The organism is Deltaproteobacteria bacterium, from assembly GCA_019308995.1.
Lineage (GTDB): Bacteria > Desulfobacterota > Desulfarculia > Adiutricales > JAFDHD01 > JAFDHD01.
The window spans coordinates 1-45,579 of the sequence record JAFDHD010000013.1 but is presented as its reverse complement, the minus strand read 5'-3'; the positions used below and the strand labels follow the sequence as shown (position 1 = coordinate 45,579).

The 45,579-nt window shown below is 53.6% G+C and carries 37 protein-coding genes; 11 read left to right on the top strand and 26 right to left on the bottom strand.

Translation table 11 applies throughout. The annotated features are described in order from the left end of the window. Positions 1 to 17: 17 nt before the first annotated feature. On the bottom strand, positions 18 to 785 hold the full coding sequence (locus JRI95_04440; protein ID MBW2060794.1) for a class I SAM-dependent methyltransferase: 768 nt from the start codon (positions 783 to 785) through the stop codon (positions 18 to 20). Between the two features lie 380 nt (positions 786 to 1,165). Between JRI95_04440 and JRI95_04435 the strand changes: the two genes are divergently transcribed. Beyond that, a complete protein-coding gene (locus tag JRI95_04435; GenBank protein MBW2060793.1) occupies positions 1,166 to 1,960 on the top strand; it encodes an enoyl-CoA hydratase/isomerase family protein in 795 nt (264 codons plus the stop codon). A gap of 244 nt (positions 1,961 to 2,204) precedes the next feature. Next, positions 2,205 to 3,050: an enoyl-CoA hydratase/isomerase family protein gene (locus tag JRI95_04430; protein MBW2060792.1), complete on the top strand. Its 846-nt coding sequence runs from the start codon at positions 2,205 to 2,207 to the stop codon at positions 3,048 to 3,050. A gap of 49 nt (positions 3,051 to 3,099) precedes the next feature. On the opposite strand, the gene JRI95_04425 is transcribed toward JRI95_04430, so the two are convergent. Together JRI95_04425 and JRI95_04420 are read right to left on the bottom strand one after the other, a co-directional pair. Next, positions 3,100 to 4,347, bottom strand: coding sequence for an anaerobic sulfatase maturase (locus tag JRI95_04425; GenBank protein MBW2060791.1), 1,248 nt, complete (start codon positions 4,345 to 4,347; stop codon positions 3,100 to 3,102). 297 nt (positions 4,348 to 4,644) lie between these two features. Further along, the gene (locus tag JRI95_04420; GenBank protein MBW2060790.1) at positions 4,645 to 4,932 is read right to left on the bottom strand and encodes an integration host factor subunit beta; all 288 of its coding nucleotides are present in this window, start codon (positions 4,930 to 4,932) and stop codon (positions 4,645 to 4,647) included. A gap of 302 nt (positions 4,933 to 5,234) precedes the next feature. On the opposite strand from JRI95_04420, the gene JRI95_04415 reads away from it, so the two are divergent. The 3 genes from JRI95_04415 to JRI95_04405 all read left to right on the top strand — a co-directional run bounded on the left by JRI95_04415 (position 5,235) and on the right by JRI95_04405 (position 9,309). Continuing rightward, positions 5,235 to 5,696, top strand: a complete 462-nt coding sequence (locus tag JRI95_04415; protein MBW2060789.1) for an NAD(P)H-dependent oxidoreductase — start codon at positions 5,235 to 5,237, stop codon at positions 5,694 to 5,696. A 364-nt stretch (positions 5,697 to 6,060) separates the two neighbouring features. Then, on the top strand, positions 6,061 to 8,844 hold the full coding sequence (gene malT, locus JRI95_04410; protein ID MBW2060788.1) for an HTH-type transcriptional regulator MalT: 2,784 nt from the start codon (positions 6,061 to 6,063) through the stop codon (positions 8,842 to 8,844). Between the two features lie 162 nt (positions 8,845 to 9,006). After that, positions 9,007 to 9,309: a hypothetical protein gene (locus tag JRI95_04405; protein ID MBW2060787.1), complete on the top strand. Its 303-nt coding sequence runs from the start codon at positions 9,007 to 9,009 to the stop codon at positions 9,307 to 9,309. Between the two features lie 311 nt (positions 9,310 to 9,620). Here the strand turns inward: JRI95_04405 and dksA are convergent, their stop codons facing one another. From dksA to JRI95_04335, 14 genes are all read right to left on the bottom strand, one after another. Further along, on the bottom strand, positions 9,621 to 9,983 hold the full coding sequence (gene dksA / locus JRI95_04400) for an RNA polymerase-binding protein DksA (protein ID MBW2060786.1): 363 nt from the start codon (positions 9,981 to 9,983) through the stop codon (positions 9,621 to 9,623). Between the two features lie 194 nt (positions 9,984 to 10,177). Continuing rightward, positions 10,178 to 10,597: a F0F1 ATP synthase subunit epsilon gene (locus tag JRI95_04395; protein MBW2060785.1), complete on the bottom strand. Its 420-nt coding sequence runs from the start codon at positions 10,595 to 10,597 to the stop codon at positions 10,178 to 10,180. Between the two features lie 21 nt (positions 10,598 to 10,618). Next, complete coding sequence (gene atpD, locus JRI95_04390) at positions 10,619 to 12,028, bottom strand: F0F1 ATP synthase subunit beta (GenBank protein ID MBW2060784.1); 1,410 nt, start codon at positions 12,026 to 12,028, stop codon at positions 10,619 to 10,621. A gap of 39 nt (positions 12,029 to 12,067) precedes the next feature. Then, complete coding sequence (gene atpG, locus JRI95_04385) at positions 12,068 to 12,946, bottom strand: ATP synthase F1 subunit gamma (GenBank protein ID MBW2060783.1); 879 nt, start codon at positions 12,944 to 12,946, stop codon at positions 12,068 to 12,070. 3 nt (positions 12,947 to 12,949) lie between these two features. Beyond that, positions 12,950 to 14,461: a F0F1 ATP synthase subunit alpha gene (locus tag JRI95_04380; GenBank protein MBW2060782.1), complete on the bottom strand. Its 1,512-nt coding sequence runs from the start codon at positions 14,459 to 14,461 to the stop codon at positions 12,950 to 12,952. A gap of 6 nt (positions 14,462 to 14,467) precedes the next feature. Further along, positions 14,468 to 15,007, bottom strand: a complete 540-nt coding sequence (gene atpH, locus JRI95_04375; protein ID MBW2060781.1) for an ATP synthase F1 subunit delta — start codon at positions 15,005 to 15,007, stop codon at positions 14,468 to 14,470. After that, positions 15,004 to 15,654 carry an ATP synthase F0 subunit B gene (locus JRI95_04370; GenBank protein MBW2060780.1) on the bottom strand — a complete coding sequence of 217 codons (651 nt, stop codon included), beginning with the start codon at positions 15,652 to 15,654 and terminating at the stop codon, positions 15,004 to 15,006. The genes atpH and JRI95_04370 overlap by 4 nt, the downstream gene beginning before the upstream one ends. After that, entirely contained in the window at positions 15,651 to 16,079 is a 429-nt protein-coding gene (locus JRI95_04365; protein ID MBW2060779.1) for an ATPase, read from the bottom strand. The genes JRI95_04370 and JRI95_04365 overlap by 4 nt, the downstream gene beginning before the upstream one ends. Positions 16,080 to 16,301: 222 nt before the next feature. Further along, positions 16,302 to 16,712: a polymer-forming cytoskeletal protein gene (locus JRI95_04360; protein MBW2060778.1), complete on the bottom strand. Its 411-nt coding sequence runs from the start codon at positions 16,710 to 16,712 to the stop codon at positions 16,302 to 16,304. 144 nt (positions 16,713 to 16,856) lie between these two features. Further along, positions 16,857 to 17,960, bottom strand: coding sequence for a rod shape-determining protein RodA (gene rodA / locus JRI95_04355; protein ID MBW2060777.1), 1,104 nt, complete (start codon positions 17,958 to 17,960; stop codon positions 16,857 to 16,859). Between the two features lie 55 nt (positions 17,961 to 18,015). After that, complete coding sequence (mrdA, locus tag JRI95_04350; protein ID MBW2060776.1) at positions 18,016 to 19,881, bottom strand: penicillin-binding protein 2; 1,866 nt, start codon at positions 19,879 to 19,881, stop codon at positions 18,016 to 18,018. Beyond that, positions 19,878 to 20,432, bottom strand: a complete 555-nt coding sequence (mreD, locus tag JRI95_04345; GenBank protein MBW2060775.1) for a rod shape-determining protein MreD — start codon at positions 20,430 to 20,432, stop codon at positions 19,878 to 19,880. Before mreD ends, mrdA begins: the two co-directional genes overlap by 4 nt. After that, on the bottom strand, positions 20,432 to 21,247 hold the full coding sequence (gene mreC, locus JRI95_04340) for a rod shape-determining protein MreC (protein MBW2060774.1): 816 nt from the start codon (positions 21,245 to 21,247) through the stop codon (positions 20,432 to 20,434). Before mreC ends, mreD begins: the two co-directional genes overlap by 1 nt. 59 nt (positions 21,248 to 21,306) lie before the next feature. Next, entirely contained in the window at positions 21,307 to 22,341 is a 1,035-nt protein-coding gene (locus JRI95_04335; protein ID MBW2060773.1) for a rod shape-determining protein, read from the bottom strand. A 171-nt stretch (positions 22,342 to 22,512) separates the two neighbouring features. Here JRI95_04335 and JRI95_04330 point away from each other — a divergent pair, with 171 nt between their 5' ends. Next, positions 22,513 to 23,799 carry a DUF401 family protein gene (locus JRI95_04330; GenBank protein MBW2060772.1) on the top strand — a complete coding sequence of 429 codons (1,287 nt, stop codon included), beginning with the start codon at positions 22,513 to 22,515 and terminating at the stop codon, positions 23,797 to 23,799. An 89-nt stretch (positions 23,800 to 23,888) separates the two neighbouring features. Here the strand turns inward: JRI95_04330 and JRI95_04325 are convergent, their stop codons facing one another. Both JRI95_04325 and JRI95_04320 read right to left on the bottom strand, forming a co-directional pair. Beyond that, positions 23,889 to 27,593, bottom strand: a complete 3,705-nt coding sequence (locus JRI95_04325) for an efflux RND transporter permease subunit (protein MBW2060771.1) — start codon at positions 27,591 to 27,593, stop codon at positions 23,889 to 23,891. A 5-nt stretch (positions 27,594 to 27,598) separates the two neighbouring features. After that, positions 27,599 to 28,717, bottom strand: coding sequence for an efflux RND transporter periplasmic adaptor subunit (locus tag JRI95_04320; GenBank protein MBW2060770.1), 1,119 nt, complete (start codon positions 28,715 to 28,717; stop codon positions 27,599 to 27,601). A 270-nt stretch (positions 28,718 to 28,987) separates the two neighbouring features. On the opposite strand from JRI95_04320, the gene JRI95_04315 reads away from it, so the two are divergent. Beyond that, positions 28,988 to 29,752, top strand: coding sequence for a class I SAM-dependent methyltransferase (locus JRI95_04315; protein MBW2060769.1), 765 nt, complete (start codon positions 28,988 to 28,990; stop codon positions 29,750 to 29,752). A gap of 69 nt (positions 29,753 to 29,821) precedes the next feature. On the opposite strand, the gene JRI95_04310 is transcribed toward JRI95_04315, so the two are convergent. The 6 genes from JRI95_04310 to trmFO all read right to left on the bottom strand — a co-directional run bounded on the left by JRI95_04310 (position 29,822) and on the right by trmFO (position 37,736). Next, positions 29,822 to 31,201: a trypsin-like peptidase domain-containing protein gene (locus JRI95_04310; GenBank protein MBW2060768.1), complete on the bottom strand. Its 1,380-nt coding sequence runs from the start codon at positions 31,199 to 31,201 to the stop codon at positions 29,822 to 29,824. A gap of 210 nt (positions 31,202 to 31,411) precedes the next feature. Then, on the bottom strand, positions 31,412 to 32,254 hold the full coding sequence (gene htpX, locus JRI95_04305) for a zinc metalloprotease HtpX (GenBank protein ID MBW2060767.1): 843 nt from the start codon (positions 32,252 to 32,254) through the stop codon (positions 31,412 to 31,414). Positions 32,255 to 32,337: 83 nt separating this feature from the next. After that, on the bottom strand, positions 32,338 to 34,929 hold the full coding sequence (gene clpB / locus JRI95_04300) for an ATP-dependent chaperone ClpB (GenBank protein ID MBW2060766.1): 2,592 nt from the start codon (positions 34,927 to 34,929) through the stop codon (positions 32,338 to 32,340). Positions 34,930 to 35,230: 301 nt separating this feature from the next. After that, on the bottom strand, positions 35,231 to 35,542 hold the full coding sequence (locus JRI95_04295) for a BON domain-containing protein (protein ID MBW2060765.1): 312 nt from the start codon (positions 35,540 to 35,542) through the stop codon (positions 35,231 to 35,233). A 152-nt stretch (positions 35,543 to 35,694) separates the two neighbouring features. Further along, the gene (locus tag JRI95_04290; protein MBW2060764.1) at positions 35,695 to 36,276 is read right to left on the bottom strand and encodes a transposase; all 582 of its coding nucleotides are present in this window, start codon (positions 36,274 to 36,276) and stop codon (positions 35,695 to 35,697) included. Between the two features lie 143 nt (positions 36,277 to 36,419). Further along, on the bottom strand, positions 36,420 to 37,736 hold the full coding sequence (gene trmFO, locus JRI95_04285) for a methylenetetrahydrofolate--tRNA-(uracil(54)-C(5))-methyltransferase (FADH(2)-oxidizing) TrmFO (GenBank protein MBW2060763.1): 1,317 nt from the start codon (positions 37,734 to 37,736) through the stop codon (positions 36,420 to 36,422). Positions 37,737 to 37,936: 200 nt separating this feature from the next. Between trmFO and JRI95_04280 the strand changes: the two genes are divergently transcribed. From JRI95_04280 to JRI95_04265, 4 genes are all read left to right on the top strand, one after another. Next, a complete protein-coding gene (locus JRI95_04280) occupies positions 37,937 to 39,208 on the top strand; it encodes a histidine--tRNA ligase (protein MBW2060762.1) in 1,272 nt (423 codons plus the stop codon). Further along, positions 39,205 to 41,001, top strand: coding sequence for an aspartate--tRNA ligase (gene aspS, locus JRI95_04275; protein MBW2060761.1), 1,797 nt, complete (start codon positions 39,205 to 39,207; stop codon positions 40,999 to 41,001). Before JRI95_04280 ends, aspS begins: the two co-directional genes overlap by 4 nt. A gap of 80 nt (positions 41,002 to 41,081) precedes the next feature. Further along, positions 41,082 to 42,917 (top strand): histone-lysine N-methyltransferase, encoded by a 1,836-nt coding sequence (locus JRI95_04270; GenBank protein ID MBW2060760.1) that lies wholly within the window; start codon positions 41,082 to 41,084, stop codon positions 42,915 to 42,917. Between the two features lie 91 nt (positions 42,918 to 43,008). After that, on the top strand, positions 43,009 to 44,349 hold the full coding sequence (locus JRI95_04265; protein MBW2060759.1) for a B12-binding domain-containing radical SAM protein: 1,341 nt from the start codon (positions 43,009 to 43,011) through the stop codon (positions 44,347 to 44,349). Between the two features lie 238 nt (positions 44,350 to 44,587). Here the strand turns inward: JRI95_04265 and JRI95_04260 are convergent, their stop codons facing one another. After that, the gene (locus JRI95_04260; protein MBW2060758.1) at positions 44,588 to 45,439 is read right to left on the bottom strand and encodes a sugar phosphate isomerase/epimerase; all 852 of its coding nucleotides are present in this window, start codon (positions 45,437 to 45,439) and stop codon (positions 44,588 to 44,590) included. Positions 45,440 to 45,579 lie beyond the last annotated feature (140 nt).

Here is a 45,579-nt window from a genome sequence, read left to right as displayed (position 1 = left end):
ACCTATTATATTTTGAGCTAGGTCTTCTGCACGATGGCAATGGGGCGAGTAATTTCAGTCGCCTGTTCCAATGGTTGAGAAAGGTCCCAGTTGTTCCACCAGCCTATAAATTGAAAATGCTCGCTGTTTGAGACGAAATACAAAAACTCCTGTGGATATATCGCTCTTTTTACATCTCTTCCAATAATGGTCTGTTGCTTTCCATGATCATCAATTTCAAAGACAATCGTTTCCTCGAACGTTTGGCTGATAAGGTTCACAGCCTTCCATGAAACCGTGGTCTTGACCCGGATACCATCACGTTCGATCTCCCAAGTATCTTTACCGGGTGATGTCCAGGGCTGATCAAATTGAATACACCAATCCAGCAGGTAAAGGCCTCCCCTTTTTAACACCCGAGCCACTGAATTAAAATGACTCAACAGGTCAGAAGTATTCCGGGCAAACAAAGAACCCAGCAATACATACACAAAATCAACCATTGGTTCAGTTGTGAAATTGATCATATTCCCTTGAATGAGGTTTATTTCCGCGCCAATGCGGCGAGCCTTTTGCCTGACATACGTTAACATGGCCTCGCTTAGATCAAGACCGTTATATTGATACCCTCTTTTGACGAGCTCTTCCATATGCGGGCCATTTCCACAGCTCAGTTCTAATACTGATTTAACTGGAATTTTAGAAAAACGCTTAAAGCACTCTTCAAATACATCAACTTCAGCAGAGATATCGCGGAAAGAAAAAGCTATTTCATAGTATTTTGGGTTATCATACAACTCTGACAAGTATCCCCTTCACCTCCGGTATTTATTCTGTCAATTTAATTATAAATATTTCGCCGCCTATCAGATTATGGGACTTCAGGAATATCGGTTCATACCCAATAAATTACTGGCAAGCTTTGCCTGCCTTTACGCAGGCGGTCAGGACATTGGTATCTTTTTCCCCTCTGAGAATCAACTCAAAAGCCATAAACCTGAAACATTACTGTCTTGACAAACAGCCAGCTTCCGGTCTTACTATAGCATGAAAAAAACACATTCCAATCTTCGGGGCGTGAAGCAAAGGATCGGGTAACAAATCACATGCGTGAGTGCCGGTCTGATGCTAATGGCATCGAGTTCCAAACGCCACTCACGCTGAAGAGGAAAATAGGGGGTATTCGATGAAGCTGGAAGAGCTGACAGACATACTGTATGAAAAGGATCGCGGCCTGGCTTGGATCACGATCAACCGGGCTGAACGATACAACGCCTTCCGCGGCCGGACAGTGGACGAGCTGATTTTCTGCTTCAAGGCGGCGTGGGCTGACCGGAGTGTAGGAGTCATCGCTCTGACCGGTGCAGGCGATAAGGCCTTCTGCGCGGGTGGTGACCAGAAGCAGCGGCAGGAGACCGGAGACTATGGCCCGACTGAAAGCGGTCTCTTTGAAGTCGAGATGCTCCACCGCCTGATCCGCGACGTGCCGAAGCCCGTGATCGCAGCGGTGAACGGGGTGGCTATCGGAGGGGGCCACGTGCTCCATGTGCTCTGTGACCTCACCATCGCGGCGGAACATGCGCGTTTCGGGCAGGCCGGCCCGCGAGTAGGGTCCTTTGACGCCGGCTTTGGCAGCGCCTATCTGGCGCGTATCCTGGGCGACAAGCGCGCTCGAGAGATCTGGTATCTCTGCCGCCAGTATGATGCCGCCACCATGGAGCGCTGGGGCCTGGTCAATAAGGTCGTGCCATTCCCCGAACTGCGGAACGAGGTGCGGCGCTGGGCCGACGAGATGCTCAACATGAGCCCCACGGCCCTCAAGGTGCTCAAACACTCCTTCAACGCGGACACCGATGCCATCGCAGGCATCGGCACCATGTCCTTTGACAGTCTGCATCTTTTCGTTACCACGGCTGAGGCCGAAGAGGGAGTCAAGGCATTCAACGAAAAACGAACACCTGATTTCTCGCGCTTCCGTTGATGTTGAGAGAAGCTGCCTTGGTAATTGAAGTTTAACTCCACGCGTATAATGAAATTCAGGTTTTTCTTGACCCGTCTATATTTCATGTTATCCTGCCTTTTAACTGAAAAGAATAAAAAAATTGATTTGTTAATCGGCCGGCGGAAAAATCTCGGCTGTCCGGAGGGATATGGTTATATCTGTTTCAAACCAGATAAGGTTTACTTTATTTTAATGCAACCCGTTCGAGAAAAGGAGGCGGACCATGGAATACCAGCATATTATTTACCAACATGGAAAGGTGGCCCGGGTGACACTCAATCGGCCGCAGTGTTTCAACGCTCAAAGCTGGCTGCTGCGGGAAGAGATGGAAGATGCTTTCAATCGCGCTGTGGCCGATGAAGAGATAGGGGCTATTGTTCTTTCGGGAACAGGTCAGCATTTCTCAAGCGGACACGACATAAGCACACCAGAAGATGTGGAATACCGTGAAGCTCATGGTCACGCCAGAACTGACCGGTTGGGGCGTTTTAACGATATGCGCGCCATTACTCTTGAAAACACCCTGCGCTGGCGCAGTCTGCCCAAGCCCACCATCGCCATGGTAAGGGGCTACTGCATCTATGGCGGCTGGATCATCGCTTCGGCCATGGACATTATATTCGCCGCCGAAGACGCCTTATTCCTGCCGACACACGTTCAATACTTTTCCGTTCCCTGGGAAATAGGACCGCGTAAGGCCAAGGAAGTCCTGTTTGAACACCGTTTTATGACCGCCTGGGAAGCCTATGATTATGGTTTCGTAAACCGGGTTTATACCGAGGAAAAGCTTGAGGAGGAGACACTTGCTTTTGCAGAGCGTGTGGCGGAGAATTACCTTCTTGACCCTTTTCGTATTCAGATGGCCAAATTTTCAACTAACCACATGATGGATGCAATGGGATATACGGCCGAACTGGAGGTCTCTTATAATAGCTATTGCACCATGATGGGTCTTCAAGTAAGAGAGTTGCCGCCTCCTCAGCAAGGAGGCCTAGCCCGAACGAACATCGCCAAGGAAAACCTCGAATTGACAAAACCCTGGCTTGAATCAATCCACAAGAAAGCTTGAGAGGCTTTGACAGAAGAAGAGGAATTCACTCCTTAAAATAAAATTAAAATCAGGCCAAAGGAGCCTGTTTGTTCATACAGCACTTCTTGTACTTCTTCCCACTCCCGCATGGGCAGGGATCGTTTGGACCAACGTTTTTAAAAGCTGAAGGCGGGAGAGGCTGCGGCGGGTGTAACCGGGCCTGCCTCCTTTCCAACTTGATCCTTGCGGCTAGCTCTTTAAAGGTAGGCAGTGCATGGGTATAAAACTTTTTCCAGCCAAGGCACAACCAGCTTAAGGTTCGAGGATCACCTCCAGGATGAAGACGGTGCTTGAGGCAATCGCCTGAGCAGAATTTTAGATATTTACAATCCGAGCAAACTGAATTCCAATTCGATTTTTGTGCCCCGAAATCCAGATAAGTCTGGGCGCGGTGAAGTTCATCCCAGGGGCTGGTCAAGACATTGCCCAGCTTTAAATCTTTCTCGACAAAAAAATCGCAGGGATAGATATCGCCATTATACTCCACCACATAATACTGGCAGCAGTTCCGGCCCATATGGCAGATGGTACGCCTGTTTTCCACGAGATAGGTCAGGATTGAATCAAAGAGGCGGATTGAGACCCGCATGATATCCGATCTGACCCATTCATCGAAGATGGCGCATAAAAAATCACCCCATTCCTCGCCCGTGATGGTAAAGGGAAGCGGCTGCCCTGTCTCGTCAAATTCAACGCACGGGATGTACTGATGATAGAGCCATCCGTTCTGGCAGAGGTAATCATAGACTTCCGCAGGTTTTTTCACATTGAGGTTGTTTACCAGGACCAGGATATTGAACTCTACCTCGTTGGCTTCGAGGCATCTGATCCCGCGTAGAACCTGGGCGTGGGATGCTTGACCGTTTCGTTTCTTCCGGTAATGGTCATGGATGTAGGCCGGGCCGTCAAGGCTGACGCCGACTAAAAAATTGTATTCCGAAAGGTGCCTGGCGAACCTGTCATGGAGCAGGGTGGCGTTGGTCTGGAGCCCGTTTGACACCAGGGCCCCTTTTCGTCCGAATTTCTGCTGAAAATCTGTGACGCGTTCAAAGAATTCAAGGCCCATGAGGGTGGGCTCGCCTCCTTGCCAGCCAAAAGCGTATTGCTCCTGATCCGTGGCCATATAGCTGGCAATCATCTTTTCCAGAACCTCATCCGACATCCGGTGCACCTTGGTTTGAGGGTAAAGTGCGGCGCGATCGAGATAAAAACAATACTCGCACCTGAGGTTACAGTCAGCCGAGGCGGGTTTGATCAGAAGAGAGAATTCTTTCAAGATTTACTCCCCAACTAGTAAAGCTGCATTAAAAAGGCGTAAGTAAAGGAAGGCTGTCAATGCCTGACACCTCCCTTATTTCGGGTCTGGTAAGCAAAAATCTTGGAGAAGAAGGAATAAACCGCAATAAAGGGACCGGACCGCTGGTGGAGTTGATGGGTTTCTGTTCAGGACTCTCGGAGTATGCTCGTGAATGCTATTTCAAGTCTATTACCTCAGGTCACGGAACTAAAGCTGAAAATATTCTTTACGTGAAATCCTGGCGCCTTAAAGAAAGTCTGGTTCAACTCCCCCTGATCATTCATCAGGCACGTAATCCACCAGTTCTCTCAATTCCTTGCCAACCTTGAAGAAAGGCAGCTTCTTAGGCGTGACTTGAATCGGTTGGCCACTTTTAGGATTCCGGCCCTGATAACCTTCATAAGTCTTGGTCTTAAAAGATCCAAAACCCCTGATTTCAGCCCTTTCCTCTCTGATAAGACCGTCGGCGATGGTTCCGAAAAAGATATTCAATACTGCCTCTGCCACCTTGAGGCTGAGTCCCTGCCGCATGGCTAGTTCCTCAATTAATTGAGACTTGTTCATACTCTCCTCCGGACGATTCAGTGATTACCTCATTATAGGTTGTATCGTTAAACACGAGACATCCAGGAAGCGTTCTTTAAAAGTTGTTTAATAATTAGTCAGTTATAAAACCAGTGTCAAGGAAAAAATAAGAAAAGCTTTATACATGAAGCTCGGCCGGAAGCTCGGCCGCTCCTTGACTTAAGAACAATGTCTACATATACTCAAGGCACTCATATTGAAATGCCCCTGCAATCTGGTGCTCCTAGATGAATAATCTAAAGGAATCTAGCACGATGCCTTCGGAATCCCGAGAGACCGCCATTATAGAGATACTCGTTATCTTCCACTCGCAGGCAGGTCATACCCGGAAGATGGCCGAAGCGGTCGCGCGGGGCGCTGCTTCGATCAAGCGGGTAAAGGTTACCCTGAAAAGGGCTCAAGAGGCTACATTGGATGATCTTCTAAAATGTGACGGCCTGGCCCTGGGCTCACCGGAATACTTCGGCTACATGGCTGGCATGATTAAAGATTTTTTTGACCGTACATATAATCAAGCTCGAGGGAAAAAGGAAATCTTTAAAAAACCTTATGTGGTTTTCATCAGTGCGGGCAATGATGGGACAGGAGCCCTTCATCAGATTGAACGAATATGCTTGGGGTATCAGCTCAAGAAGGTATATGAACCCGTGCTAGCCAAGGGTGAAATCAAAGATGAGGTTCTGGCCAAATGTGAGGAACTGGGCCAGGTCCTTGCTGCCGGGTGTGAGGCTGGAATTTACTGAAACTTGCTGAAGGTTAAGCAGGTTACAATAAATACCACTGGCGAAACGACTTCATCTCACGAGAAAACCGGAACTTGCTTTGTAAAGAGGTTATTTATGCGCGCACAGTGCCAGCAGAGTAATAAATCATGCCACCAAGAAGGAATCTCCCTCTCATTTACAGCCTAATCTTGGGCATCAATCAACACAATTAAGAATTATAAAAAAGTTTGGGAGTCAAATCCCTTGCCATGTATTTAAGGATAAGAATATCACCGGGAAAACGCCCTGAATCTTTTTATTGAAAAGCCTTGCAAGCCACACAATTTAATGATATTTTCTTCTGTATTCATACTAAGGTAATTCATTAATATTCAGGCGGCGTATGTCTTTTACAGCCTCAAAAACAAGAATGGCCGAGGGCCTGGCCAAATGGGAACCATTAATAGCCACGAAGTTTTTCATTCCACGTGCACGGCCTGATCTGGTTCAACGCCCACGCCTGATCGAACATCTGAACGAGGGGTTGAAGCGTAAGCTGACCATCGTTGCCGCCACAGCTGGTTCTGGTAAAACTACTCTCCTGAGCGCCTGGTGTGACTCCGCATTAGGCGCCAGGATACCTGCGGCCTGGCTTTCCCTGGATGAAGATGATAATGATCCGACCCGCTTTTGGGCCTACCTCATCCGATCACTTGGCACAATCAAAGAAGGAGTGGATGAACACCCACTTTCCTTGCTCGTTTCACCCAATCCGCCGCCGATCGAATCAGTGGTTACAGCCCTCATTAATGAACTCGCTGGCATAACACTGGATTTTATGCTCATCCTCGACGATTACCATGTCATTAAGGCCCAGCCTATCCATGAGGCTATCACCTTCATGATTGACCATCAGCCGCCGCAGATGCATCTGGTCATTTCCAGCCGTTCCGAACCGCCTCTGCCTTTAGCGCGTCTGCGAGGCAGTGCTCAATTGAGCGAACTAGGGGCGGCTGATTTGCGGTTCACCCGGGATGAAGCTGCCTCCTTCCTTAAACAGATCATGGGCCTCAATCTTTCACCAGGCCAGGTGGCCGCCCTGGAAAACCGAACCGAAGGCTGGATTGCCGGGCTTCAAATGGCCGCGCTTTCCATGCAGGGACTCAAAGATATCTCAGGCTACATCAAGACTTTTGCCGGTGATGACCGCGGTATAATGGATTACATCATCGAAGAAATTCTCCTGAAACAGCCTGAGGAAGTTCAGGGCTTTCTGATAAAAACCTCCATCCTCCACCGCTTGACCGCCCTGCTTTGCAATGCGATAACCGGCCGAACCGACGGTCAGGAAATGCTGGAGGAGCTGGAGCGAACCAATCTATTCATTACCAGCCTGGATAATAAAAGGCATTGGTACCGCTATCACCGGCTCTTTGTGGACACCTTGCACCATCGCCTTGAACGATTGAAGCCAGAGCTGATTCCAGAGTTGCACCATCGCGCCTCTGTTTGGTATGAAAGCAACAATCTACCAGACGAGGCCTTGGGGCACGCATTAGCAGGAGGGGATTACGAGCGGCTGATTCATCTCTTGGAACAGACCGGGTGGCCGATGTTAATGCAGGGGGAGGTGAGTCTGCTACTGGAATGTCTGGACGCCCTGCCCAATGAAATGATCCGCTCCCGGCCCAGACTTAGTATCTTTTATGCCTGGGCTCTCTTGCGCGGCATCCGTTTTGAGGATGTCGAATCACGGCTCGATGATGCTGAACAAAGGCTGAGTCTAAATGACACTGAGGATAAAGCCCCTGAGAGCGCCAAGCCGCAGGTGCGCGATATGCTGGGTACAGTGGCAGCACTCAGAGCCAGTCTCGCAGCCAATACAGGCGATGTGCCTCGATCCATTGAACTCTCCCGTCAGGCCCTCGAATACCTGTCTGAAGACAACCTGGTTTTACGCGGGGTTGTGGCTCGCAATCTGGGAGATGCTTACCAAGGGGAAGACGACCTAGCCGCGGCGATCGAAGCTCAAACCGAGGCCATTGCCATCAGTCAAGCCGCGGGGGATACTTTTGAAGCAGTGTTTGCCACGAGCAGACTTGGCCGGCTGCATGAGATTCAAGGCCATCTCCATCAGGCGGCGAAAGCCTACCGGCAGGCCTTGCAAATCGCAGGGAAGCATGACGGGCCGCCAACGCCCATAGCTGCTCTGGCTCACATGGGTCTGGGCGAGGTGCTGCGCGAATGGAACGATCTGGATGACGCCTTGCACCACCAGACAAGGGCCATCGAGCTGTATGAAAAATGGGGAAGACCGATACTCCTTCCAGATAGCTATGCCTATCTTGCACGGGTAAAGTATGCTCAAGGGGACATACGCGGTTCACTGATCGCCCTTGAAGAGGCGAAACGAATTGCACAAGAAAACCACTTCACCCAAACCATCTCCCGAATCTCAGGGATACAGGCTCGGCTTTGGGTCCGGATGGGAAACCTGGATGCGGCCACAACCTGGATGCACGAGTCCGGGATGAGCCTGGATGATGATTTCAACCATGTTCCCTTCAGGACCCTGCAGCTAACTTACCTTTCGCTGGCCAGGCTGCTTTTGGCGCGAAATGAAACTGACAAGGCCCTGGATTTACTTGAAAGGCTGCTTCAAGCCGCGGAAACATCCGGCCGGACGGGGGGGCTGATCGAAGTCCTGGTTTGCAAAAGCCTGGCTTCCCAAAAACTAAACGAAAAGGCTCAGGCCGTGAGCACTCTTCAGCGAGCGCTATCATTGGGTGAACCCGAAGGATTTATACGCAGCTTTGTGACGGAAGGTCCACCAATGGCTATCTTGTTAACCGCTACTCTTAATGAGCAATGTGAACTGCCAGGAGAATCTTTATATAAGGTTTCAGCCGATTATATCAACAAGCTTATCCTAGCCCTCGAAATTGTCGGCCAGCGCCTGCCACCTAAAATAGACTTTGATTACCCCCTTGTTGAACCCCTCAGTGAGCGGGAGTTTGAAGTGCTTAAACTGCTTGCAGCCGGATTATCGAATCGCGAGATAGCGCAAAGGCTGTACGTAGCTGTAAATACAATTAAAACACATATCCGCAATATCTACGGCAAACTTGACGTCCGCAGCCGGACCCAGGCCATTGCCCAGGCCAAGAAGTTGAACCTCCTCCGCTAGCCCTTGCTTTACAAACTAAAGACTTAACCTTACAAATCACCCCTTCAAATCACCTTTTCGGATGATGGAAACTCACCCGGTTCGTGATTATATTTTCCTTGAATGGTGAGCGCTTCCGCGACTGAGGGCTTTGCGAAAAAGATAAAAAAAGGAGGAATTACGATGCTATGGCTGAGAGAGCTCAGACACCCGCTCCTTCCCGAACATATTAAAATGAATTTCGTCAGTGCGAGTCACGCTGTTACCTTGCCCGGATCAATCTTTGTTTCAAAGCCGGTTCGCCCGGGACTTCGCGAATGGTGGAAAAAAGTGAAGCAGGTTCTGGGGGTGCTGAATCGTCGCCCTGTAACTGAATCTGCTTACCTGTATCATACGTCGCCCCCTGCTTCTCCAGGTCGGGATTATGAAAAGAAGCAGCATGAGATTGAGTTTAATGCAATGATAGCCGGGCTTCGTATCATCTAAAGGATGTTAAAATTACGTTCCAATTGAAAAGCCAAGGACTGCTTCGTTGCAAAAACTCCTCACTGGTGGCATTTTATAACAATATCAATACATGTCATTGCGAAGCAATCTTTCTTTTGGGTTCCCTTTAAAAGGTTTTCCAGAAAGTTATTTTATTAATCGCTCTAGTTGGAGTATGCTTAAGTTGATCGAGCCTAACTGGAATCCACGGGCTGGATATACAAGATGGGTAAAGGCTTCAGGGCTTCAGGGAAAAAAGACTGTTCATAATCTCTGTCGAGATACAAACCGCAATCATAGGCGTCTAATTGTTAAAGCCCGCTGGATTTTTCAGTCTGCTCCTGACTGGTCTTGCAGTTGATGCATAAGGTGGTTACCGGACGGGCCTCCAACCGTTTGGCGTCTATTTCTTCACCGCAGCTTTCACAGATCCCGAATGTCCCGTCTTCGATTCGCTGAAGGGCTTCCTGAATCTTATTGATCAGCTTACGCTCACGGTCACGAAGGCGTAATGTGAAGTTGCGGTCAGACTCCATCGAGGCCCGATCGGCTGGGTCAGGGAAATTCTCCCCAGCATCAGTCATATCCATAACGGTCGCGTTAGCCTGTCCCAGAAGCTCTGCAACGCGATTGTTTAACAGCTTTTTGTAGTGTGTAAGTTTCTTTTGATCCAATTTTACGATCCTCCCCCATATTCCTCTCTTATTCCACCAAAAGCTGGATCAAGCGTAAAAATCGCTTTAAATAATTAATTGTAACTTGAAAACAGTCGGAAGGTAAACAAAAAAATTAAATGCATGCCTTGAGTCCGCCTCGATAAAAAAGGGCAAGCCTTTTCTGACTCGCCCTCACTTCTAGGTGGTGGTAATTAAACGCCTTTCTGTTTTTCCGCCACCTTGATTCGCATGAGGGCGCGCCTCAAGGCCGCCTCACTGCGGGCATAATCAACCTTTTCGTCCTGCCGGGCCTGCTCCAGTCGCTTCTGGGCCCGCTCCCGGGCCTTCATGGCCCGCTCCAGGTCAATCTCCCGCCCATGTTCAGCCGTTTCGGCCAGGATGGTAACCTTGTTCCAAGAGACCTCGGCGAACCCTTCACTGATGGCCATGTAATACATACTCGTCCCCTGACGGTACCTGAGTTCCCCGGGCTGCAAGGTGGTCAGAAAAGGAATATGACCGGGCAGCACGCCAAATTCGCCTTCGGTCGCAGTGGCGACTACGATATCCACATCCTCGCTGAGGACCATACTGTCCGGGGTAACTACTTCCAGTTTTATCTGTTCGGCCATATTTTTTCCTTGTACTAAGACTTAAACCGCGGCTATTTGTTTGGCCTTTTCCACTGCTTCTTCAATAGAGCCGACCATGTAAAAGGCCTGCTCAGGTATGTCGTCGTACTTGCCTTCAACAATCTCCTTGAAACCACGGATCGTATCTTCAATTTTAACGAACTTCCCTTCAATGCCTGTAAATTGCGAGGCCACGAAGAAGGGTTGAGAGAGGAAGCGCTGAATCCTGCGAGCCCGGGCTACTACCAGCTTGTCGTCTTCGGAAAGCTCGTCCATGCCCAGGATGGCGATAATGTCCTGGAGGTCTTTGTACTTCTGCAGTATTTGCTGTATTTCCCTGGCCACCTGGTAATGCTCATCGCCGATGTATTGGGCGTCCAGAATACGTGAACTCGACTCCAGTGGATCAACCGCCGGATAGATACCCTGCTCCACGATCTGGCGGGAGAGGACCACAGTGCCATCCAGGTGGGCGAAGGTGGTGGCTGGAGCCGGGTCGGTCAGGTCGTCAGCCGGGACGTAAACACACTGAACCGAGGTAATGGAACCCTTGTTTGTGGAGGTGATGCGCTCCTGAAGCTCACCGAGGTCTGTTCCCAGGGTGGGCTGATAGCCAACCGCAGAAGGCATGCGGCCTAACAGGGACGAAACCTCGGAACCGGCCTGAGTGAACCGGAAGATGTTGTCAATGAATAGAAGCACGTCTTGGCCTTGCTCATCCCTGAAGTATTCCGCTGAAGTCAGAGCCGAGAGGGCCACGCGGGCGCGAGCCCCGGGCGGTTCGGTCATCTGTCCGTATATCAAGGCCGCCCTAGGCAGAACGCCTGATTCCTTCATCTCGAGATAAAGGTCGTTTCCTTCGCGGGTTCGTTCGCCTACCCCGGCGAAAACCGAGATGCCACCGTGTTCCATGGCGATGTTATGGATCATTTCCATCATGACTACGGTCTTGCCCACGCCGGCGCCGCCGAACATGCCCATCTTACCGCCGCGAGGGAAGGGGACGAGAAGGTCAATAACCTTCACGCCGGTTTCCAGGACCCTGACCTCAGTATCCAGGTCGGTAAATTTCGGGGCCGAACGATGAATGGGGCTGAACTCCTTTGCCTCAACCGGGCCAAGTCCGTCAACGGGCCGGCCGACCACATTAAGTATGCGGCCTAAGGTTTCCTCGCCCACAGGCATGATAATCGGCTGTTCGGTATCTATGACTTCCATGCCGCGAACCAGGCCGTCGGTGGTGTCCATAGCGATACAGCGAACCACATTATCGCCCAAATGCTGGGCCACCTCGACAACCAGGTTGCCTTCTATGTCGTCTATTACCGGATTGGAAATCTTGAGGGCGGTTAAAATAGCTGGCAGCTCGCCGTCCTTGAATTCCACATCAACGACAGGCCCGATGACCTGAATAATCTTGCCTTTGTTCATATTACTCTAGACCTCCTCTGGTCGAAACAAAATTCAAAGTTAACCCTTTAAGGCCTCCGCGCCACCGATGATGTCCATCAGCTCCGCCGTGATTTCGGCCTGCCGCGCCTTGTTGTAAACCATGGTCAGGTCTTCGATTATTTCCTTACAGTTATTGGTTGCGTTGTCCATGGCCATCATCCGCGCGGCATGCTCACTAGCCGACGTCTCGAGCATGGCGTTATAAAACTGGATGATGAAACTTCGGGGAAGCAGGTCCACCAAAATCGCCTCGGCACTGGGCTCACATAAATACTCACCAACTTCAGCGGCCGCGCCCGCTTCTTCCTCCTCGGCCGGTGAAACAGGGAGAAGCTTCACCAGGGTGAGCACTTGCTGCGTCATGTTAATGAAGCGGGTATAATAGATCCAGACCTCATCAACCTCACCCAGAAGAAAATTGTCCGATACGTCGCGGGCAATCTGAAGGGCAGTCGAATAATCATAGGAGTTCATGACCTCAGGATGACTGGCCCTGATATGAACCGAACGACGCCTGAAGTAGTCATTAATCTTGCGGCCGACCAGTGTCAGAGAGACCTCAATGCCCTCGCTCTGGCGCTCCTGAAGGACCCGTTCGATACCGGCGATGATATTGGTGTTAAAGCTGCCGCACAGGCCACGATCTGAAGAAAAGGCCGCTAGCTCGACCTTTTTCACCTCCTCGGGCTGAATCAGGTAGGGATGGACCTCCGGCTCTATCCCGGCGGCCAGATTGGCCATAAGCTCGGCAAACTTGGCTGCATAAGGACGGAAATTTACTATACGTATCTGGGCCGTCCTAAGCCTGGCTGCCGCGACCATATTCATGGCCCGGGTGATCTGTTCGGTCTTCTTGACCGCTGAAATCTTTCGTTGAATATCCTTTAGCGTGGCCATGGGTTATGCTACCTGGAAGACGTCATCGAACTCGGTCAGCGCCTTCTCTATGGTGGCGTCCAGTTCTTCACTGATTTCCTGCTTTTCATTGATTTCCGTGTAAATTTGAGGATACTTTGCTTCGATGAATTCGAGCAGCTGCTGCTCGTACGCGGCGACGTCCTCAGCCGGGTATTTGTCCGTAAAGCCCCGGGTGCCTGCATAGATAATAGTCACCTGCTTTTCAACCGGCATGGGCTGATACTGAGGCTGTTTCAGGATTTCAACCAGGCGTTTGCCACGCTCAAGCTGGGCCTGTGTGGCTTTGTCCAGATCGGAACCGAATTGTGCAAAGGCTTCCAGATCCCTGAACTGGGCCATATCAAGACGCAGACTGCCAGCGACCTGCCTCATGGCCTTGATCTGGGCCGCGCCGCCGACGCGTGAGACTGAAATACCGACATTGATGGCCGGCCGCACTCCGGAAAAGAATAAGGGAGGTTCGAGGTAAATCTGCCCATCGGTAATGGAGATAACATTGGTCGGGATATAGGCCGAGACGTCTCCAGCCTGAGTCTCAATGACTGGCAGGGCGGTGAGGGAGCCGCCGCCAAGTTCATCGTTGAGTTTGGCGGCGCGTTCCAGGAGACGGGAATGGTTGTAAAAAATATCACCGGGGTAAGCCTCGCGTCCCGGCGGCCGCCGCAGGAGGAGTGAAACCTGACGGTAAGCAGCGGCCTGCTTGGAGAGATCGTCATAAATAATCAAGGCGTGCTGATCCTTGTCCCGGTAATACTCACCGATGGAGCAGCCGGCATAAGGCGCAATATACTGCATCGTGGCCGGGTCTGAGGCGCAGGCCGAAATAACGACGGTGTAATCCATGGCCCCGTACCGGCGCAAGGTGTCCACGACCTGGGCGACCGTGGACTTCTTCTGGCCCACCGCCACATAGATACAGATGACATCCTGCCCTTTCTGGTTGATGATGGCGTCCACACAGATGGCCGTTTTCCCGATCTGGCGATCGCCGATGATCAATTCCCGCTGCCCGCGGCCGATGGGGGTCATGGAATCAACGGCCTTGAGCCCTGTATACAGGGGTTCTTTAACCGGCTGTCGGGCCACCACGCCGGGGGCAATGATCTCGATACGGCGGTATTCGGTCGCCTCGATAGGGCCTTTGCCATCCAGCGGATTGCCAACCGGATCAACCACGCGGCCCAGCATGGCATCCCCGACTGAGATTTGCGCGATGCGGCCGGTGCGCTTGACAATGTCGCCTTCCTTTACGTGCTCGACGTCGCCGAGAACGGCCACACCGACATTATCCTCCTCGAGGTTGAGAACCATGCCGTACAGTTCCCCCGGGAACTCCAGGAGTTCCATGACCATGGCTTTTTCCACACCGTAGACCTTGGCTACGCCATCACCCACGGAAAGGACGGTCCCGGTTTCAGAAATCTCTATCTTTTTTTCATAATCCTGAATCTGTCCTTTTATGATTGCACTGATTTCTTCTGCCTTGATTTCCATAGGAGTTTACCCCTTGATCAAAGATTCTTTAAGATTTTCAAGTTGCGTTCTGACGCTGCCATCCAGGGTCAGATCCCCAACGTAGGCCACGATCCCGCCGATAATCTCCGCGTCCTGTTCGACCTCAAGCAGGATCGTCTTGCCTGTCATCTCCTCCAGGATCGTTTTAACCTGTCCGTGGATGGCCTCCGGAAGGGAGGTCGCCGTAACGATTGTCGCCCGTTCTACATTGTTGACCTCATCAACCAGCCGCTGATAGTAACTACTAATGGCTTCAACATGATTGATACGGCCTTTGTCCATAAGCAATCCCACGAGGTTTTGAACCACCTGGGACAAACTCATCTTTTCCAGGATCAAATCCAGGATCTGACGGCGGCTGTCATATGGGTAAAGGGGGTTCGTCAGCGCTTCCGCCAAGTCCCGCCTGGTCATGAGCCGGGCAAAACCGGATAATTCCTCACCGTACCGTTCAAAATTCTGGTCCTCCCGGCCAATGGCCAGCAAGGCTTTGGCATACCGTCGCGCTACAGTCTGGCTGATCAATTGGGCACCACCTTCTCAAGATATTCTTCCACCAGACGTTCCTGGTCTTTCTCATCAATATTATTCTTAATCAGATCCTCAGCCTGGGTGGCAGCGATTTCAGCGATCTCGCGCTTGAGGTCCGCTTTGACTTTCTGGATTTCCTGCTGAATGGCAATCTGAGCCTGTTGCTGGATCCGGGAAGCGACTTCCTGAGCAGTAGCAATGATCTTCTCCTTCTCCTTCTCGCCTTCCATAATGTATTCAGCGACCACGGCTTCCCGCTCTTTATCAAGCTCACTCAGCTTGCTCTCCAGCTTCAGATACTGTTCTTCGGTTTCGGCCTTTTTGAGTTCCAGGTCCGACAGGGTTCTGGCTATCTCTTCACGGCGATTGCGAAAGAACTGACCGGCGGGTTTCCGGAGCACAAACACCAGGATTGCCGCCAGCGCCACGAAGTTCATAATTCGAAATACAAGATCCCAGACCTTGTCCGCGGTCACTCCCTCGTGTTCTTCCTCGTGCGCTTCTGCTGCGGCCTCTTGCTCACCAGACCCTGCTTCTCCGGCCATAACCCGGCTCACAGACGGGCCGAAAAAACAGAGCGCCAGGGTCAGGATAAGAACTAGAAAAAGGGCGTAACGGCTGAAGATTCTAAAACTGCTCATGAGAGGCTCCTTCCGAGGATCTTTTGGGCTAGGTCGGCCGAAAAGGCCTCAAGGTCAGCCTTAAGAGCCTCCCGGGCCACAACGATCTCCTCAGAAATCTGCTCCCTGATCTTGTGCAGCGCTTCCTCAGCCCGGGTATTGGCCTCGTCGAGGACGCGCTTCTCCTCCTCCAAACCCTGCCCTTTTACTTCTTCTTTTTTGCTGAAGCCTTCCTGCCTGGCCTCATCAATTCGCGCTTCAATCTCGATCTGCCGATTTTCGGCCTTTTCGATCAACCGTTCGATGTCTGACTCAAAACCATCAATCTTTTCCCGGCGCTGTCTGAGTACCCCCTGAATCGGCCTATAGAGCAGGTAGTTAAGAACGAGGAGCATCAGCAGGAAATTGACCACCTGAATGAATAGTGAAGCATTGATCTCGATCATGGCCGGCTTGTCCTCTAACTGATTGTCTTTACGATAAAAATTTTTCTCTGGGGATGATATCTTGTGTCCGTGGTTCTTATTACAAAGCCGCGTCCTGATACCCCGCGGTTTGTCTCGTGTCTTTTACCTTATTTACCAAATGATGTCAATTTTAAAAATTTTTCAGGCTGAAAGGCGATTCGCCTGCAGGAACCCGAAACGGGTGGTTGGATGGCGAGAACCTCAAATCAATTCATGATCAGCTTGGCTCTCTCCTTCTTTACTGATCAGGGTAATGGTCTTGTCCACACCCTCACCTTCGATCACCTCGGCCATCTCACAATTCCCTTCAAAGACCACGCCTTCATCAATGGTCAGGACCGAGGAGACAATATTGCCATAGAACTTGGCCGGGGCATGGAACTCAACCCGATTTCTCGCCTTGATATTGCCATGGACTTCACCGCTGACGATAACGGTCTCCACATTGATTTCCGCATTCACATGGGCTGTCTCGCCTATAATCAGGGTGCCACTGGAATGTATTTCACCGGAAAACCGTCCATCAAGACGAATCACGCCCTCAAAGGTAAGCTGGCCTTGAAACTCAGTGCCCAAACCTATAAAAGCGCTGATATCCTTGCCAGATGTCAGGCTTCGGAGCGCACCTTTTCTTCTCACGGTCTGACCTCCTAATCATCCGCCGGGGACAGAGATTTAGTCAACAGGCTGAAAACTTACCATACAAATCATGTATAAACAAGAAAAATTTCACATGTTCTGAAAAAGGAGGCAAGGTCATTTCTGGAACATGAACCGGCGCATACTGATGTTTAGAAGCAGACCGATGGCGATGAAGATGGTTACCAGGGAGGAACCCCCGTAGCTGATGAATGGCAGGGGGATGCCTACGACCGGCATTAACCCAATGACCATGCAGAGGTTGAAAAAAACCTGCCAGAAGATAAGGAGCACCAGGCTCACGCCGAGCAGGGCCCCGAATCGGTCCTGAGACCGGCTCACAATCCGAAGCCCCCATATCATAAAAAGGAAAAACAGGCCCAGAAGGACAAAAGCGCCCACAAATCCCCATTCTTCAGCAAAAACCGAAAAGGCAAAGTCCGTGTGCTGCTCGGGCAGAAAGCGCAGATGGCTTTGCGTGCCTTTCATGAAACCCTTACCCCAGGTCTGACCAGAACCAACCGCAATCTTGGATTGAATAATATGATACCCGGCTCCCTGAGGGTCTTTGGCCGGGTTGAGGAAAGTCATGATTCTCTGTTTTTGATAGGCCTTAAGAAGCGACCAGATAAACGGCAGGGCCGCGGCCACGCCGGAGGATAATATCAGCAGGGCATCCCAGCGCACCCTCAAGAAAAGAATCACCGATAAGCAGACAATAGCCAGATGCAGGGCGGTTCCCAGATCCGGCTGTTTCAAGATAAGCAAAAAAGGCAGTCCGGCCAGGAGCATGGGCACGGCCAGGTCCCTCAGTCTCAGGCCTTCCGGATAATCTCGCCGGGAAAAGTAGCGCGCCAGGGCTGCCAGCACGAAAAGCTTTACCAGTTCCGATGGTTGGAAGGAAAAAACCCCCAGGTCCAGCCAGCGCTGGGCACCCGAAACGGCCCGACCGGAAAATAAAACCAGGATCAGCAAGACAAGGCCGAGGGCGAAAAGCAGGTAGGCCGCTCGCTCCAATTGATGGTAATCGAAGATGAGCATGACCAGGAGAGCCGGGATCCCCAGGGACAGCCAGTAAATCTGCTTGAGGTAAATCGGCACGCCGCCGATCTTGAACCCGGAAGAAGCGCTGTAAAGATTCAGGATGCCCAATCCGGCCAGGATCAAGACCAGGCAGAGAAGTATCCAGTCAAAGTTCTGAATGAGACGCCGGTCAAACATCATGACTTTATATCCTTACAGGAACCGCAAGACCACGGCATTGCTCTTAACACTCTCACCGCCCAGGCGGCTTGCTGTCGGCGATTATCTGCTCCTTCGCCTTCTTGGAGAAAAAGACTTCCAGGACCTTATTAGCCAGCGGGGCGGCGGCTGAACCGCCGTGACCGCTGTGTTCGGCGATTACGACTAGGACAATCCTCGGCTCTTTGACCGGGGCGAAAGCGACAAACCAGGCGTGATCGCGATGTTCATAAGGCAGGTCCTTCTCCTTGACCCTGGAGTTGCCCATGGCCACCACCTGGGAGGTGCCGGTCTTGCCTCCAACGGTTATATTTTTTAACCGTGCCCGTCTTCCAGTGCCTCGAGGCTCGTTTACCACTCCGCAAAGGGCCTTCTTGATCAGGGCCAGGGTTTCAGGCTTGAAATCCAGGCGCCGAACAACCTCTGGGGCAAAGATTTTAATGACCCTGTTCTCGGCATCTGTGATTCGTTTGACCAAATATGGCCGGTAAAGGATGCCGCCGTTGACCATGGCAGCCACCAGCCGTGCCATTTGCAGGGGTGTAACGAGATTATAGCCCTGCCCAATGATTACCGAAAGATTTTCTCCCTGATACCAGGGGGTCTGAAAGCGTTTCTTCTTCCAGGCCCTGGTTGGGACCAGGCCGGGCTTTTCATTGCGCAGGCCAACATCGGTTCTCTGCCCCAGACCCAGGGCCCTGGAATAATAAGCCAGCCGGTCAATGGCTATGTGGCGGCCGATATTGTAAAAATAGACGTCACAGGATTCAACCAGGGCTCGGTGCAGTGCCACCCGGCCGTGACCTCCCTTGCGCCAGCAGCGGAAGACCCGGTTGCCAAAGGGGTAGCCGCCGGTGCAGGTCACCGTTGTTTCGGGGGTTATAATCCCTTCTTCCAGGGCTGCCGCGGCCGCCACGATTTTAAAGGTTGAGCCTGGCATGTACTGCCCGCTGATGGCTCGATTCTCGAGCGGATGCAAGGGATTGTTCACCAGTTCTTGCCATTTTTGGGGAGTGATTCCCCGGACGAAATCCTCCTGAGAAAAGGTTGGGCAGGAGGCCATGGCCATGATTTCGCCCGTACGGGGGTCCAGGGCGACGATCGCTCCGGCTTTGCCTTGCAGGGCCTGCTCGGCCGCGTGCTGCAACCGGGAGTCCAGGGTCAGATAGAGATTATGGCCTGGAACGGGCCGGACCTGTTTGATGACCTTGAGCACCCGGCCGGAGGCAGCCACTTCGACCAGGCGCCAGCCTCGTTTGCCATTGAGAAATTTTTCATGTTCCTTCTCAAGGCCGTACTGTCCGATGAGGTCTCCCATGCGGTAAATTCGATATTTTTTCAGCTTTAACTGGTCCGGATTCACCTCACCCAGGTAGCCGATCACATGAGCCGCCAGCCCCTCGTGCAGGTATTTACGCCGGGGTTTGACCTGGATGACGATCCCGGGCAGCTCATAGCGGTGGGTTTCCAGGGCCACCAGTTCAAACCTGCTCAGGTCTGATCGAATTTGAGCCGGTTTGAACGCCGGCTGAGACCGGGCGGCGTCAAAGCTCTCCTGGAGCTCCTCCGGAGGCAGTTTTAAAAGACGGATCAGCCGGGTGCTCAAGGAATCAAAATCAGGCACATCCTCCCGAACGACCGCCAGGTCAAAGGCCGGATGGTTGTCCACCAGAATCTGACCGTGACGGTCCAGAATCAAACCGCGGGTCGGGAGGATATCCTGAACCCGTGTGCGGTTACTTTCGGACAGCATCCGAAACTCAGGGCCTTTAATGACCTGCAGGTACCATAACCGGATCAAAAGGAATAAAAAAAGAAGAAAGAGGACAAAGGTCAACTGGACGGGGCGGGATTTGAAGTCTTCCGGTTCCTCGGAAAACGGACTCCTTGAAGTGCTCACACCTCTTCCCCTGCTTGCTGTTCGTATGTAAATTTGATCAGTTCAAAAAACCTAAAGAAGATCGGGCTGACCAAGGCCGTGACCAGGACCGATATCGCTTGAGCCGCCAGAAACAGGGTACTTGAAGAGGCAAGGATGACATCGAGCGGCCAGCCGTAAAGGGAGAGAATGCTCCAGGCCATAATCTCAGCCAGAAGAGCAAAAAGGAAGATGATCAGCATCTGATACAGGGCCGCGGCCGGATCCAGCTTCTGGCGAATCAGAACGGCCAGGGCGAAGATTGAAAGGTAGATGATGGTAAATAAGCCGGCAGGCCCGCCCGAAGCGGCATCCGTTAAAAACCCAAAACACAGGCTCAGGATCAAACCGGCGGCCAGAGGGACGGCTATGCCTAAATAAACGATGAGAATCAGAAGCAGGTTGGGTCTAAAGTGACCAGGGTCCAACCAGGTCCAGACCGTGGTTTCGCAAATCAGGAAAGCAAGGCCCAATAAGAGATAAACCAGGGCCTCTTTCAAAGGGATGGATGGAGCACGAACCCGTGTTTCCATTAAAGCAGGCGATCCTCCTTGAGGATGACAATTACCTCTTCCAGCTTGTCAAAATCCACGGCCGGGGCCACATCAACCTCCAGAAATAAACCATGATTCATCTTTCTGACCCGGGTAACCGTCCCCAGCTTCAGACCTTTGGGGAAAACGCCCCCCAGACCTGAAGTAATCAGGACGTCGCCTTTTTTCAGATCATCATGCTTGAGCACATACTTGAGCTCGCAGATCCTGGCCGACTTTCCGGTAAGGACGCCCCGCACGCGCGTGCGCTGAACCAGGGTGTCTATAGAGCTGTTGTAGTCTATCAAAAGCAGAACCTTGGCGTAATGCGGGGACAGCCCCACGATTCGGCCTACGATCCCTGCATCAGCAACCACCGGCATGCTAATCTTCAGCCCATCCGCTTCCCCGCGGTCAATGACGATTGTCTTGAACCAGGCCTTGGGGTCCCACGCCACGACCTGCCCCCCGACCACCGGCAGGTTGTGAGAGGTCTGGAAATTCAGCAGATGCTTCAGGCGCCGGTTGGCCAGACCGGCCTCTCTAAGGCGGTTGATCTGAGCTCGAAGCCGATCCACGGTCTGATGCAGTTTCTGATTCTCTTCCTGAGCGTTGATGAGATAGAAATAGTCTCGCCAGAAATTTTCAACAGCCGAAGCAGACACGCTCACCATGCTTTGGAACGTCGCGACTAGCTCCAGGGTCAGGCTTCTTGGCTGGAAAACGTTCTTCTGCCCTCCAGCCCAGCGAATGAAAATGGACAAAAAAAGCACGAGAAGGGTTATCAGGAGAATCGGACGCCAAAACCGTGACATAAAACAAGACTCAACGCCTTCCGATTTACGCCAGCTTCAGGAAAGACAGCCGGGATTTCTTATTTGACCATAACCTCCTTGAGGATGGCCAGATTATCCAGGGCCTTGCCCGAGCCCAGGACCACGGTCGAGAGGGGATCTTCGGTGATTGTAATCGGCAGGTCGGTCTGTTCACGCAGAAGCACGTCTAGATTCCCGAGCAAGGCTACACCTCCGGTCAGAACGATACCCTTATCTACAATATCAGCCGCCAGCTCGGGCGGGGTCTGCTCCAAGGCAATACGTACGACCTCGACGATGGTATCAATTTGCTCGGTGATAGACTTGCGGACCTCCTCTGAATCAATGGTGATCGTCTTGGGAATGCCGCTGACCAGGTCACGGCCCTTAACGTCGTAGGTCGCGACTTCCTTGCCTGGATAGGCCACTCCAATGGTCATCTTGATCCTTTCAGCCGAGCGTTCGCCAATGAGAAGGTTATATTGGCGTTTTATATGCTGGATGATGGCCTCGTCCATTTTATCGCCCCCGACCCGGACGGACTTTGAGAAGACGATGCCTGCCAAGGAAATAACCGCAACCTCGGTCGTGCCGCCGCCGATGTCAACGATCATATTCGAGGTGGCCTCTGTAACCGGGAGGCCGGCGCCGATAGCCGCGGCCATGGGCTCCTCGATAAGATAAACCTCTCTCGCTCCGGCCGATTCAGCCGATTCCCGCACCGCCCTTTTTTCCACCTGAGTGATACCGGAAGGGACACAGACGATAACCCGCGGCCGGACCAGGGTGCGCCGGTTGTGAACCATACGAATAAAGTGTCTGAGCATGGCCTCGGTGATCTCGAAATCAGCGATAACCCCGTCCTTGATGGGACGAATGGCGACGATGTTGCCCGGTGTTCGACCAACCATCTTCTTGGCCTCTGTCCCCACGGCCAAGACCCTTTTCCCGCCCCGGGCGTCATTCCGTACGGCTACAACTGAAGGCTCACACAGGACAATACCCCTACCTTTGACGTAAACCAGGGTATTGGCTGTGCCCAGATCAACGGCTAGGTCATTGGAAAAAACTCCTAATAATGGATCAATTAACATGGCACCTGACTCCATAAAAATTGGACAGTATCACTATCTAAGTCGGCCGAAGTAAGCTCCAAGATTAATAATCTCACGCTAGCAGAAAAAAAAGAAAAATTCAAGGATAATCACCACCAAATCAACCGATATCCTCTTGACATATATTAGATCGAAACTTTAGTATCGGCCATGCTGATTTTCAGTGACCTTCCCGCACTCGTCAAGGTCTCTCTGGCCTTCGGTCTGATCCTGGCCACTCATCGGCTCAAGATTCACCTGAGCCTGGGTCTCTTCCTGGGGGGCGTGGTCCTGGGACTGCTTATGGACCTTTGGCCATCAGTCATTCTGACGACCGTACTAAAAAGCCTGGCAAACTCCATGGTCTTCTCCCTGCTTATGATCGTGGCCCTCATCCTGGTGCTGAGCCGGCTCATGAGCGACTCCGGCCAGCTGGACCGTATGGTCACCAGCTTTACGAAAGTCACTCACAATGCTAGAATTGTGACGGCCGTCATGCCGGCCATGATTGGCCTCTTACCCATGCCCGGCGGTGCGCTGTTTTCCGCACCCATGGTCCAGGCCGTCAGCCAGGAGTCTGAACTGGACGCCAATCTGAAGACAGCTATCAACTACTGGTTCCGTCATATCTGGGAATACTGGTGGCCCCTTTATCCGGGCGTAATTCTGGCCGTCGGCCTGCTGGAGGTTCAGACCTGGCGGTTTATTATGTTTCAATCTCCCCTGACCTTGTTCGCCATCGGCGCCGGATTCATTTTCCTCCTGCGGCGCATACCCAAAGTCAACCCTTCCGGCCGGAAAAGGAACGATAATTCAAACGCCTGGCGGGTATTTCTGAAAGAAGTTTCCCCGATTCTTCTGGTGGTACTGGCTGTTCCAGGGGTGGCCCTCATAGAACTGAGCACCGGCCTGCACCTGCCTCCCCTGACCTCGGTTTTCCTCGGCCTGGTCCTCGGCCTGGCCTGGGTCATCGGTCAGAACCGCATCCCGGCCGGCCAGGTACTGAGGGCCGTTATGAACCGGTCCATCCCGCCCATGCTCTTTCTCATCCTGGGCATCATGGCCTTTAAAGGGGTGCTGGTCGAAAGCCGGGCCGTGGATCAGATTCACGCCGAGATGATTCAATACGGCATCCCGCCCCTGCTGGTCGTCCTGCTCATGCCCTTTTTGTCCGGGTTCATCACCGGCATCTCTATCGGGTTTGTCGGCGCCTCCTTTCCCCTGATCGTGCCTTTGCTGGCCCATTACCAGGGGATGGACTACATGGCCCATGCCTTTCTGGCCTATGCCTTCGGATTCATGGGTATGATGCTTTCGCCGGTCCACCTCTGCTTCCTGGTGACCCGGGACTACTTCAATGCGAACATGCTCAAATGCTATAATCTTCTGGCAGGCCCGGCCGCGGTATTCCTGTTATGCACCCTGCTCTTTTTCGGGTTTTTTCAAATGATAAATTAATCCTGGTGCAACGCGGGCGCTGGTCCAAAGTCGCCAGATGTTCACCAGCCTCGGAGGTTAGCAGGAAGAGCGACCGGCTAGCCTCATTCTCAGTTCGAGCTCATCGCTTTGCCAGGCTGTCCAGCAACCATAACGCCTTCCAGGGCCAGGCGCAGGGTCTTCAGCCCTTCTCGCACCTGTCGGCGGCTGGGTTTTGACAAGTTGAGCCAGGACCAAAGAGGAACCCTGTCCAGAATAGGCTGCGCTTCGACCACGTCCCTGAACCGGAATCGCCTGGGGCCGGCCTTAACGATCAGTCGGCCGGTGAGGTGAGAATACCGTACTTTTTTTATTCTGTCGCGAGGCAGGAACAGCTTCTCCACGGGCGAAGTCACGGTCATGCCTTCAGGAGTGATCTCAACGTAGTACCCTTCGCTGCTCCTCAGCCACATGAGATAGAGCAGGCCCAGCCAGGTTGGAGTCAGAAGGACCAGAACAAGACCCGCGGCCTCAAGGCTCAGGGTGACGTAAACGACCGCGGCTTCGAGAACCAGCTTGAGCAGGGTTGGGGCCTGGATAACCTCAGCCTGGTATTTCTCCACGAACCAGGGAAACGCATAAAAGAAGCCGGCCGCCAACACCGCGACCTGGACAAGGAGAATGAAACCGGCCTTGGTCCGCGACCACCGGCGGCGCGACAGAAAGAAGGTCCGGCCAGCAGGAGCTTCCCGCCAGCGCGGCCCTCTGAAGGCAGAGGCCATGTGATAACCAAAGCCGTCAAAAAGCGTGTACATGACCGGGACCACCACCAGGGTCAGGAGAGTGGCAAAGGCGATGCCAAAAATGATGACCACGCCCAGGCCTTCCCACATTTTGTCCGTAATGGTCAGAGTGGCCAGCCCGCCCATGGTGGTCAGGGTTGTGGAGATAATGGGCCGCAGGCGATCCTGACCGGCGGTCATGATAGCCTCATACACACCATTGCCTTCCCGGCGCTTGCGGTTCGTGCGGTCCACCAGGATGATGGAGTCATTGACCACGATTCCGGTCAGGCCGACCAGGCCGATAAAACTCATGATCGAAAAGTTGTTACCTGTAACCAGGAGCCCGACCACGGCCCCGACTATGGAAAGAGGCAGGGCGACCATAATGGCAAAGGGTTGAAAGAAGGAATTGAACTGGGCCACCAGGATGGTCAGGATAATGATAAAGGCCACTATATAGGCCAGCCTGAGGCTGGCAAATGACTCCTCGGTTTCGGTAATATCACCGGCGTATGAGAAAGAATACCCAAAAGGCAGTTTATAGCCAGCCAGCCTGGCCTGCAGGTCCCGGGTAATCTCCACCGCGGAACGATCCTGGTTCTGGGCGGTGATCCTCACGACCCGCTGGCGGTCAATATGGCGCAGGACGTTTATGCCAGGCCCCTGGGTCACTCTGGTGAAGTTGGACAGAGGCACCAGGTTCCCGCTCAGGGATCGAACCCGGATTTTATCCAGCATCTCCACGCTGGACCTGGACTCCGGGGAGAACCTCACCATGAGGTCGTACTTTTTGGAAATATCCTCTTCGTCCCGGAACTCCTTTATCTTCAGCCCGGCCGTGGCCCCCCGCAGGCTCTGGGACACCGCGGTCAGGGGTACAGCCAGGGCGGCGGCCGCCCTTCGATCCACCTCAACTTTAAGCTCGGGAGCGGCATTTGTGAAGTCATCCTTTATCTCCACCGCCCCGGGTATCTGCGCCAGAATTTCTTTCACCTCCGTGCTGATCCGTTGAAGGGTGGTCAGGTTATTGCCAAAGATCTTGAGGTTAATGGGACTGCCGGTCGGCGGTCCCCATCGAATCGGCCTGTATCGTATATCGGCCCCGGCGATGGGGTCCAGCATGGGTCTGAGGCGCTGCTTGATTTCTTTGTCTGAGAGCCGTTTGAATTCCTTGCTGTCCAGCAGTTCGACCGTGATCTCGGCAAAATTGGACTGGGTTCCGCCAAAGGAGAATTCAAAGGCGCTCTGTCCCCTGTGTCCGATGGTGGAGACGACCCGCACCGCTTCTGAGACGTGCTCATTGACAATCTTTTCCACCTGCCGGGCGATATTATCGGTGACATCCACCTCTGTTCCCGGAGGCGTATTGATGGTGATATAGATATAATCAAAGTCCGCCTCAGGGAACATTTCGAGCTTGATGATCTTTAAGCCGAAGACGGCGGCTACGGAGGCCAGGGCCAGGATCACCAGCAGCACCACAGCGAGGCGGTGATTTAAGGCCAGGACCACGAAGCGAACATAGAAGGCCTTCAAGCGCTTGAGGTCCTCCTCCGGCCGGACCACTTTCCCTTTTTTAACGGTCTGTTTCATGAAGCGGGACAGGATCAGTGGATTGGAAACAAGGGCCACGATCAGGGAGGAAAAAAGGGCGATGGCCACTGTCTTGGGCATGAAGCCCATGAACTTTCCCATCATGCCGCTCATGAGGAGCATGGGCAGGAAGGCGGCGATGGTGGTCAGGGTGGCGGAGATGACCGGAAGCGCGATCTCAGAGACGCCGTCAATAACGGCGGTCAGGCGGTCCTTGCCCAGTTGATAATGGTAGTAGGCGCTTTCCACGACGATGATGGCGTTGTCCACCAGAAGACCGATACACAGCACCAGGGAGAACCGGACCATATCGTTGTTGCTCAGGCCGAAGATATTCAAGAGGATGAAGGTGATTAACAGGGAAAGCGGGATGGCGAGGGAGGTGATGATCGAGTTGCGAAGCCCCAAGGCAAAATAAAGCACGATAATCACGACCACCAGGCCCGAGAGGGCCGAATTGGTCATGGCCTTAAAACCCTGCTTGATGTATTTAGACTGATCCGCGGTTACAACCGAGTACACGCCGACCGGGAACGTCTTTTCCAGCTCCTTGACCCTGTCACGAATTTTTTGCGCCGTTTCAAGGATATTGGTGCCCGGTCTTTTCTTGACCGCGATGGAGACCGAGGACTGGCCCTGGACCCGGGAGTAGGATATGTCCTCCTCATGCCCGTCCACGATCTCAGCCACGTCACCCAAAAAGACGACGCGATCGCCCCGTTCGATCAGGGGAACGCGGGCATAAGCCGAGACCTCTTTGATCTCGGTCAGGGTGCGCAGGACATACTTCCGGTTGGAAATCGTGATCTGCCCGCCGGGAATGGAGATGTCAGACTTGCCAATGGCGTTGGCCACGTCCAGAATGGTCAGGCCATACTGGTTGAGGCGATCCGGGTCTAGATAAATCTGAATCTCCCGGGTCAAACCGCCGACCACATCCGTGTCAAGGACCTCGGGCAGCAGCTTAAATTCCTCCGCCACGTCCTCGGCCAGACGCTTCATCCTGATGGGGTCCAGGTCACCCACGATCGAGACGATCATGATCGGTATCTCTGAGAAATTAATCTCCTGGACCTCCGGTTCCTCGATCCCGCTGGGCAGAAGCTTCCTGGCCCGGCTCACCTTGTCCCGGACTTTCTGGAGCATCTCTTCCACGTCGGCGTCCACGTCAAACTGCACGACAACGATTGAAGCCCCGGAAGCAGAAAAGGAACTCAGCTCCTTGATGTCCGAGATGTCGGCGATCGCTTCTTCAAGCGGGTTCGTGACCAGGCTTTCGACTTCATTAGGGGAGGCCCCGACATATGGGGTGATGACAATGGCCACCGGCACGGCTATTTCCGGATTCCCTTCCTTGGGCAGGTTCTGGTAGGCCACCACCCCCGCGACTACCGGGAGGATGACAGAGAGCAGCGTAAAGATACGGCCGTATCGTATGATAAAGCGAATAAAATTCATTGGTTCTATTTCAATCCCGATGCGGTCACAGTGACCCTGGAACCGGATTTGAGGTAGTTCTGGCCTTTGACCACCAGTTTATCGCCCACGGTTAGGCCTTCAACAACCTGGACCAGATCGCCTCTGGTCAATCCAAGTTTGACGCGTCTCTTTTGCGCCTTCTGATCCGAATCCAGGACAAAGAGCTCGGCCCCTTTTTCTCGATACAGGACCGCGCTCTGGGGGATGAGGATCACGCCGTTCAGGACCTGAGTCGTGAGGTAAACCCGGGCGGATAACCCTGCTTTCAGAGTCAGGTCAGGGTTCTCAACCAGGATCTCCACACCAAAGGTATTGGTCGCAGGATCGGCGGTAATGCTGATTCGGTCCACCCGGCCTTTGAACATGCGGTCCGGGTAAGCCTCGATCTTGACCTGCACCGGGTCTTCCCGATCAAGATGGACATAGTCCCGTTCGGCAAGATGAACCTTGACCCGCACCCGGCTCAGGTCCACCAGGGTCATCAATGGCACTCCGATTCCAATCATCTGACCGACTTCAATATGACGCGTAGCCACCAGGCTGGAAAAAGGGGCGGCCAGCCGGGTTTTTTTCAACCTTTGTTTCGCGATCTTAACTCCAATTTTGGCCCGGACTTCCTGGGCCTGAGCCGACTTGAATTCGGCCTCAGCTTTTTCGTAACTGTCCGGAGAGATGACCTTCCGTGGCAGGAGTTTCTTGGCCCGCTGAAAGGCCTTGGCTGTGGCATATAACCTTGCCTGGACGGCAATCAGGTTGGCCTCGGCCTCTTCATAAGCCAGCCTATAATCCACAGGATCAATCTTGATCAGAAGCTGACCGGCCCTGACCCTGTCCCCCTGATCAACCGCATAGCTGGTGATCAAGCCCGGAACTTCTGCTGTCACAGTCACCTGCCGATTGGGATAGAGACGGCCCACGGCTTCCACCACCAGAGGCAGTTTCTGGTTGTGTATTTCCATCACCTGCACAGGTATAGGCTTCTCCACCCGAGCCGAAACAGGCTTTGAGGCCTTCTCCTTGGCCCGGACCGAGAAAAAGCCAGGTATAAGTACTGCTGGCAAAAGGATAAAAAAAAGGATCAAAGACCTGGCTTTCATTGACATGCTGATTCACCGCCTAAATCACCGGTCACTGCGTTATACTCAACCGCTAATTGGGATTGAAATATGTGAAATTCATTATTAGCGATAATATAGTTTTTCCCAGATACTTGAAATAAAAAAATTCAAATCTCATAAAACCATTTCCCAAAGGCCCGTTTTCCTGCTTGTTGGTCACTTTCAAGTTATCCTCGCATTGGCGTCATCAAGTCCGCCGACTTGACACCTCTCCCTTTGAATGTTACCGATATACTTGAAAAAAGGGGTGCCTCTATGAACGAAAAACAAGCTCATCAATACCTGGCCGACCGCGTGGGTATCAAGCCCGAGTTGATTCCATATTTTATTGAACTTCAGCGTGACAAGACCATTCTGAACCCTTTTCTACCCGCTTCGGTTCGCCAGCTGGGCCGGGTCATGAACCTCAAGCCCGGCCAGCGCATCCTGGACCTGGCCTGTGGTAAGGCCGGTGTCTCCCTGCCTCTGGTGCTAATGTATCAGGTCAATCTGGTGGGCATAGACATCCTGCCTGAGTTCGTGCGTGAGGCATGGTCCCGGGCCGAAGTCTCAGGGTTATATCATCTTTGCGACTTTATCACGGCTGACGCCGCCCAGTTCGCTGCCAAGACCAAGAGCAGGTGGGACGCGGTCCTCATGCTGGGGGCCTCTCCAATCTGGGAAGGATTGGAAGGCTCCTTAAAGGTTCTGCCAGGTCTAGTTTCCCCGGGCGGTCACCTGGCTATTGGTGAGCCATATTACCAGCCAGGGGCCAGCAGAAAAATAGATAATCCTTTCATGATGAAGGAAGAGACCACGGCCTGTATGGAGAAGGTCGGTCAGGTGATCGAGATTATTGACGACGGTGACGAAGGCTGGCAGGCTTATATCGAACCTGAAAGGAAAGCCATCGCTAAACTTCGGGCAGACAACCCTGACCACGACGAACTGTGCAGGCTTCTGGATATTATGATCGAGGATCAAACCTGGGAGGTCGAAAACCTGGGCTGGGCGGTCTGGGTTATTAAGATAGAGCTATAGAGGATGATCCAACTTTTAACGTAAGAGACGGTTTAACCCACCTAGCAATATGATTTTCAGAAACCCTGATCAGGGGGTCAGGGTGACGTGGTAGGCATAACGGCCACGCTGCACCACCATCCCCAGGGAGTGGCGGAGGCGGTACTTGGCCATGGCCTTGAGGTAGTCATCCAGGTTGTTGATCCTGATCTCGTTGATCTGGTGGACGATGTCCCCGGGCCTGAGACCGATCCGGGAGGCCGGTGAATCGCGCCTGACCCTGGCGATGGGCAGCCCGCTCCTTCTTTGCCTGGAAAGTCCCTTGTCTTTCAGGCTTAGCCCGTACCGGTCAAAGCTGATCTTCATGGCTTTTTTAAGAGGAAAGGTCTTGACCTTGAAACTGAACTCACGCGGCCGCCCCTGGCGATAGACGGTTAGCTTGATTTTTTCCTGATCAGTGTAAGATCTGAGGATGTCCTCATAATCATCTATTGATCGGATCTGCTGCCGATCAATGCGCACGATAACGTCTCCTCTGGCCAGACCGGAACCGGCCACGGGTCCATCTGGATCAATTCCAGTAATGAGTATGCCTTCGCGGTTGGGTGTCTTGAAATAGGCGGCCAGACGCTGGTTCAGGTCCTGGAGCGACAGCCCCAGCCAGACCGGCAGGACTTGTCCATAGGATATCAGAGACTTGATGATCCTCTTGGCTTTATTGATGGGGATGGCGAAGCCGATGCCATGGGCCTGGACGTGGATGGCCGTATTGATGCCGACCAACTCACCATTGATATTTAAGAGCGGGCCGCCGGAGTTGCCCGGATTGATCGAGGCGTCGGTCTGGATGAAATCCCTGTAAACGCGGTCATTGGTCCGTATGTGGCGGTTCAGCGCGCTGATGACCCCTGTGGTGACAGTGTGCGTTAAGCCAAACGGGTTGCCAATGGCGATGACCTGTTCGCCGATCATCAAATCCGAGGAATCGCCCATTTTTAGATAAGGCAGCTCCTTGTTTGATTTAATCTGGAGTACGGCCAGGTCCGAGTCCGGATCGGAACCGACCAGTTCAGCCGTAAATTCCTGCTCGTCTCCCAGGGTGACCTTGATTTCAGAGGCCCTGGCTACGACGTGCTCGTTGGTCAGGATGTAGCCCCGCTTGCCATCAATGATGACCCCTGAACCCAGGGAGGTTCTGGCGCGCTGGCGCAATCCCGGGGTTTCGAAAAAGTCCCGGAAAAAACGATTAAAAAAATCGTCCCCTTCAAACCGCCAGAAGGGGTTGGTGCGCTGATCCACGATCTGGGTGGTATTGATATTGACCACCGCCGGTCCGGCCAGCCGCACCGCCTTGACCACCGGCGTCTCACGCGAGGAGCTCTCAGCCAAGGCGGACCCGGCATAACTGAAGACCGCAGCCAGAATTACTGCCAGGATAGCGAATCGGAAGGATTTTAATCGAAGAGACATATTTTATTTTTTCAATAACATTAGTTAAATCAAGGTCTTATCGGGGAGTAATAATTTCAAGTTGTTCCTTCACTATGAGGTAACAAATCATTATCTCAAGTGTTACATCTTCGATCAAGCTAAAACATGGTTTGCGCCCATTAGGATTAATTATCCTGTTGGCTTAAAAAATGAGGCTCGAACCGAACCGGACGCGCCCCGAGTATATGTTTAACCTATGGCCCTGAGGCGGGCGACCCGTTCTTCGAGCGGCGGATGGGTGGAGAAGAGACCGGCCAGTCGCCGGCCCGAGAGGGGGTTGACGATGAACATATGGGCCGTGGCAGGGTTGGCCTCCAGAGGCAGGCGGCCGCTGGCCTGCCCCAGGCGGGTCAGGGCGCGGGCCAGGCCTTCCGGATGTCCGGCAATGCGCGCGCCAGTGGCGTCGGCCAGATATTCTCTTGAACGAGAAATGGCGAATTGAATCAGCATGGCGGCCAGCGGGGCGATAACGGCCATGATCAGGATGACAAAGATATTTCCGCCGCCCTCGTCGTCGTCGCCGCCGAAACCGAAGATGGCGGACCAGCGCGCTATGCTGGCCAGGATCATAATCGCCCCGGCCAGGGTGGCGGCGATGGAGCTGATGAGGATGTCCCTGTTCCTGACGTGAGCCAGTTCGTGGGCCAGGACACCGGCCAGTTCATCCCGGCTCATGAGGCGTCTGAGCCCCGCTGTCACAGCCAAGGCAGCGTGGTTCGGGTTGCGTCCGGTGGCAAAGGCGTTGGGCGATTCCTGTGGGATAAGGAAAAGCCTGGGCATGGGCAGCCCGGCCCGGTCGGACAGCGTCTTGACCAGGCTGTAAAGCTCTGGATCATCGGCCGGGGTTATCTCCTGGGCCCGGTACATGGCCAGCACGATTTTGTCTGAAAACCAGTATGAGGCGAAGTTTATGGCCATCGCTAAAATAAAAGCGATAACCATGCCTTGTCTCCCGCCAAACAGACTGCCAAAAAATATGATCAGGGCCGTAAGCACGGTTAAAAGAAATAATGTCTTGATTTGATTGGTCATCATGAACTTATTTAGTATTGAAGTTTTTGAGGGGGTGCAGGGGGAAACTTTTTAAAAAGTTCCCCCCTGCTATGTAAACAGGCCTATTCAGGCCTGGGTTCAAGAATCAGACCTTGCTCGCCGGTCTTGACCGACACGATATCACCTTCCTGGAAACGGTCTTCCAGTATGGCCATAGCCAGCGCGTCCTGAATATTGCGCTGAATGGCCCGTTTCAAGGGACGAGCGCCATAAACCGGATCGAAGCCTTCGCGAGCCAGGTATTCCTTGGCCCCGTTTTCCAGGGAAAGGCGCAGCTTGTGGTCAACGAGGTTCCTGTTCAGGAGCTTGACCTGTATATCTACGATCTTTTTGACCTGCTCCATATCCAGGGCGTGGAAGATGATGATGTCATCCACACGGTTCAAGAATTCCGGTTTGAAATGAGCCCGGAGGGCCTCCATGACACGCCGCTCCATCTCCTCATGATCCTGACCCTCAAGATCCATGATCCACTGGGAGCCAATATTTGAGGTCATGAGTATAATGGTATTCTTGAAGTCCACTGTCCGGCCCTGACCGTCGGTCATGCGGCCGTCGTCCAGGACCTGAAGCAGGACGTGAAACACATCGGGATGGGCCTTTTCAATCTCGTCGAACAGGATGACCGAATAAGGCCTGCGGCGGACCGCTTCGGTCAGGTGGCCGCCTTCCTCATACCCGACATATCCCGGCGGTGCGCCGATAAGCCTGGCCACAGAATGCTTCTCCATATACTCCGACATATCAATGCGAACCATGGCCTGCTCGTCGTCGAACATGAACTCGGCCAGGGCGCGGGCCAGCTCTGTCTTGCCCACCCCGGTGGGGCCCATAAAGATAAAGGATCCAATAGGCCGGTCAGGGTCCTGGATACCGGCTCTAGCCCGGCGGACGGCCCGGGAAACGACCTCGATCGGCTCATCCTGGCCTATCACCCGAAGTTTCAGCCGGTCTTCCATATGCAGGAGCTTCTCCCTTTCGCCTTCCATGAGCCTTGAGACCGGGATATTGGTCCATTTTGCCACTATCTCGGCCACATCGTCGGCGTCCACCTCCTCTTTGAGCATGCGCTTATGCTCCTGCATCTCCTCAAGCTGCTTGTTGGCCTCGGCTAACTGGGCCTGCAGCTCCGGGATGCGGCCGTAAATCAACTCCGCCGATCTGGTCAGGTCGCCAGCGCGCTGCGCAGCCTCAGCCTCGACTCTAGCTTGCTCGATCCGTTCTTTAATGGAACTCAAATCGCTGATGGTCGCTTTTTCAGCCTGCCACTGGGACTTAAGCGCCGCAGACTCCTCCTTCAACTCAGCCAGCTCCTGCTCGATCCCGGCCAGCCGTTCCCTGGACGCCTCGTCCTTTTCCTTCTTCAAAGCCTCACGTTCGATCTCTAACTGGATGATCTTGCGTTCGACCTCGTCAATCTCAGCCGGAAGGCTGTCAATCTCGATCCTGAGGTGGGCCGCCGCCTCGTCAACCAGATCAATGGCCTTGTCAGGCAGCCAACGGTCGGTGATATAGCGCGCCGAAAGGGTGGCCGCCGCAACCAGGGCGCTGTCCTTGATGCGTACCCCGTGATGCACCTCGTAGCGTTCCTTGAGACCCCTGAGGATGCTGATGGTGTCCTCGACCGTGGGTTCGGTCACCAGTACTGGGGCAAAACGCCTTTCCAAGGCCGGATCCTTCTCAATACGCTTGCGGTATTCATTGATAGTCGTGGCCCCGATACATCTCAATTCGCCTCTGGCCAGGGCCGGCTTGAGCATGTTCGAGGCGTCCACCGCCCCTTCAGCCGCGCCTGCGCCGACCAGGGTGTGCATCTCATCAATAAAAAGGATGATCTCGCCGGAGGCGTTCTCGATCTCCTTGAGCACAGCCTTGAGCCGGTCTTCGAACTCACCCCGGTACTTGGCCCCGGCCACCAGGGCGCCGATATCCAGAGCCACCACCCGCTTGTCCTTCAGGCTTTCGGGCACATCGCCGTTGGCAATCCGCTGGGCCAGCCCCTCGACAATGGCCGTCTTACCCACGCCAGGCTCGCCGATCAGGACCGGGTTGTTCTTGGTGCGCCGGGAGAGTATCTGAATGGCCCGCCTGGCTTCATCGTCGCGGCCGATGACCGGGTCGAGCTTGCCTTGACGGGCTAACTCTGTTAAATCACGAGCAAATTTTTCCAAGGCCTGATACTTGTCCTCCGGGTTGGGGTCGGTCACGCGCTGGGCCCCCCGGATGTCCACCAGCCCCTGGAAGACCTTGTCCCGGGTCACGCCCTGGCCGAGGAGTATTTTAGCCGCCGGGTTGTCCTTCACGGCCAGGATAGCCAGCAGAAGATGCTCGGTGCTGACGTAATCGTCGTGCATCTTCTCGGCTTCGGTAAAGGCGACATTAAAAACCTTTTTTAATTCAGTGCCCATGTAAGACTGCATGCCTCCGCCCTGGACCTGAGGCAGGGCCTGAAGCCCGGATTCTATCTCAGTCAGCAAGGCGTTAAGCTGCACACCGAGCTTTTGCAATATCGGACGGACAACCCCTTCTTTCTGATCCAGGAGGGCCTTAGCCAGATGCAGCGGTTCAATCTGCTGATGGCCTCGGGACTCGGCCAAGGTTTGAGCCTCCTGGACCGCCTCCTGGGACTTAAGGGTCATCTTGTCAAATCTCATTAGTTATATCCTCCAAAAAACAACAACTTACCAAATTATCATAACTACTTATAAGTTAAGTTCGCTTAAGGGAGGTGTCAAGGTAAGTGAAAGGAGATTTATGAAGATGATGAGGAGTTATACAGAGGCTTTTTTCTCAGGACTATCTGCGATACCTAATTCTTTAAAAATATTCATCTTATTTTGTATTAGGAAGTTGGGTACCCTAACCTACATTCACGTCAATGGTGCGCATCACAATAGTGAAAATTGTCAATTTGAGATTGTTGGGGCGGGATTTATCCCAGCCTGGCAAGGAAGATTACTTGATTTTTATGAGATTATTGACCTTACGCACACCATGAGTCGAGCGGGCCAGGTGCACCGCCCTTTTTCTGGCCTCTTCAGAATCCACCGCGCCGATGAGCGTGACCTCACCCTTGAAGGTTTTGACTGAAATGGCAAAGCCTTTCAATACATCGTCCTTTATAAGCCTGGCCTTGACCTTGGCCGTGATGGCGGCGTCGTCCACCGTCTGACCCGCGGTTCTGCCTGCTGGCGTCAGGCAGGCCGTGAGGCTCAGAAGCATTCCCATACAGATGAATAAAACGGTTACCATTTTTAATTTTTGCATGGCCTTACCTCCCGGTTTGGTCGTTTCAGATCGGATTGAGCTGACCTATTTTAACCTTATCTTCCCTGGCTTTCAATTACTTCCTTCCAGGCGGCCAGTCAGGTTGTCCTGTGGAGCGGGGCGCCCTGACAAATCAGTCTCCCCGGACATCTTTATTCCCAGCTGATTCCAATTAAGTGTTGGGGTTCTTCCGCCGCTGCCCAATTGGGCGCATAGAATCCTTGTTCAACACAGGAATGAAAAGAAGACCATCGGTAATTCAAGGGTTGAGATACATAACCATGTTTGACAGGATTGTAATGTATGTAATCAAGATGATTATTAAAATCCTCCTGGTTACGGACAATGTGGTCCCAGAAACGGTTCTGCCAAAGGGTTACATGGCCTTTAAGTTGATTGAGTTTTTTATATCGATAAGTATAACGTAATTTTACCGATTGCATAATCTCAGAAATCCAGTATTGATTTTCTTTACCATACTTATTTTTTTTCTTTTTAAAAATTCTTGTTGTTTCGCTAGCGGACTTCTCTTGTATCTGAATCATCCAATGGAAATGATCATCCAATAAAATATAACCCAGCATGTTATAAGGTTTCTCTGCCTTTACCTCTCTCATAATGGTAAGCAACAATCCCTTGTTTGCGTCGCTTTTCAAGTGGGTATTGCGCATGTGGCAAACAGCCGTCATAAAAACTGCTGTATCGGGAACATAAAAACGACGGATGTTGGTCATATTTGATTCTTGCCTTGATATATTTTTGTCAGGGAGCTTCGCACCCTGACCTACAATATTTTTTACTTGATTCCACACTGTAGGTCAGGGTAGCTCGCGAAGCGAGGTTCCCTGACAATATTAATTTGATTCTATCCGTCCTCTTAATTTTTTAAATCCTCAAGCCACCTATCCAGGTCTTTTAAGGCGCGCCGCGCGTAAAAGGCCTTGCGGTCTTTTTTCCTGACTCCAGCCGGGGCAGGCGGAAAAAGTCCGAAAATGACATTCATGGGTTGGAAGTCCCTGGGTGTCCTGTCCGTGAGGTGGTTGATCAAAGCCCCGTGCGCCGTGGTGGGCGGCGGTGTAACCAGAGGCAGGCCTCTGGCTAATCGAGCTGCATTCTCCCCGGCCAGAATACCCATGGCCGCGGACTCGACATAGCCCTCCACGCCGGTGATCTGCCCGGCCAGGAAGATGCTGGGGTGGCGCATGAGCTGGAGGTGGGCGTTGAGGTGGCGCGGGGCGTTGATAAAGGTGTTGCGGTGCACACTGCCATACCGGACGAACTCAGCCTTTTTAAGCCCGGGAATCAAACGGAAGACCCGGTCCTGTTCCGGCCGTTTGAGCCTCGTTTGAAAGCCAACCAGGTTGAACATGGTCCCGGCCCTGTTCTCCCGGCGAAGCTGCACCACGGCATAAGGCCGCTGGCCGGTCCTGGGGTCGCTCAGGCCGACCGGCTTCATGGGACCGAAGGTCAGGGTCCGCGGCCCGCGCCCGGCCATGACCTCGATGGGCAGACAGCCCTCGTGGTACCGGGGCTTCTCAAAGGGGCGGGGGGTAACCCGGTCGGCCCGGGTCAGCGCCTCGTAAAAGCGGCTGTACTCCTCTTCAGTTAAAGGGCAATTAATATAATCGCCTTCGCCTTCCTGCTCGTAGCGCGAGGCCGTAAAGACCCTGTTCATATCAATGGAGTCAAAGGTGACGATCGGCGAGGTAGCGTCGTAAAAGTGCAGGTGTTCAGACCCGATCAGGGTTGAAAGCGACGCGGACAAAGGATCGGAGGTCAGCGGCCCGGTCGCCAGAATGGTCAAACAGGAAGGATCGAGATCGGTTACTTCCTCCCTGATGAGTCGCACCTGATCCAGGGCTTCAATACGGGCGGTGATAAGGGAGGCGAAACGCTCCCGGTCCACGGCCAGGGCTTTTCCGGCCGGGACTTCGGTCTCATCCGCACACATCATGATTAGAGAATTAAGAAGGCGCATCTCCTCCTTGAGCAGCCCGATGGCAGAATGAAGGTCTCTGGAACGGAAGGAGTTGGAACAGACCAGCTCGGCCAGGCGGGTCGTGGTGTGGGCTGGTGAAAACTTCCGGGGCTTCATCTCAAAAAGATCAACACCCATATCAGCCTGGGCCAATCTCCAGGCGGCCTCACACCCGGCCAGCCCCCCGCCGATAATAATGATTCTTGGTTCGGTCATACAAGGATCATAAAGGATTCACAACTCAAGGGCAAGACGCTAAAGGGCAGCTCTCTGTCAGGGTGATCTGGCCTGCGATCTGCTTTAAATCTTCTAAATATTCGTGTAGAATGATTGACAAAAACAATAGATCATATTAGGTATAATGGTTCTTTTGCGCGGCCTAAATAGCTTCACGTGCGCCCGGAGAAAAGTGAAGGATGAGCATTAAGGCGATCAGAGGTTTTAAAGACATCCTGCCTCAGGAGGTCGGGTGGTGGCAGGAAATCGAGGCGGCGGCAGCCCGGATTCTCCGCAGTTTCGGCTTTGAGGAGCTTCGTATCCCGGTGGTGGAGCGGACCGAGCTTTTCTCGCGTTCGATCGGGGAGGAGACCGATATTGTTGAAAAGGAAATGTATACCTTTAACGATCGGCGCGGGGAGTCCCTGACCCTCAGACCCGAAGCCACGGCTGGCGTGGTCCGGGCGGTTATAGAACACAGCCTGGCCGCCAACGGCCGTCCGCTCAAGCTTTACTCCTTCGGGCCCATGTTTCGCTATGAACGTCCGCAAAAGGGGCGGCAGCGCCAGTTTCACCAGCTCAACGTGGAAGCCTTCAACGTGACCGAACCGTTCATTGACGCGGAGCTGATCATCCTTTTAACCTCCTTTCTCTCGGAAGTCGGACTCAAGGACATGGAGATCCATGTTAACAGTCTTGGCTGTCCCAAATGCCGGCCTGGATACAAGGAGAAGCTTAAAAGCTTTCTCAAGGGCCGCCTTGACGAGCTTTGCCTTGACTGCCAGCGCCGTTATGAGACCAATCCCTTGCGGGTATTTGACTGCAAGGTTGAAGGCTGTATCAGAACGGTCCAAGATGCGCCCCTAATCCTGGACACGCTTTGTCAGGATTGTCAGGGTCATTTTGCTCATGTTCGGAAGGCTGTTGAGACCGCTGGGGTGGCCATTGTCCTGGCGCCGAGGCTGGTGCGCGGCCTGGATTACTACACCCGGACCGTATTCGAAGCCCAGACCGCCCGTTTGGGGTCGCAGAACGCGGTCGGCGGAGGAGGCCGGTACGACAGCCTGGTCAGGAGCCTGGGCGGCCCGGACATGCCCGCCATTGGATTTGCCCTTGGCCTGGAGCGGTTGATCATGCTTCTTTCTGAAAGCCGGAAGCTTGAGCGCTCCGGACCGGACCTGTTCATTGCGGCCCTGGATACCGCGGCGCAGGAGATCGGCTTCGACCTGACGCAGGACCTGAGGCGGCATGGGCTGAGGGTGGAGATGGATTACACCCCGGCCAGCCTCAAGAGCCAGATGCGGCGGGCCAACAAGCTGGGCGCGTCCTGGGTCCTGATCCTGGGCCCTGAGGAGCTGAAACGGGGCGTGGGCATGCTCAGGGACATGGAGAAAAGTAAACAGGAAGAGCTGCCGCTGGACAGTGTCATTACCAGCTTGACGGCCCTGCTGGCAAGAGGAGAACCGAGTTGATTGAATCCATGGCAGACCTGAAACGGACTCACTATTGCGCCGAGCTGAACGAAAGGCATCTCGGTCAGAAGGTGGTGCTCATGGGTTGGGTCCAGCGGCGGCGCGATCACGGCGGGCTGGTCTTTATTGACCTCAGAGACCGGACCGGTTTGATCCAAGTTGTGTTCAACCCTCAGGAAGACCCGGAAACCCACGAACGTTCCCATGCGGTGCGCAGCGAATACGTCATTGCCGTGAAAGGCCGGGTCCGGCCCCGGCCCGATGACATGATCAATGAGAAGCTAGAGACCGGGCGGATCGAGGTCTTCATCCATCACCTGCGCGTTCTCAACACCGCCGTAACCCCGCCGTTCATGATCGAGGACAGTATTGACGTCTCAGAGGCCATCCGGCTCAAATACCGCTATCTCGACCTTAGACGCCCGGCGATTCAGCGTAACTTCCTGCTCAGACACAAGGCCTACCAGGTCACGCGCCGCTTTTTAAGTGAAGAAGGTTTCATCGAGTTCGAGACCCCGGTCCTGACCAAGTCCACCCCTGAAGGGGCGCGGGACTATCTGGTCCCTTCCCGAACCAGTCCGGGCCGCTTTTACGCCTTGCCTCAGTCGCCTCAGCTCTTCAAGCAGCTCCTGATGATCTCCGGATTCGACCGCTACTTCCAGATCGTCAAATGCTTCCGGGATGAGGATTTGAGGGCCGACCGCCAGACGGAGTTCACTCAGATTGACGTGGAGATGTCTTTCATTACCGAGGAAGACATCTTTGATGTTACGGAACGGCTCATGACCACTTTGGTGAAAGAGCTTCTGGATATTGACGTTCCGCGCCCCTTTCCCCGGCTGACATATGACGAAGCCATGAACCGCTATGGCCTGGATAAGCCTGACACGCGTTTCGGCGTGGAACTGACGGATGTAACGGATATCGTGGCTGAAACCGATTTCAAGCTTTTTGCCCAGGTCGCGGCCGGCGGCGGCTGCGTCAAGGCCATCAATGCCAAGGGCTTGAATACCCTGTCCCGCAAGGAGCTTGACGACCTGACCGAATTGGCCGGGATTTTCGGGGCCAAGGGTTTGGCCTGGATAAAAATAAACCCGGACGGCTGGCAATCCCCCCTGGCCAAATTCTTCACCGACGGTGAAAAGGCGGCCCTGGCTGACACCCTCAAGGCCGAACCCGGTGACCTTCTTCTTTTCAGCGCCGATACCCCGAAGGTGGCTTGTGAGGTCCTGGGCCAGCTCAGGCTTAAGCTCGGCCAGGACCTGGACCTGATAAAATCCAATAAATTTCACTTTCTCTGGGTCACTCATTTCCCCATGTTCGAGTATAGTCCTGAGTTAAAACGCTATCAGGCCGTGCATCACCCTTTTACAGCTCCCCTGGAGGAAGACCTAGATAAACTGGAGACAGCCCCGGAGGAAGTGCGGGCCCGGGCCTACGATCTGGTCCTGAACGGGAATGAGATCGGCGGAGGCAGTATCCGTATCCATCGGCGGGACGTTCAGGAAAGGGTCTTTCGCTGCCTCGGGATCAGCCAGGCGGAGGCGGCCGAAAAGTTTGGTTTTTTGGTGGAGGCCCTGGAGTTTGGTGCGCCGCCCCACGGCGGTATCGCACCTGGTTTTGATCGTCTGATCATGATACTGGCCGGAGCTAATGCTATCAGGGAGGTAATCGCCTTTCCTAAAACCCAGAAGGCGACCTGTCTCCTGACCGGCGCGCCGAACAGGGTTGATCGCCAGCAGCTCCTGGAACTGGCCATCCGTCTCGACACCGAGCCTAAAAAAGAGGATTAAATAAAAAAAAGCCGCGGCCTGTCCGGCGCGGTCTGCTAGTTACTTATTTCCTTGCCAGGCGGCAACAAGGAGGAATGATCATGGCGCGATGGAACAAAGACCGACGGGTGCTCGAACATGAGCATACCGATTTCTGGAGCTACAAACTGGTCGAAGCCGGAGAGCCTAACCTCCAGCGGAACGTCTTTCCTTACGACCAAGTCAGCCGCATTGATTTCGATCATAAATACACCGTCCTGGACCCGGCCCGGAACTTTTATATTTCTGATTCAACCTTTCGTGACGGTCAGCAGGCCCGCTCCCCATACACTGTCAGGCAGATTGTAGACCTCTTCAAGCTCCTGCACCGCATCGGCGGACGCAAGGGCGTCATTCGCCAGAGCGAGTTTTTTCTTTACAGCAAGCGCGATAAGGCGGCGGTCGAGAAATGTTCGGAGCTGGATTACGAGTACCCGGAAGTCACGGGCTGGATCAGGGCTGTGCCTGATGATCTACAGCTGGTCAGGGAGATGGGGCTGGGCGAAACCGGTATCCTGACCTCGGTTTCGGATTATCATATTTATATAAAGCTTGGCCTGAACCGGGTCGAGGCCCTGGAGAAATACCTTGAAATCGTGCGCGGTGCCCTGGAACTGGGGGTTGTTCCACGCTGTCATTTTGAGGACGTCACCCGGGCCGACATATACGGCTTCGTGATTCCGTTTGCCCTCAAATTACGGGAACTCACCGAAGAGTATGGCCTCCGGGTCAAGGTCCGGCTCTGCGACACCCTGGGCCTGGGGGTGACCTACCCCTCAGCCTCCCTGCCTCGATCCGTGCCCAAGCTGGTTCGGGCCATGATCGAAGACGCAGGCTTTTCGGGCGAGGACCTTGAATGGCACGGCCACAACGACTTCCATAAAGCCCTGATCAACGCCACCACGGCCTGGCTTTACGGGCTTTCCACGGCCAACGGCACCCTGCTGGGCTTTGGAGAGCGCACCGGGAACACCCCCATCGAGGCCCTAGTTATGGAGTATATCGGCCTGCGAGGCAAAACCGATGACATGGATACCCGGGCCATCACCGATATGGCCCGCTATTTCGAGCGGGAGATAGAGTATCATATCCCGAGCAACTTTCCGTTTGTCGGGTCCGACTTCAATGCCACCGCCGCTGGAGTTCATCTGGACGGGATGCTCAAAAATGAGGAGATTTACAACATCTTTGACACCAAGGAAATCCTGGGGCGGAGCCCGAGTATCATCATCACCGACAAGTCCGGGGCTGCGGGAGTCACTTACTGGATCAACCAGCGCCTGACGACTGACATTGGCGAGAAGATTGACAAACGCCACCCGGGCATCACCAAAATCGTGCGCTGGATTCAGAGACAATACGACCAAGGCCGGGTTACCTCCATCTCGACCAAAGAGATGGAAAAACTGGCCCGGCGCTACCTGCCTGATTACTTCAAGTCAGAATTCGACCGGCTCAAGGCCAAGGCCAAAGAACTGGCCTACCGCCTTCTGGAAGACTTCATCGAGGGCCCGGATGTCAGGTCCATGGACCCGTCCCGCCAGGAACCGGTCATGCAAGCCCTGCTGGATGCCAATCCTTTTATCCAGTATCTTTATGTGGTTGATGAACACGGGCGTAAAACGACGCATGACATCACCCACGTTACCGAGAAGGCCAAGTTCGAAGCCAGACCCCAGGTGGTTGACGAGGACCTGTCCGATCGAATCTGGTTCATTGAACCCATGAAGGACGGCCAGATCCATGTCACGGATTTCTATACCTCTCGTTATACCGGCGCCCTGTGTATCACTGTTTCCGGCCCTATCAGAAACGAGGATGACGAGATCGTGGGAGTTCTGGGCCTTGACATGCGTTTTGAGGATTTGGCTCGAATGGAGGAAGAAGAAATCTCGTAACCCGTGTCATCCTCTTATCTCCGAGCCGGTGTGGATATCCTGACATGAGCCCCCACAGGACTATCTCCTCGCCGCTTCAATAAGGTTCGAAATGCCTCCGCGAATCCTTCTGGTCAACCCCTGGATTTACGATTTCGCGGCCTTTGACCTCTGGGCCAGGCCTCTGGGGCTTCTGTATTTAGGCGCGGTTCTCAAGAAGGCCGGTTACGACGTCCGGCTGGTGGACTGTATGGATCGCCTCCACCCCAAGGCGTGCGGTCTCGGAGCGCGGCCGGGCCGATTCCCCGGAACGGGTCACTGGCCGCGGGAGATCGTTCCGACACCGGCCGTCTTGCAGGAAGTACCCCGCCGCTTCGCTCGCTACGGCCTGCCTGAGACTGCTTTCCTGCAGGCCCTCGCGGCAGGACCCAGGCCGGACCTGATCCTGATGACATCAATCATGACCTATTGGTATCCCGGAGTGCAGAAGGCCATTGAACTTCTGCGCCAGACCTGGCCGGAGGTGAAGACCCTCCTGGGCGGGATCTACGCCACGCTCTGCCCAGATCATGCCAGAAAATATTCCGGCGCGGATTCAGTCTTGAGCGGCCCCGGTGAAACAAGCCTGATTGAGGCGGTGGGTGAGCAGGTCAGGCAGGGTGAACCTGCCTCTGCCTCTTCATTCAAACAGAACTGGCTTGAGACCTGGCCGGCCCTGGAGCTTTATCCGTGTCTGGAATTTGCCTCGCTCATGACTTCAAGGGGCTGTCCCCAGCGCTGTCCTTACTGCGCCTCGGCCACGCTTTACAGCGCCTTTGTGCAGCGCCCGGTTGAGGATGTTCTGGCCGAAATAGAGGATCGCCACCTGCGCCTCGGGTTGGCTGACTTTGCCTTTTTTGACGACGCCCTGCTCATCGAGGCGGAAAACCACCTCATGCCCATCCTGGAGGGTGTGCTCAGGCGAGGTTTCAAAATCAGTTTTCACGCGCCCAACGGCCTGCATCTTGGGCTGATCCGCCCCGAACTGGCCCGCCTGATGTATGAGAGCGGGTTTAAGACCCTGCGTTTAGGCCTTGAGACCTTCAACTGGGACAGGCAGAGGGCCTGGGGAGGCAAGGTTGAGGCGGGAGAATTCGAATCGGCTATGAAGAGCCTCGTTGAGGCTGGCTTCGAGCCGAGGCAGATCGGGGTCTATCTCCTCTATGGCCTGCCCGGCCAGCCGCTCGATGAGGTGCTGCATACCGTTCAGACCGTCAAGGCCGCGGGCGCCCGTCCGTACCTGGCCGAATTCTCCCCTTTGCCCGGCACACCGATGTGGGAGGAAACGAAAAGGCAGTCACCCTTTGATCTGGAATCCGAACCCCTGTATCACAATAATACTTTTTTCCCCTGCCGCGGACCTGATTTTTCCTGGGAAAAAATTGAGGAGATAAAAAGAGCGGCAGTAAGTTGATATATAACCCCGCCAGGATCGCCGACATTGCCTTGGGAACCACATGCAGAACCACGAAGGAGGGAGAGATGCCGCCTGCGACTGAACTGCCCGATAAGCCCGACCTAATATCATCTGAGCAGCCCAATGTTATCTTCATTTAAATTTTTTTCGAGCGAACTGTATTAGCCAATGCTTTGGATCGCTCAAACCCCGATCTTGGACGCCTGCCGCATGAAACAGATAATGCCAGCGCCCATTAGGCCGTGCACCATTCCTTTAGCGTGGCGAGCTCACTCGTGATGTCCTTCACCTGGGAGTTCACCTCAAGTGAGATGCTGCCTTGGTAGTTCAGGGAGCGTAAGCGTTTAAGGCACGACTTCAGATCAATACTCCCGTCCAGCAAACCCAGGTGCTGATCATAAGAACCATGATTATTGTGAAGGTGGATGTTATCAATAATGTCGAAACAGCTTTCGATCGCGTCCGCCATGGCGCCAAATTGCTTAACCGGCACCGGCACATCTTGAGAGGCTCTGGGTATATTGGCGTGACCCGTATCAAAGGTCATGGCTACGGGCAGGCCCTCGTCCTTGAGTCTGCGGATCATTTTCGCACATGACTTAATATCATGGAGGTTGGTTGCGTTTTCAATGGAAAGCGTCAAACCGGACCCCTCACAAAAGGCGGCGCATCGGGAGAAGGCCAGGAATTGCCGGCGTGGTTCGCGATCAGTAGCCACCCCTTCGGTACTGCCGGTGGCGTGAATGACCGCATAGTCCAATTTCAGCCGCTTGGCTATCTCGATGGCCAGTCGTATCTGCTCCATGGCGTCCTCGCGCACCCTTTCATTTACGGCAATTACATTCAAGTTATAAAAAGGCAGGTGCGCCCCCTTGCACTGAAAATGATTCACAAAATCTTCCAGCTCCCTCAGTTCCGCCTCCTCATACTCCCAGGGGTATGGGGCAAAACGCCTTCCGATTCCTTCCAGAATGATCTCCACACTGCTCAGGTCAAACTGCTCGCGAAGCTTCAGCGCCAGGTCTCTTGCCTCGCTCCTCGTATGCCGATCATGATCAAGGCAGCTCATAGAGATACCGATATGCATACTCACCTCCGCCTGTTTTATGATATTTAATTAGTGCCTGTCCGGGAATGAGGTAATTCAGTTCAGGATAAGCGTCAAATAGCAATTGTCAATCGTTTCATTTCGAATGGTCGAAATGAATTTAACTTATTTAAGTTAAA

Excerpts from the sequence above, each read along its gene's own strand:
- JRI95_04435 (MBW2060793.1), top strand. The coding sequence starts at position 1,166 with ATGAAGCTGGAAGAGCTGACAGACATACTGTATGAAAAGGATCGCGGC.
- JRI95_04430 (MBW2060792.1), top strand. The coding sequence starts at position 2,205 with ATGGAATACCAGCATATTATTTACCAACATGGAAAGGTGGCCCGGGTG.
- JRI95_04420 (MBW2060790.1), bottom strand. The coding sequence starts at position 4,932 with ATGAACAAGTCTCAATTAATTGAGGAACTAGCCATGCGGCAGGGACTC.
- malT (MBW2060788.1), top strand. The coding sequence starts at position 6,061 with ATGTCTTTTACAGCCTCAAAAACAAGAATGGCCGAGGGCCTGGCCAAA.
- JRI95_04405 (MBW2060787.1), top strand. The coding sequence starts at position 9,007 with ATGCTATGGCTGAGAGAGCTCAGACACCCGCTCCTTCCCGAACATATT.
- JRI95_04395 (MBW2060785.1), bottom strand. The coding sequence starts at position 10,597 with ATGGCCGAACAGATAAAACTGGAAGTAGTTACCCCGGACAGTATGGTC.
- atpD (MBW2060784.1), bottom strand. The coding sequence starts at position 12,028 with ATGAACAAAGGCAAGATTATTCAGGTCATCGGGCCTGTCGTTGATGTG.
- atpG (MBW2060783.1), bottom strand. The coding sequence starts at position 12,946 with ATGGCCACGCTAAAGGATATTCAACGAAAGATTTCAGCGGTCAAGAAG.
- JRI95_04380 (MBW2060782.1), bottom strand. The coding sequence starts at position 14,461 with ATGGAAATCAAGGCAGAAGAAATCAGTGCAATCATAAAAGGACAGATT.
- JRI95_04370 (MBW2060780.1), bottom strand. The coding sequence starts at position 15,654 with ATGAGCAGTTTTAGAATCTTCAGCCGTTACGCCCTTTTTCTAGTTCTT.
- JRI95_04365 (MBW2060779.1), bottom strand. The coding sequence starts at position 16,079 with ATGATCGAGATCAATGCTTCACTATTCATTCAGGTGGTCAATTTCCTG.
- rodA (MBW2060777.1), bottom strand. The coding sequence starts at position 17,960 with ATGTTTGACCGGCGTCTCATTCAGAACTTTGACTGGATACTTCTCTGC.
- mreD (MBW2060775.1), bottom strand. The coding sequence starts at position 20,432 with ATGGAAACACGGGTTCGTGCTCCATCCATCCCTTTGAAAGAGGCCCTG.
- mreC (MBW2060774.1), bottom strand. The coding sequence starts at position 21,247 with ATGTCACGGTTTTGGCGTCCGATTCTCCTGATAACCCTTCTCGTGCTT.
- JRI95_04335 (MBW2060773.1), bottom strand. The coding sequence starts at position 22,341 with ATGTTAATTGATCCATTATTAGGAGTTTTTTCCAATGACCTAGCCGTT.
- JRI95_04330 (MBW2060772.1), top strand. The coding sequence starts at position 22,513 with ATGCTGATTTTCAGTGACCTTCCCGCACTCGTCAAGGTCTCTCTGGCC.
- JRI95_04325 (MBW2060771.1), bottom strand. The coding sequence starts at position 27,593 with ATGAATTTTATTCGCTTTATCATACGATACGGCCGTATCTTTACGCTG.
- JRI95_04320 (MBW2060770.1), bottom strand. The coding sequence starts at position 28,717 with ATGTCAATGAAAGCCAGGTCTTTGATCCTTTTTTTTATCCTTTTGCCA.
- JRI95_04315 (MBW2060769.1), top strand. The coding sequence starts at position 28,988 with ATGAACGAAAAACAAGCTCATCAATACCTGGCCGACCGCGTGGGTATC.
- JRI95_04310 (MBW2060768.1), bottom strand. The coding sequence starts at position 31,201 with ATGTCTCTTCGATTAAAATCCTTCCGATTCGCTATCCTGGCAGTAATT.
- htpX (MBW2060767.1), bottom strand. The coding sequence starts at position 32,254 with ATGACCAATCAAATCAAGACATTATTTCTTTTAACCGTGCTTACGGCC.
- clpB (MBW2060766.1), bottom strand. The coding sequence starts at position 34,929 with ATGAGATTTGACAAGATGACCCTTAAGTCCCAGGAGGCGGTCCAGGAG.
- JRI95_04295 (MBW2060765.1), bottom strand. The coding sequence starts at position 35,542 with ATGCAAAAATTAAAAATGGTAACCGTTTTATTCATCTGTATGGGAATG.
- JRI95_04290 (MBW2060764.1), bottom strand. The coding sequence starts at position 36,276 with ATGACCAACATCCGTCGTTTTTATGTTCCCGATACAGCAGTTTTTATG.
- trmFO (MBW2060763.1), bottom strand. The coding sequence starts at position 37,736 with ATGACCGAACCAAGAATCATTATTATCGGCGGGGGGCTGGCCGGGTGT.
- JRI95_04280 (MBW2060762.1), top strand. The coding sequence starts at position 37,937 with ATGAGCATTAAGGCGATCAGAGGTTTTAAAGACATCCTGCCTCAGGAG.
- JRI95_04270 (MBW2060760.1), top strand. The coding sequence starts at position 41,082 with ATGGCGCGATGGAACAAAGACCGACGGGTGCTCGAACATGAGCATACC.
- JRI95_04265 (MBW2060759.1), top strand. The coding sequence starts at position 43,009 with ATGCCTCCGCGAATCCTTCTGGTCAACCCCTGGATTTACGATTTCGCG.
- JRI95_04260 (MBW2060758.1), bottom strand. The coding sequence starts at position 45,439 with ATGCATATCGGTATCTCTATGAGCTGCCTTGATCATGATCGGCATACG.